Origin of the sequence: Mycetocola lacteus (assembly GCF_003667575.1) — a bacterium.
GTDB lineage: Bacteria > Actinomycetota > Actinomycetes > Actinomycetales > Microbacteriaceae > Mycetocola > Mycetocola lacteus.
Genome location: NZ_RCUY01000001.1, coordinates 56,777 through 114,447 on the forward strand (window position 1 = coordinate 56,777; position 57,671 = coordinate 114,447).

Sequence of the window (57,671 nt, forward strand, 5' to 3'; positions counted from 1 at the left end):
GCGCCCTCCCCGGCCGGCCGAAGCCGGCCCCTGGGGAGAGCGCGGAGAAGGCGCTAGGCGCGGCGCATGTAGGCGCGCACCGTGAGCGGCGCGAAGATTGCCACGATCACGGCCGAACCCAGCAGCGGCCAGACGGCCTCGGTCGTGAAGGCACCGGTGTTGAGCACATCGCGTACGGCGGTGACCAGGTGGGACACCGGGTTAATGTTCACAAACGCCTGCAGCCAGGTGGGCATGGTGTCCACCGGGACGAACGCGTTGGAGAGGAAGGTCAGCGGGAACAGGATGATCATCGAGATGCCCTGCACACTCGAGGCCGACCGGGCAATGACGCCAAAGAAGGCGAAGATCCAACTGATCGCCCAGGCACAGACGATCACCAGCAGCGCGGCACCGATGACCGACCAGATTCCTCCGTGCGGACGGTACCCCATGATGAAGCCCATCACAAAGGTCAGGGTGGTGGCGATCGCATAGCGCACGGTGTCGGCCAGTAGCGCCCCGGAAAGCGGCGCGATGCGGGCGATGGGGAGTGAGCGGAAGCGGTCAAATACCCCCTTGTCCATGTCCTCGCGGAGCTGGGTTCCGGTGACCACCGAGGTGGTGATCACCGTCTGAACCAGGATGCCCGGGATAATCACCGGCAGATAGTTCGAGACGTCCCCGGAGATCGCACCACCAAAAATATACGTGAACATCACGGTGAAGATGATCGGCTGCAGGGTCACGTCGAAGAGCTGCTCCGGGGTGCGCCGGATCTTGAGGAGGCCGCGGTAGGCCATCGTCAGCGAGTGCCGGATGCTCTCGCTCAGACTCACCCGATTTCTCAGGGTGCGTTCGTGGGCGGGGACGATTGTGCTGCCCGCAAGACCGTGGGTGCGGGATGTGGGTGCGGTGGTGGTACTCATGCGTGGGCTCCCTCGGGGATCGCGGCGTTCTCGGTGTCGTCGGTGTCGTCGGTGGGTTTACCGGTGATGCTCAGGAAGACATCATCCAGGCTCGGCTTGTGCACGCTGAACTCCTCCAGCCGGATGCCCTCCCCGCGCAGTTCGATCAGCAGGTCGGTCACCCGCTCGGGATCGCTCAGCGGCACGGTAATCCGCGCGGCCTCGGCCGAGGTGGTGCCCGATACCCCGAGCACACGCTCGGCAATGCCCAGCGCGCGCTGGGCCAGCAGCGGCTCGCCCAGCCGCAGTTCCAGGGAGGAGGTTCCCACCTGGGCCTTGAGTTCGTCCCCGGTACCCTCGGCCACCACGCGGCCCCGGTCGATGACGGCGATCCGGTCGGCCAGCTGGTCGGCCTCATCCAGATACTGGGTGGTCAGCAGCACGGTGGATCCCCCGGCGACCAGGCGCCGGATGGTCTCCCACATCTGCGCACGGGTGCGCGGGTCCAGGCCGGTGGTGGGCTCGTCCAGGAAGATCAGCGGCGGCTGGGAGATCAGGCTTGCCGCCAGATCCAGCCGACGGCGCATTCCTCCGGAGAACTTCTTCAGCGGGCGCGAGGCGGCCTCGGTGAGTCCAAACTCCTCCAGCAGATCGTTGGCCTTGATCTTGGCCTCTCGGCGCCCGAGTCCCAGCAGGCGGGAGAAGAGCACGAGGTTCTCGGTGGCCGAGAGCCCCTCATCCACCGATGCATACTGTCCGGTCACGCCGATCAGCTGGCGCACGATCTGCGATTCGCGCTGCACGTCGTGACCAAAGATGCGGGCCTGCCCGGCGTCTGGACGCAGCAGCGTGGCCAGCATCGAAATGGTGGTGGTTTTGCCCGCCCCGTTGGGGCCGAGCACACCGTACACGGTGCCGGTGGCAACCCGAAGGTCTACCCCGTCCACCGCACGGTTGGTTCCAAAAGTCTTCACGAGTCCGTCGGCCTCGACGGCCCATTCGGTGTGTGTGTTCACAGGTGTCCTTTCAACGTCTCGAGGTACACACTGCCGGGTCACACTGACGCGGCACCGACGCGGCCACCTCCGCGCGTCAGTGCCCGCAACAAGGCTCACCCGGTTCCCCCTCACAAAATGGCGCAGCGATGATGCGACATTGAATCACCCCACAGGTGAAACCGGTGTTTTGCTTCCTTCGCGCGCGTCATAGCGTGGCAGTATGTCCAGAATTCAAGCTCGCACCAAGTCTCGCGGCGCCCTGGCAGCTCTCAGCGCCGGCGTCCTGCTCTCGGTGGTCCTGATCCCGGGAACCCCGGCGATTGCCGCCACCCCCTCGACCGAATTCCCCGGCCGCACCATGGGTAGCGGTGCCTACGGCTACGTGGGCCAATTCGGCATTAGCCAGACTCAGACCACCCCCAAACCCCTCGACTTCGCCTTCCCCTATGGGGTTTCGGTCCGCGATGGCGTCATCGCCGTGGGTGACTCGGGGCTGGCCACCTGGGAGGCCCCCAACCAGCAGGCCGCCGGGCACAACCTGCAGACCTTCACCCTGCAGCCGGGGCTGGGCACCAACGGTGCCTATCAGGGCGATGGTAAGTGGGCCGTGGAAACCCACGAAGCCGATGCAAACCCGCAGGGAATCGTCCAGCCCAAGTGGCAGACCCCGGACGATCCCAAGGGCCCCCGTGGCCAGCGCGGCACCGCGATCGACTCGAAGGGTAACGTGTATGTGCTGAGTTCGGATGCGATTCCCAACGTCCGCAAATACTCGCCGACCGGTGAGCTGCTGCTCTCCTTCGGCGACGGTCACACGCCCGGCCCAATCAACTGGCCCGTGGGCATCGACGTGGACGAACAGGACAACGTGTATGTCACCAGCCAGGGCACCAGCGCGGTGACCGTCTGGGACACCAACGGGAAGTTCCTCAGCTGGTGGAGCGTCTATTGGGCCGATGGGGAGAAGCTACCCTTCGTCGACCTGACCGGTGTGCAGGCCGTGGCCGTCGATGCCAAACGCGGTGCCGTCTACATCGGTGATATTCAGGATGAGGGTCGCCCCGGCCGCATCCACAAGCTGTTGCTCACCAAGACCACCGACCACAATGTGGATCCGGGCAATAACCCGGCAGGCTGGACCTGGAAGATTGATCCCACCTTCGGCACCGGTGGCTATGTGGAGCTTCCCAAGCTGTTCCTGGGCAAGAACCACGTATTCGGGCTGGCCGTGGACGAGAACAACGGGAACGTCTACTACTCCGCGAGCACCGGCAATGTGAGCTGGCTCTCCCCGAACGGTGCACGCCTGGGCACCATCGGCACCTCGACCGGTGCCGCCCAGTCCGAGGGTCGAACCTCCGTGGTTCGAGGCATCGACGTGGACAGCTCAGGCATCGTGTATGCGAGTACCCAGCAGACCACCGCGACCAGCAATAAGCGTTCGATTGTGCAGGCCTTCGCACTAACCCCGGATCCGGTAACCGGAGCCACCGCCACCGCGGGTGACGCCCAGGTGGAGCTCTCCTGGACCGCCGTGACTCAGGGATATGGTCAGGTTCCGGTGCTCGACTACTTCATCGAAACCTCGGTTGATGGTGGCACCACCTGGACCGCGGCTCCCGCGGGCACCACAACTCGCGCAGCCAGCACCGCCACCACCCGCACCATCGCGGGCCTGACCAACGGAACCGAGACCTCGTTCCGGATTCGCGCGGTCAGCGAGGCGGGAATGGGCGACCCGATGATCGTCACCGCCACTCCGGTAGCTACGGTCACACCGACTCCCACCCCGACCGTGGACCCGACCCCGACCGTCGACCCCACGCCCACCGTGGACCCCACGCCGACCGTCGACCCGACACCCACCGTGGACCCGACCCCGACCGTGGACCCCACGGTGACTCCGACCGCCGGACCCACCGCGACCGCGGACCCGAGCGACCCGCCGGTGGTTACCCCGAAGCCGACCGATCCCGGTCAGCTCTCCAAGACCGGTTCCGATAACCTGCTGCCCCTGGCGGGTATCGCGGTTCTCATCCTGATGGCCGGTATTGCGATGCGTGCACGTGCACGTCGCGCCGGACACGAGGGCTAGCCCTCCTCATCCCGAGTGCCCTCGGCCACGGTATATTCCGTGGCCGAGGGCACTCGGGTTTCCGGGCCACACAGGCAACACAAAGCCCCGACCGGAAACCGGTCGGGGCTGATGGTGCACCCCCTCGGACTTGAACCGAGAACCCACTGATTAAGAGTCAGTTGCTCTGCCGATTGAGCTAGAGGTGCGTTGTCCGGATAACCGGACAAGAGAAGACTTTACCAGTGCCGCACGCTCTTTTCCAATCGGGGCGCGTGTCGCCGTGTCGCCCGGCATGGCGCGGATGTCCAGGGGAAAACGCTAGGCTATTGCGCATGACTCTCGATGCTTCCTGGACCCCCGAAGAAGACCTCGCGCTGGCCTTGCGTTTGGCCGATGTCGCGGATGAGATCTCACTCGAGCGTTTCCGCGCCGGAGACCTCCGGGTGGACACCAAACCCGACCGCACCCACGTGACCGACGCCGATCTGGCCGTGGAGCGGGCACTGCGAGCGATCATCGAGGCCGAGCGCCCGGGCGACGGGATCCTGGGCGAGGAGTACGGCACCGAGGGCAGCACCGAGCGACAGTGGATCCTCGACCCGATCGATGGAACCGCCAACTTCCTGCGCGGCGTCCCCAACTGGGCCACCCTCATCTCGCTGGCCGAGAACGGCGTTCCGCGGGTGGGCGTGGCCAGCGCCCCGGCGTTCCAGAAGCGCTGGTATGCGGCTCCGGGTGCCGGCGCCTGGCTGGTTGAGGGATCCGCCGAGCCACGCCGCCTGCGGGTGTCCGGTGTACGCAGCATCGAGGATGCCTCGCTGAGCTTCCAGTCCATCGGCCAGTGGCGCGACGCCGGCTATCTCCCCCAGCTGCTAACCCTCGCCGAGACCGTCTGGCGTGACCGCGCCTACGGCGACATGTGGTCCTATGGCCTGCTGGCCGAGGGACTGGTGGATATCGTCGCCGAGTTCGACGTCAAGGAGTACGACATCGCCCCGTTTGTGGCGATCATCACCGAGGCTGGCGGCCGCTTTACCGCGATCGACGGCACCGACACCATTGCCGGGCGCAGCGCACTGGCCACCAACGGCCTGCTGCACAACCAGGTGCTGGACATCGTCACCAAATAGCTGCACCCGGCCAGAGCCACGGCAAGCGCAAAGCAAAAGCCCGGTTCCTTGCAAGGAACCGGGCTTTACTCTTCGCCAGCGTGTGACATGACCGATGGTGGAGATGCGGGGAATTGAACCCCGGTCCACTGCTGCAATTCTGCGTCTTCTACGGGTGTATCCTTCGAAAACGTTTTCTCGGCCCCAACCTTTACCGAAGGCGGTTAGGTTGACAGGCCCAGCCAGAGTATTAGTCCCGCGTACCGCTCAGGCGTCGGCACACAGCAAGTTTCCTAAATGACGCCAGGAACCGGGGCGGAAACAAACCCGGTCTGACGGACTATTCGGGCTCGCTTAGGCAGCGAGGGCGAAGTCAGTGCGCTTAGAGTTGGCACTTATTGGTTTTTCAGAGATCGTTAACGAGATAACCCTGAATCCTCGACCCGCTTCTCGCAGTTTCACAGGCAATGTCGAAACCGATCATCCCCATGCACATTCACGAAGAATGGGTCATGTCACACGCTATTGAATTATCAGGAGCCGAAGCCCACAAACCCCCGAAGGGATGTCCCCAGTATATCCGGGATTGCCCGGGTGGGGAACCACGTTCGCGCGCGGCGATCAGTTTCGCACGCAAACATGCGGGAAACACGTGGTGGTCCAGGCGACGGGCCCGAAGTCAGGCTAGTCCTGCTCGACCAGCAGCGCGCGCAGGCGGTCGCGAATCTCCGGGCCCACGCCGGCCGAGTCGAGGTATCCCTCGAGTCCACCGGGGAGCGCATAGAGGTCTACCAGAACCGACGCGAGGACATCTCGCGGGCTCTCGGTCATGATCCCCAGCAGCTGCGGTGTCACCTCGATGCCCTGGCTCCGCGCCATCTCGGTCATGTGCTCGGCCCAGGCCCCGGCCAGGTTCGCCTGAGTGGCCGCATAGTCGTCCAGGACGTCCTCGCGGTCAACCCCCACGGTCAGCAGAACCAGTGCACTGAGCACACCGGTGCGGTCCTTACCCGCGGTGCAGTGGATGATCGCCGGGGTGGTTGCCGGCTCGGCGAGTTCGGTCAGCACCGCGCGCACGACGTCGGTGTGGCGGAACAGGATCGCCCGATAGAGGTCTCCGAGCCCGAGTCCGGGGGTCGCGGCGGCATCCACCGATCCCTCAAACACCGCGTGGTGCAGGTCGCGGAGGCCCAGACCCTCCACATCGTCGGGCATCGCCGCACGCTCGGGCTCATCGCGCAGGTCGATGATCGAGTGGATCCCGCGTTCGGTCAGCGCCGCGCGTCCGGCCTCCCCCAGATTGTGCAGGGCATCGGAGCGATAGATGACGCCGGTGCGGGTGTGACCGCCGGGGACCGGGTAGCCCCCGAGATCACGAAAGTTGACGGTACCGGGCACGGGCAATGCTGAGGATGCGGTCATACCAATATCCTGGCGTGTGCCCCGGGCCGGTGCAAGGATTTTGCGCACAATGCACGCCCCAAAATAACGCACGCGGCGATCCTCGTTCCCGAGGATCGCCGCGTGAATGATGGGGCTACTCGCCCAGGCAGGCGGGTGGAAGGACTACTCCCCCAGGCGGTTTCGCGTCGCCATCGCGCGGGCAGCCTCACGGGTGTCCTGACGCTCACGCAGTGCGTGACGCTTGTCGTATTCCTTCTTACCCTTGGCAATGGCGATCTCCACCTTGGCGTTGCCGTTATTGAAGTAGATCTTCAACGGGATGATCGTGTAACCGCCCGGGGCAACCTTATGCGCAATCTTGTTGATCTCCTGACGGTGAAGAAGCAGCTTGCGCTTCCGCCGGGCGCTGTGGTTGTTCCAGCTGCCCTGGAAGTACTCGGGAATGTGCACGGCATCCAGCCAGATCTCGTTCCCCTCCACGAAGGCGTAGCCGTCCACCAGGGACGCGCGGCCCATCCGCAGCGACTTCACCTCGGTGCCGCTGAGGACCATTCCCGCCTCGAAGGTGTCCTCGATCAGGTAATCGTGGCGCGCCTTGCGGTTGGTCGCGACAACTTTTTCACCACGTTCCTTGGGCACGGTGTTCTCCTTCTTTGGGCACAGCTGGGCCCGGTAAATGACTCGGGCTGCCCGGGAAACCCGGGCAGCCCATCAGTATATCCGGTTGAGGCCGGAAATTACGCCTTCAGGTATCGCTTGATCGCGAAGTTCGCCGAGAGCGCGGCCAGGATCATGCCCACCAGGATCAGCGCGGGAACCACGATAAACGCGTCTCCCAGCCCGACCAGGTTGGACATCGAGGACGGCACATTGTCCTTGAGGTAGCCCTGCACAAAGAAGTGCACGATCGCGACGATCGCTCCGCCCGCGAGCAGGGACCCAATGAAGGCGGAGATCACCCCCTCAAGGATGAACGGTGTTTGAATGAACCTGTTCGACGCACCCACCAGACGCATGATCGTGATCTCACGGCGACGCGAGTAGGCCGACAGGCGGATGGTGGTGGCGATCAGCAGTACGGCGGCCATCAGCATCAGCGCGGCGATGCCGATCGCGGTGTAGGAGGCCACGTTCAGGACCGAGAAGATGGTGTCCAGGTACTTGCGCTGGTCGGTGACCTCTTCCACGCCGGGGACGCTCGAGAAGGCCTCGGAGATCACGTTGGACTGAGCCGGGTTCTTCAGGTTGACCCAGTAGGTCTCCTGCAGCTGGTCCGGGGTCACGTACTTGGTGATCTCGTTACCGGCGAACTTCTCCTGGAAGCGCTTATACGCCTCATCCTTGGACTCGAAGTAGAACTTCTCGATCACCGGAGCCAGGGCCGCGGACTTCAGTGCGTCCTCGACACCCTTACGCTGGTCGTCGGTCACCGCACCGCCGGCACAGGATTCGCTCAGCGAGTCCTGCGGGCACAGGTAGATGGCCACCTGGGCACGGTCATACCAGTAGCCCTTCATCTGACCGATCTGCATCTGCATGAGGGCGGCGGCCCCCACGAAGGTCAGCGAGATGAAGGTCACCAGGATGATGGAGACAACCATGGACAGGTTGCGGCGCAGGCCGGTGAAAACCTCGCCCCAAATCAGCGACATTCTCATTTGACCGGTCCCACGTTCTGCTCGTCTTCTCCCGTTTGGTCACCATCGCGGCGCAGGCCGAGGCTCTCGGCAATGCCGAGGTGGTCGGCCGCATCTTCGGTTTCCACCTGCGGCAGGTTGATCGCCGAGGTGTGAGTCGGGGCTGCGGGCGTGACCGGAACGGCCGGAATGATCGGCTGCGCGCGGGTCTCTAGCTCGGCGGCGGCGGCCTCGGAGGCCACGGCTGCCTGGGCGGCCAGGGCGGATTCACCCTTGACCTCCTGCGGACGCAGCTCGGGCACGATACCGGTGTTGCCGTATCCGCCGGAACGCTCGTCTCGGACAACCTTGCCCTCGTGCAGCTGGATCACGCGACGGCGCATCTTGTCCACGATGCCCGCCTCGTGGGTGGCCATCACCACGGTGGTACCACCGGCGTTGATGCGCTCCAGGAGCTGCATGATGCCGGCGCTGGTGGCGGGGTCAAGGTTACCGGTGGGCTCATCGGCCAGGAGTACCGGGGGCTTGTTGACCACGGCGCGGGCGATGGCCACACGCTGCTGCTCACCACCGGAGAGTTCGTGGGGGTAACGCTCGCCCTTGCCATCCAGGCCCACCATCTTGAGGACGTCGGGGACGGCCTCCTGGATGAACCCGCGGGACTTACCGATGACCTGCAGCGTGAAGGCCACATTCTGGTACACGGTCTTGTTGGGGAGCAGGCGGAAGTCTTGGAACACCACGCCCAGCTGCCGACGGAAGTAGGGAACCTTCCGGTTCGAGATCGAACCCAGGTCGTTTCCAAGCACGTGAATGGTGCCGGACGAGGGCCGCTCCTCCTTGAGGATCAGCTGCAGACAGGTGGACTTTCCCGACCCGGAGGCGCCCACGAGGAACACAAACTCCCCGCGCTCGACCTCGAAGTCGATTCCGTCGACCGCGGGTCGCTTGGACCCGGGATACATTTTGGTGACGTTCTCATAGCGAATCATGACGTTTCGAGCCTAAGCATGCCGCTGGGCTTTTGCGCGCTGACACGCCAAGAGGGGTCACACTCTCGGGTTTCGAGCCCTGTTTTCTGCGGCGAAGCCTAGTCGCGGTCGGCGCTCTTGCGCCAGCGGATGCCCGCGGTGATGAAGCCATCGAGGTCGCCGTCAAACACGTTGCTCGGGTTGTTCACCTCGTAGTCGGTGCGCAGGTCCTTGACCATCTGGTACGGCGCCAGGACGTAGGAGCGCATCTGGTCTCCCCAGCTCGCGGTGATGTTGCCGGCGAGCTCCTTCTTCTTGGCGTTCTCCTGCTCGCGCTGCACTAGCAGCAGGCGGGACTGGAGCACCCGCATGGCCGCCGCACGGTTCTGAATCTGCGACTTCTCGTTCTGGCAGCTCACCACGATGCCCGTGGGCAGGTGGGTGATCCGCACGGCGGAGTCGGTGGTGTTCACCGACTGGCCGCCGGGGCCCGAGGAGCGGAAGACGTCGACACGGATGTCGTTGTCGGGGATGTCGATGGACTCGGTAACCTCCATCAGCGGCACGACCTCGACCGCGGCGAAGCTGGTCTGACGCTTACCGGCGGAGTTAAAGGGGCTCATCCGCACCAGGCGGTGGGTTCCGGCCTCGACGCTCAGCGTGCCAAACGCGTAGGGGGCGTCGATCTCGATGGTGGCGGACTTGATGCCCGCCTCCTCGGCATAGCTGGTGTCGAGCACGGTGGCCGAATACTTGTGCTGTTCGGCCCAGCGCAGATACATCCGCAGCAGCATCTCGGCGAAGTCGGCGGCGTCCACTCCCCCGGCACCGGCCCGAATGGTGATGACCGCGGGACGCGGATCAAACTCACCGTTCAGCAGGGTCTGCACCTCGAGGTCACCGATCGCGGTGCGCAGCTTTTCCAGCTCGGCACGCGCCTCGGCGGCGGAGGCCTCGTCGCCCTCCTCGTTGGCCAGTTCGATCAGAACCTCAAGGTCATCGAGCCCGTTGGCCACCCGGGTGACACGCCCGAGCGAGGCCTGCTTGTGACTCAGCGCACTGGTCACCTTCTGTGCCTCATCGGGGTTGTCCCAGAGGTCGGGCGCACCGGCCTGCTCGCTGAGCTCGGCAATTTCCGCGCGCAGACGGTCAAGGTCCAGCACGTCACTGATGGTCGCAAAGGTGCTGCGCAGCGCGGCGATTTCGGCACTCAGGTCAAGATCTAACATATGGACCCATCCTAGCCGGGCCTGCACCGCGCGTGCATGCTCGCACGCTACACTGGAGAAACAAGCGCGAGTGGTGAAATTGGCAGACACGCAGGATTTAGGTTCCTGTGCCTTCGGGCGTGCGGGTTCAAGTCCCGCCTTGCGCACCAGTTTTTGATGGTCCCGGTGGGGACTTCCTCTTGACCCGATGCATGACCCGATGGGTAGCATGGGTGAATGACAGCGTCCTTGAGTTTCTCAGAGCTTTCTCTTCCCCCGATTGGATTCGGTACCGGGCGTGCACACGGCCTCGCCGGCATCGAGTCCCTGCACTCGGCCTTTGATGCCGGCTACCGCCTGCTGGATTCGGCCTTCAACTATGAAAACGAGGGCACCGTGGGGCGCGCGGTGCGTACCGCGGGAATCCCCCGCGACGAGTTCATCGTCACCAGCAAGCTGCCCGGCCGCCGCCATGCCCGCGCCGAGGCCACGTTCACGATCGAGGAGAGCCTGTTCCGCACCGGCCTCGATCACATCGACCTGTATCTGATCCACTGGCCGAACCCCCGCGTGGATCAGTATGTCGAGGCGTGGGAGGCCCTGATTGATGCCCGCGAGCGCGGGCTGATCCGACACATCGGGGTGTCCAATTTCCTGCCCGAGCACCTCGAGCGGCTGGAGACCGAGACCGGGGTGCGTCCGGTGGTCAACCAGATCGAGCTGCACCCGTGGTTCCCGCAGGAGGCGGCCGTGATCTACCACCGCGAGCGCGGCATCATCACCGAGGCGTGGAGCCCGCTGGGCCGCGGCAACGGGGTGACCGCCGATCCGGTGATCGAGCGCATCGCCGCCGGACACGATGTGTCCCCGGCCGAGATTGTGCTGGCCTGGCACGTGGCCCGCGGGGTGGTCCCGATCCCCCGGTCGGCGAGCCCCGAGCGTCAGCGACTCAACATCGCCGCCGCCCACATCGAACTCTCCGCCGAGGAGATCGCCCTGATCACCGCCCTCGGCCGCCCCGACGGCCGCCTGGCCGACCAGGACCCGGCGGTCTACGAGGAGTTCTAGCCCCACACCAAAAACGGCGGGCGGTGGAGATCATCTCATCTCCACCGCCCGCCGTTTGTGTATTACCTAGGCGAGGTCACCGGTTCCGCGACGACGGATCTGCCGGATGCCCAGCAGGGTGCCGCCGAGCAGCAGACCCAGCGCGGCCATCAGCCAGCCCCACGGCGGGTTGGCGCCGGTGCCGCTCAGCTCGCCGCCCGGGGTGCCGGGGCCCGGCGGGGTAATGCCGGGATCCTTGGTGAACGTATTGACCACGCTCAGGGCCACGCTGGTGCCCGAGCCGATGATCGCCACACCCACGGCCGGATCGCCGGCGTTCGGAGTGATCGCGCTCGCATTGGCGCCGCCGGCCACGGTCTCGCGCAGCTCACACACGGCACCCGTGGGCAGCTGCGTGTAGGCGGCAGTGAGCCCGGTCGCAGCGGACAGCGTGCGAGTCGCGCCCTCGGGGATGGTCAGCGCGGTGCTGACGCCGTCCCGGTCGAGGGTGCAGGCCAGCGCCACCTGGAACTGGGCGTTCGCAGCGGCCGCGGCGTTGTCACCCTCAATCGTCTTGGTCACGGTGATCCCGCCCACTTCGAAGGTGTTGATCACGCGCAGCGCCACGGTGGTGCCCGATCCGATGATCACCGGCTCGGTCACCGCGGCACCGTCGGCATCCACGATCTCACTCGTGGTGGCACCGCCGGTCGCGGACTCGGTGAGCTCACACGCGGCGCCGCTGGGCAGACCGGCAAAGTCGGTCTCGAAGCCGTTCTCGGCGCTCAGCTCGCGGGTGGCCCCGTCGGGAATCGCGATCGCCGCCCCGTCCAGGGTGCAGGCCAGCGCGACCTCGAACGGTCCGGTGCCCCACAGCTCGGCACCCGGTCCGGTGATCTCCTTGGTCACCAGCAGGTCCCCGGCGGCAAACGTGTTGACCGCGGTGAACTGCAGCGGCTCACGCAGGGTGCCCACGGCTGCCGGAACAGCCTTGGTGTCCGGGGTGATCACGGTGGTGCTGGCCCCACCGCTGTCGGTTTCATCCAGCTCACAGCGGGCACCGGCGGGCAGGGTGTCCACGATGATGTGACGTCCGGCGATCGCCTCGGCCTTGGTCAGGTGCAGCGCGCCGTCGTAGACCACGTCCGAGCCCACTCGACAGGTGAGCTCAAACACGAAGTCGGTGCCGTCATCCACGGCGCCTGCACCGTCGCCCTCGACCCGCTTGAACAGGTCGATGGCACCCAGCGGGAAGCCGTTGACAAAGCGGACGATCGCGGCGCTGGCCGGTGCCTCATCCGAGGTCAGCGTGACCGTGACCGAGGGCCCCTCACCGGTGACCGGGCCATCCACGCCCGGGCTGGTGTGAGTTACCTCGGCGCCGTGAGGATCGGTCTCGGTAATCACGCATTCGCTGCCCACGGGCAGTCCGGCAAGGATTCGACGCTGGTCGTGTTCCAGGCTGAAAGCCATCGGAGAGAACTCGAATCCGGTGGCCACCACGGGCTTGCCGAGGAAGGTGCAGGACACCTCAAACGGGAAGGATCCGTAGTCCAGCGGCTGACCATCCTGATCCAGCGCACCGGTCACCGTCTTAGTTACCTCAAGCGAGGTCAGGCTGTAGATGTTGGTCAGCGTGGCCAGCGGCAGCAGACTCGCGGTGCGTCCAATCGTGACCGCCGGTCCCGAGGTCGAGGAGGATTCCCCGTTGACTCCCGGAGCATCCACCAGCACACACTCGGCGCCGTAGGGGAACTGCTCCTCCAGGGTCACCGGTTTGCCACCCTCGACGGTCACCGTGACCGGGGGCAGCACCGTCTCCAGCGCGGTCCCCTTGCCCACGGTGCAGACCACCTGGAGCTCGAAGGTCGCCGGGGCATGGGCCGCGGCATCCCCGGTTACGGTTTTCTGCACCGCGAGCGGACCCGTGGCGAGCGCGACACCCACCCGGCGTCCCTCGGTCGGCAGCACCGAACCGATCCGAGTCCCCGAGGCGGTAACGGTCTCGGCACCGATCGCGATGGTGTTCCAGGCCACGGTGTCCGAGGTCGCCACCGGCGAGACCGCCGGTGTGCGAGTCTGGAAGGTGTAGCCCAGGATATCGCCGGGACGGAAGTGGTTCTCCCCAAAGAGGAACACGGTCTTGATGTGCTTCACATCGGCCGCGGCCACATCCGGAGTCAGCGGCAGCCAGGCACCATCCGGACACGCGGTCTGGGACGGCGAGAGGTCCGCCACGCAGGGATCCTGAGCCGAGGAATAGTAGTACTCCACGCCCTCGGGGGTGCGGTAACCATCTGCGGTCACCGGAGTGATCGGTCCCGTCCAGGTCGGCTCCCACTGGCTACCGCGCGGCAGCAGCACAAGCGCACCCTGATCGCCCGGGGTGGGCAGACGGTCGATCGTGACCACCTTATCCATCTCCAGGGTGCCCGAGTTCTGCACGCGCTCGCGCCAGGTCTCGATGCCCAGCGGCTTGGTGATCGGGACGCAGTTGCCCGAGTAGAAGTCGTCCACGGTCGGCGTGCACTCGGCGGCCGGGTTGGTCACATCGGTGACCCCCAGCTCGGTGTCGTTAGACTTCACAAACTTCTGTCCACGCAGTGCGCCGACCTCGGTCGGGTAGACGTCGGTGTCGGCGGCACATCCGAGGACCTCATGCGCCTCACCGTTACAGAACTGGAAGGGCTGGGCGGCCTCGGCCAGGACCGTGTTGGTCACGTGCTGACCCGCGGCGATACCCGGGCGGAACATCATGTTGAGTGTGATCGTATAGGTGTCCCCGGGCATCAGCACCGTCCCCTTGGGGAACTCGAATGCGATGTTGGTGGGTTCACCGTCGGCGTTTTTGCCCTCGGTGATCGTGATCTGTGCGGGATCGGTGGGCATCGGCAGATGCGGTGCCGGGGTTGTGCCCGACGGCTGATACCCGAACTCATAGCGCGGATCATCGCTCTGATCATCGAAGATGAGCCAGGGCTTCCCGGTGGGGTCGTTGGTGTTGAAATCGGTGGGCAGGATGTCGGTGATCTTGGGATCCCGAATGGCCCGCTCGACCCCGCTGCCCGCGGGGGCGGGGTTGGACACCGTCAGCGTGAACGGGATCGTCTGCCCGGCAAGCTGCGCCCCCACCGGGGTCTTTTTGATACTGATCTCGGTGGCACCGGCCTGGTAGAAGGCCTGCGCTGTGGTCTCGTGGGTCGCGGTCAGCGGAAGCGAACCGGGGCCGTTGACCGAACTGGTCACCTCACCCTGCACGGTGTTGGTGAACACACCTCCACCGCCGCGAGGCTTGAACTTCTCCCCGGGAGCCGAGGGGTCCGCATCGGTGGGCACCGGCATATCCGGGGTGGAGGCCAGGTAGGCGCGGCGGTGTACGGTCAGCGGGATCTCCTGACGCGGATTTGCCGGGTTCTCCCACTGCGAGCCGTCGGTGCGGGTGAAGGTGAAGCGCAGACCGCGCACCTGATCGGCGGTGACGCCCGCGGGCAGGGCCGGAGTGGCCGCCGGGGTGCCGAGCGTCCAGGTCGCGCCGTTCAGGCTCAGCGGGTTGCCACCGCCGGAGGTGTCGTAGGTGCCACCGACCAGCGCATCCACCTGCACCCGCAGGATCGGCGCGGTGAGCTTGAAGCCCGGCGCGAAGTCCACAAATCGGTAGGCGTTCCAGAAGGTGGTGGTGTCATCGGTCACCACCATCTTGGCCGGCCGCGCCGAACCGGTCGGGCGGGCAGAGAGGGTCATCGTGATCGAATCCCACGGCTCATCGGCATAGTTGGGTGCGCTGGGTGGAATCTGCGCGTACTGCACCTGCGGCGAGAACGACTTGGTCGTGGTGATACCGATGTTGAGGTTGGCCAGCGCCATCTGGGCGCCGTCCGTGGCGGTGACCTCGTGCACGCCGTTCACTCCGCCCGGATCCAGCACACTCGCACTGGCATCGTTGCGCACGGGGGAATCAACCACGGTGACCGGCGCTCCGCCCTCGCGGTGGGTCGCGCGTAGACGCAGATCCATGGTCAGGGTGGACTTGCCGGCCGAGACGATCCGGCCATGGTGGGTCACCTCGATGCCCACCACATCGGCCAGGTTCGCGGCGCTCAGCGCCTTGGCCTGATCGATCGAGTAGGCGCTAATGCCGCCCCCGGCGCGGGTCAGCTGCACCAGCGAGTTGGTGGCGCCCGCGGGCACCGTGATGCCCACGATCTTGGCCAGGTTGAAGGTGTCAAATGGCTTGGTGGCGCTGCCGGGTGCCGGATCGACAATCTTCAGCGTGTCCACCTTGGCCACGGTTGCGTTGGTCGCGGTGATGGTCACTCGACCACTGGGATACGCGTTTGCCGGGGTACCGGCCGGCGGGATGCCGATCGGTCCGCCGCTCCAGCCCTTGCTCACGGAGACGTTGAGCGGGCGGTCGAGGATCGAGATCAGGTCCGAATCCTCATCGTGCGCGGCCACGGAACCGCCGATGATGCCGCTGGCACTGGCGATATTGTTCACGTCGCCGGTGTCGGCGGTGTTGTACAGCTCGCTGCCCAGCACGGGCACGGCCGGAGTGGCCGGAACCCGCTTGGTATCGCGCAGCTCCCACTCCAGGTCGATCTGGCGGGTGTTCCCGTTCGAACGGGCAACCCCCGAGCCGACGGCCGGCGCATCCACGGCGGTCGCGGCCTCACGGGCGGCGGTGTTCTCGGCGAAGATCAGGCGCACACCCTGGGTCGAGGCCTGCTCGGTGGCATTCAGCGCGATCTCCGGCAGCGACCCGGTGTAGGGCAGTTCGTCCGCGCCGGAGGCGGATGCCCAGGCGGTCCCGTTCCACAGCTCCACCGCGGTGATCTGGTCATAGGCCAGCAGCGGATCCATGGCCGGGGTGATCGCCTTGATCTTCACCAGGTTGAAGGCCTGATAGGTGGTCTTCTCCACCGGGTCGGCCGGGCCGGCGTTCGGGGTCTTCCCCACGCGGGTATCGGCGATGACCATCTGCTCATAGCCGCCGTGTCCACCGGTGGACCAGCTCAGGCGCGAGGTTGCGTGATCCCCGGAACGGGCAACCACGATCTGGTCCGCCGGGGCGATCCAGCGCTTGGTCAGGAAGTCATACTCCCCCGGGGTCGGTGCGAGAATCTCGATCGAGGGGCAGGGGTTTACCGTCGCGGCCCCCGCGGTGGCACCCGGCGCGGTGGCCGAGGCACTCGAACAGTTTTCGACGGTGATGTCGCTACCGGCGGGCTTGGGGGCCAGGCTTTCCTTGAGCTCGGTGGTGATGTTGGGCTGCACCGTGGCACCGGGCGCAAAGCCTGGCTCATCGCTGGTGAACTCGAACTGCAGTCCGCCGATCTGGTCGCGAACCGCCTCGGGAATCGCCATCGAGAACGAGGTGGCACCCTTGACGTTCTCGGCCAGAACCACCCAGGTGTTGCTGACGGTGTCGAAGTAGCGCACGGTCAAAATGACACCCGGGGGCACATCGGTCTTGGTGATCGCGGTCGGGCGGAAGTGATCCCACCAGTCCGAGTCCTTGGGGGTTCCGTCGGCCTTCAGCTCGGGATCATTCACCAGGATCTGGGTTGCGTTGGCGGTAGACCCCTTACCCACGGTGGTCGGGAGCTGGATCGTGGCCGTCTCCCCCTCGGTGCCCCAGATCTGTCCGGGGCTAATCTTCTTCTGGGTTTCTAGCTCGATCCGGTGCTCATCCAGGGTGAGGGTATCGGTCGCGGTGGCATCGGCCTTCTGGTCGCCGGCGGTACCGGTCACGCCCACCACGTTATCGATGGTGGTGTCCTTGGCCAGGCCCTCGGCTGCGGTGACCCCGAAGGTCAGGTTCGATTCGGCACCGGCAATGATCGGCTCGCCAGTGGTATCGGTAAAGGTGATCTCGAAGTGCTTCAGCGATCCGAAGTCCACCGGCAGGGCCGGATAGGCACCGCCGTTTGTCAGCGGAACCGTGATGCTCTGCTCGTCGCCATTTCGGTCGAGATACACCAGGGTGATGTCGCCGGTGTCTGCGCCCTGGGGGAACTCGACCGACGAGGTGAATCCGGTGAAATCCAGGCGGGAATCGAAGTCGCCGCTAGCCGGTTCGCGAATGGTCAGCGTGGACAGCGGGGTGTCTCCGGCATTCGAGCCGGAGAGGGACACGGTCGAGGCACCGCCGGGCAGCACCACATCCGGGTCAAAGGACTTCTTGGCCGCCACACTCAGCGGCTCGGTGACAACCTTATAGGTGGCGTCATCGGTGTCGGTCGCGCGGTCGCCTCCGTTGGTGACGGCGGACTCGACGGTGTTCTTCAGGGTGATGCTCTCCTCGAGGTCGGCGACGTTCTCCCGCTGTTCGAGCTTCAGGGTCAGTCCACCGGTGGCCCCCGCGGGGATCGTGGTTCCGTTCGGTCCGGTGAAGGTCACCCGAATTCCGGTGGCCGAGGCCGGCGGCGCATTCGGGGCACCGGGCTTGGTGGCTACCGAGCCCTGCACCCAGGCGGTTCCGTTCCAGTACTCCACCGTGGCGGTGGTGGCACCCTCGGGCCACTGCACCGAGTCGATGCCGGTGATGGCCAGGTAGTCAAACGGGTTGCCGGTGGCATTCGGATCGACCGGGTCGGTCAGGGTCAGGGTGTCCGCGCCGGCGTTGGACTTGTTGGCCCCCGAGAGCGTCAGCGTGGTTTCGGTGCCGGGCTTTGCCTGACCCGCGGTCGGGTTGAAGGACTTGGTGGCCTCGGTGGCCAGGTGCTTTTCCAGCACGGGCTTGACGTTCGCGGTCGAGGTCACCTTGGTTGCGTTATCCGCGGTGACCTGGGCGGTGTTGGGGATGTTCACGCCGTTCTTCTCATACGGCACATCCTCGCGCAGCTTCACGGTGATCGTGATCGTGGCGTTGGCGTTGTCGATCAGACCGATCACGCCCTCGCTCAGCTGCTCATTGAAGACCACGCTGACGTTCTGCCCGTCGATGATCGGAGTCTGGAAGGGCGCGTTGGCCACCACCACGTTTTGGATCTCAAACTCGGGCGGGATCGCGTCGGCAAAGACGGCGTTATTGCAGCCCACATCGGTCAGGGTCGAACAGGCAACCTCGATCGTATAGGTCAGCGTCTCGCCGGGCTTCACCTGCTCTGCGGAGGCGGTCTTTTTCACATCGAGGACCGCGGTGGGCGCCTCAGCCGCGAAGGTGGAACTGGGTGTCCACACAAATCCCAGTGCAAGCAGCGCACCTAGTCCCATTGCCACGCCCCGCATACGCGAGCGTTTTTGTCCCCTGATCGGTGCCACCGAAATCCCCTGTCCTATTGGTAAGACGCACAGTCTGGTCTCAGCATAGGAGTCGTGATTCGGGATAAACAACCGAAATTCACGCGTGGGGAGAGAATTACCCCCAGATGAGGGGCGCTTTTCTCGGCGGAGGGCCCGGCGGAGTGCGGGGGCCGCCGGGCCTCACACGACCTAGTCGAACTTCGGGGTGGTTGCCTCGCAGGTCACCGGCTTGCCCGGCTCCCCGGCCACCGCCGCAATCTGCCGCTTCCCATCCAGCAGAATCTGGCAGGTTGCCCGCTGGCCCTCACCCGGGGTTGCGACGATCGAGGCGGGCTGGGTGGCGGTCACCATGACCGTCTTTTCCCAGCGCGAGCTTTCGGGGGCGGTCGCATCCACCTCCAGTGGAAGGTTCGGGAGGTTCTTGGTGACCGTGTCTTCTCCGCGAGATTTGGCCTCGCCAAAGGTCACCGTGGGGAGGGTCGGGGTGCCCTCACCGGACACCGTCACCGCGTAGGTCACCGACCAGGCATCGGCGGTGGAGTTCTTGATCGAATCAACCAGGCCACATCCGCTCAGGCCCACACCCACGAGGGTCGCGGCCCCCAGGGCGATGCCGGTTTTTGCCCAAATTCCTGCGGTCTTCATCATGTTTCCTCCGTGTGTTCAACGTCTGAACATCACGCTATCGAGGCACATGCACACGGCGCTTCGCTCGCCGCGCTGATGTTGACGGCGGCAATATCGCTCGCTCGGAGGAGGGCTCTCAGCCCAGCGGACCTACTTGGTCAGCGCCTCACCCAGGTCGGGGCAGTACCGGGCGGTCGCGGTATCCATGAAGGAATCGACGTCCTCGGCGGTGCGCCCGTCGCTGAGGGAGCTCTGCTTATAGTCTTCGGCAACCTTGCGCAGGCCCGACGCGTTATCGCGCTCCTTGTCCAGGCGCGAGCAGTAGTCCTGGGCGAACTCGATCAGGCGTCCGGTTGAGAGGGTGGAGTAGCTCTTGAGCGACTGTGCTCGTGCCGAAAACTCCCCGTTGTTGATCGGGGCCGGGCCCTGGGCGCACCCACTGAGCAGCGCCACCGCCAGAATGGTTGCCGCGACTGCGAACCTGTGCTTCATGATCGGGAACTCCCTTCCGAATCAGTATTCTAATCCCCCGGGCGACGACTCACCGTCACGGCGCGTGCGCCGGACGGGGTGGAAATCGTTACGGCATTCCCAGGCTCGTCGCGTCTGGGCCGCCCTTCCGTCATCCGCTGGAATGATCTTGTACGTCACGCCCGTCCTGCCTGTCCGCGGGCAGTAGACTCGTGGTGTCCCTTCACGGTACGTCTGCGGGTGTGCCACCAACAATTCGGAGCCTTTCATCGATGCATACCGCTCTCATTCCCTGGCTTGACTCCAACGAAATCCTGCAGGCGGCCGGCCCCTGGGCCGTTCTGGTCGTGTGCCTCATCGTGTTTGCCGAAACCGGCCTGCTGGTGGGCTTCATGCTCCCCGGAGACACCCTCCTGGTCATCACCGGCCTCACCAGCAACAACGGCACGAGCGATGGTCTCGGCATGCCGATCTGGTGGGTCGCGATCCTGATTGGAATCGCCGCGTTTATCGGCGGTGAGGTGGGATATCTGATTGGGCATCGCGCCGGGCCCAAGATCTTTGAGCGTAAAGAGACCGGTCTGTTCAGCATCGAGAACGTCAACCGGACCAATAAGTTCTTCGAAAAGTGGGGCGCGCTGGCGATCATCATCGCCCGCTTCGTGCCCGTGGTGCGTACCTTCGCCCCGGTTGCGGCCGGTGCCTCGCACATGAACTACCGCAAGTACAGCCTGTATAACCTGATCGGTGCGCTGATCTGGGGCACCGGCCTCACCTACTTCGGCTACCTGATCGGCTACATCCCGCCGGTTGCTCACTTCGTGAGCTCCTACATCGACGTGATCCTGCTGGCCGCCGTGGCCCTCTCGGTCGGCCCTGCGGCCGTGCACTACTTCATGGCCTTCCGCAAGAGCAAGCGTCTGGCCGCCGAGGAGGCCGCCCGGGCCGCTCAGGCACCCGAGGACGAGGCTCCCGCAGCCTAGTTCCTCCCCCATACACACGGCGGCCGCCGGATCCTCAGGGATCTGGCGGCCGCCGTTTTTGGCCGTGTCTGAGCGCACCACCGAGCCGCGCCCGAAGGCACCTCCAGACTAGGCCCGCCGGCCGCGCCGCATGAGCACCAGGCCGGCCGCGAGCAGCGCCCCCGCCAGCAGTGTGAGGGTACTCGAGGCGTCTCCGCCACCGGTGCTGCTCAGCCGAGTCTCGGCGATTATCGGCTTCGGCGTGGCCGGGTCACCGGGACCGTGGGGCACACTCGGCAGGCCCGGGTGAGCGGGCAGCGTCGGGACCGTGGGTGCCGTCGGGGTACCGGGGATGGTGGGTTCTCGCGGATCCTCGGGGATGATCGGGCAGTCGGTCTCGGGGAACGACACCGTTTTGGTTGCCGTGAGCCGGTCGGTCGCGGTGACCCATCCCGCGCGCGGCACCACGTGGAACCCGGCCTCGGCATGGGCGGTGATCACCACGGACTTCCCCGGGGCAAACTCCCCGGTGACCTCATACCAGACGCCCGGGGTAAGCAGTACGCTCAGGGTTGGCCGCACGTATACACCGGCCACACAGCCGGGCTCGGTGACCACCGGATCGCGCGGGGTCACCGGCACCGTGTCCTCGCCCGTTCCAGGTTCTCCGGTGCCCGGGCCGGTCCCGGTCCCGGGGTGTTCGGGATCCACGCCGCCGTCACCGCCGCCGCCGGGGTTCCCCTCACCGCCGCCGGTGTGAGGCGGATCGATCGGGGTGGTGGTCGCGCAGCCCTCGGATTCGTCGGTGGGCGAGGTGCAGGACGTGGGTGCCGACGATCCGGTCCCCCACACTCGGTTGACCAGGCCGACGTCATGAATCTGGGCACTGGTGGTGGTGATCACCACGCGATAGCGCAGCACGGCACTCTCCCCCGGTGCCAGGTCGAAGGCCGGGGTGCGAAGCCAGGAGGTGCCGGGCTTGGGTGGTTCCACCCGAATCGGCTCGCGATCACCGATTTTCAGGGTAATGTCGCCGTCGAGACGTGCGGCACCGAGCACCTGGCTCAGGTCATCGGTGAGCACGATCCCGGTCACCGGACCCTGGTTCTCGGCTCGCGCGGAGGCGCGCACCTCATAGGTGATGCTGTCGCCCACGGCGAGGCTGGTGCCCGCGCCGATCGGAGCACCGGAAGTGTTTTCAGCGTGCTTGCCGATCGACCACTGCGCGGGCGTGGTTCCGCCGCCGGGACCGGTACCGCCGTCGTTTCCGCCGCCGGTACCGGGGGTTTCGGGCCCGCCGGATCCGCAGTCGGGGGCCTCGGGGAAGCTCACCGAGAAGTGTGCGGTTTTCCCGTCCTCGGCGAGCTCCCATCCGGGCGGCACCACCAGGGCGAATCCCTCACGCGCGTGCGCGGTGATCGTCACCGTGTGCCCGAAGGCCACCTCGCCGGCGATCGTATAGAAGATTCCGGGTGTCACCGGCACGTTGATCCACGGGGCCTCGGGTTCCCCGTCGGTGCACACCGGTGCGGTGGGCCAGGAGGGGTCCTCGGGCGTGGCCGGGGTGTCCGTTCCGGGCCCCGGGTCCGGGGTGGTCGGAGTACAGTCAGGCAGGCTCAGAGTGATGACCCTGGTTGCCGAGGTCTTCTCGGCTGAGAGCGTCCAGCCGGCCGCGGGGCGAAGCGTCCGTCCATCCAGCGAGGTTGCGGTGATCGTGACCGTGCCGCCGGCCACCAGCTCGCCGCTCATCTCATAGCGCACCCCGTCGGATACCGGCAGCCGTACGTCGGGCACCGAGATGCCGCCCTCGGGCAGGCAGATCGCCTGGGTGATGCTCGGGTCAGCGAGCGACACCCGGTCATCCACGATGACCAGTTCGGTGCGGCACGCGGCATTCAGTCCGGCATCGGTGTCGCCCACCGCGCAGCGAGCGGGTGTGTTGACGCCGCTGCCGCGCACGTCGTTGCGCAGGGTGCCGCCGTGCTGTCCCTCGGCGACGCGGACCGCATAGCTGAGCACCGCGGTCTGATCGCGGGCCAGATCGAATGCGGGCGTGATAAGTTGCCGCGTGGCCGACGGGGTCACCGTGATCGGTGCAGCCTCCCCCACGCGCAGGCTCGGGGGCGCAACCAGCTCGGCCGAGGCGAGCACGCCGGCCAGGCTGTCATGCAGCACCACGTCCTCGGCGGTGTTGCCCGAGAGCCAGCGTGCGGTGATCTCGTACCGGACAATGTCGCCCCCGGTCACCACGGCACCGGCTGCCAGCGGGTGACCGTCGGCATCCAGGGCCACCTTAGAGAGTGTCCAGGCGCTCAGGATCGGTGTGGTCACCTCGGCGCACACCCGGGCGGCATTCTCGCCGGGCTCCCCGGCACAGATTCGGTTGAGCAGCGAGCGGTCGCCGCTGCCGGTACGAGCATTGACGGTCACCGGGTAGGTCAGGGTCAGTTTCTCCCCGGCGGCCAGGGCCCCGCTCCAGCGCACGTGGCCGTCCACCATCGGGACCTCAAACTCGGGGCCGTCGCCGATGCGAGCGATCGCCACCTCGCCCACCGGGGTCGCATCGTCCAGGACACCGGCCAGGGTATTATCCACCGCGAGCGGGGCGCGCTCGGACCAGGCACCGGGCCCGGGGTTCTCGACGGTCAGCCGGTAGTCCAGGCGTTCCCCGCGCAGCGCGGTACCGGTAAAGGTCTCGCCGTCGCGCAGCAGTTCACCACCCACCCGCGGGGCCGCCGGGGCGAGCTGCAGCTGCACGGCGCAGGGCTGGGTGGCCGGGCCGCAAGTGGCCGGGGCGATGGTGCCGATTCCGGGGATCTCGGCGGTACCGATCGCCTCGTCTCGCAGGGTACCTCGGCGCAGATCCTCGGGCACGGTCACCGTGTAGGCGAGAACCGCGGGCTGATCCCCGGGCAGTTCAAAGCGCGGGGTGGTCACCCGACCAGAGGCCAGCTTCAGGGTGGTGGGGGCGGCGGATCCCACGGTCAGGGTGGGATCGCCCGTAAGCTCGGCCACGCCGAGGGTCTGAGATGGATTCGCCTGAATCTGCACACCCTCCACGGGCCATCCGCCGATAGCCTCGGCACGGACCCGATAGGTCAGCCGATCCCCCGGGCGCACCGGGGAGCCGCTGGTGAGCTCGGCACCGTGCTGATCGGTCACGCTCAGGTTCATCCGCCAGTTTTCACCCACGCCAATCTTCAGCCGATCACAGGCGCTGAGGATCGGGTCGGTCACGCCGGGGTTGCGGCTATCGCCGCTCACACAGGCCTCACCATCCAGCATCTTGGGTGTGGTACCGCCGGCGGCGGGCTGCTGCATAATCTGCACCCTGAACGTGATGACCTTGGTTCCGCCGGCCGCGAGCGGGCCGCTCCAGCTCAGGCGGTTATCCACCACCGTGGCCCCGCCGGTCGGGGCACCCACCAGGGCGCCGTCGTCGAGGATGTCGCCGAGGTCCTCGCTCAGGGTCAGCGGGTTACCGGCGGCCCAGCCGGAGGCGGCGTTCCAGCCGCCCTGGCCGGGGTTCTTGATCGTGATCGTGTACTCACCCACGTCGCCCGCGCGCAGCGGACGGGTCGGGTTCGGCACCTTGGTGAAGCCCTGTTTGATACTCAGCTCGGGATACACCCGGCTGATGGTGTGATCCCAGTCGGCGCACTGCGTGATCCGCGGACCGTCGGGCAGCGCCTTATTGCCCGAGTCACCGCTCGCGCAGGAGTGCGCGGTGAGGTGCAGGTCGCCGGTGTAACTGTCGCTCACCTGCACCCGGTAGGCCACATACATCGTGGCCCCGGCCGGCAGCGGGAACGTGTGGGCCAGCGTGGTTCCCTCGATCTTGGGATCCACGACGGCGCAGTCCGAGCTCCAGGAGGTGGGGCTCGCACACGCGGCCGAAGCACCCACCCGGGAGCCGAGGAACACCGCATCGTCCAGGACCCCGGAGAGATCCTGGCTTACCGTGATCCGGCGATCCGCCGCCCAGCTGCTCGGGGCCGTCCACGCCGAAATGGACGGGTTGGTGATGGCCACGCCGTACTGCAGCACGTCGCCCGGACGGATCTCGGTTCCCGGACTGCCCGAGACCTTGGCCCACTGCTTGCCCAGCTTCATCTCGGGGAACACCGCGGTGAACGGGGTCTCGCTGCGCAGCTCGCGCACCAGACGGCCCTCGTCGGGCAGGTCACGGTTACCGGTTTCCCCGGTGATAACACTCAGGGCCGTGAGGATCTGATCACCCGGCACATCGTTCCTGATGGTTCCGCGGATGGTGAACGCCTGGGTGGTGCCCGCCCCCAAGGGGAAGGTCACGTCGATCTTGCCGGCGTCGGTGGGGTCGCCGTAGGAGGTGCAGTAGACGGGCTGCCAGGCGTTGTCCGGCTGACAGGGGCCGGCGACCCCCGACTGCGAGCCATACCAGCTCACATCATCGAGGAACCCGGAGAGATCCTGGCTCAGCCGAAGTCGCTTATCCACCGACCAAGACGATGCCCCCGTCCACCCGGTTTTGCCCGGGTTGCTGATGCGCAGCGCGATCTGCACGCTGTCGCCGGTGCGCAGTTCGGTGCCCGGGGAACCGGAAACCTTCACAATCTTCTGGGTCGCCGTAAGCTCGGGATAGGTGCGCTGGAAGGCCAGCTGGCTCTGCGCGGTGCGGGTAATGACCCCGGCATCGGCCCGGGTGGTGTCGCCGGTGTTCCCCGTGACCACCGAGGCCGTGCGGATCAGCTGGTCCCCGGTGAAGCCGTTGTGCACCACACCGCGGATGTTGAAGGCCTGGGTGCCGCCCGCGGCCAGGGAGAACGTCTGGGTCACCTTGCCACTGCTGGTATCGCTGCCAAAACCGGGGCAGTAGTTCGGGTCCCAGGCGTTGGGGGCCATGCAGTTCCCCGAGACGCCCTGCTGGGCGCCACCGTAGGTCACATCGTCGAGGAAGCCGGTGAGGTCCTGCGTATAGGTGAGTCGCTTATCCGCCGACCAGCTCGAGGGTCCGGTCCAGCCGGTCTTGCCGGGGTTTTTTACCCGGACGGCGACCTGCACCACGTCTCCCGGCAGCAGGTCGGTTCCGCTGGAGCCGCTCACCTTGGTCAGCGTCTGGGTCAGCTCGGCCTCGGGATAGGTCCGGTCGAAGCCCAGCGTGGCCTGCGCGCTGCGCGTGAGCACGCCGCCGTCGGCCTGGGCCGCGTCCCCGGGATTCCCGGTGACGCTCGCGGTGGTGCGCAGGATCTGATCGCCGGGGAAATCGTTGCGGATCACGCCCCGAATATTGAACGCCTGGGTGGTTCCGGCCGCCAGGGAAAAGGTCGAGGTGAGTTTTCCGTCAGCCCCTACGGCCCCCATCACCGGGCAGTAGTTGGGGTCCCAGCTGGCCGGCGGTTGGCAGTTACCCGAGACGCCCTGGAGGGCGCCCACGAGGGACACATCATCGAGGAACCCGCCGAGGTCCTGGGTATAGGTGAGGCGCTTATCCGAGGACCAGCTGGAGGGTCCGGTCCACGCGGTCTTCGAGGGGTTCTTGACCCGCACCGCGATCTGCACGGTGTCCCCGGGCAGGATCTCGGATCCCGCGGACCCGGTCACCTTGGCCATGGTCTGGGTCATTTCCAGCTCGGGGAAGGTGCGGGCGAAGCTCAGCTCGCTCTGCGCGGTTCGGGTGATCCGGCCGTCGTTCTCGCTGCTTGTGTCCCGCGGGTTTCCGGTAAGCAGGGCCGAGGTCGAGATCTTCTGGTCTCCCGGATAGTCGTTGCGCACCACCCCGCGAATGTTGAACGCCTGGGTAGTCCCCGCGGGCAGCGCAAAGGTCATGCTCAGCTTGCCGTCGGGGCCAGGGAGGCCCGCGTTGGCACAGTAGTTGCCGTCCCAGGCATTGATCGGTTGACAGTTCCCCGAGGTGCCCTGGATCGCCCCGCCGTAGGTGACATCGTCGAGGAATCCGGTGAGGTCCTGCACATAGGTCAGGCGCTTATCCACCGACCAGGAGGACGCATCGGTCCAGCCGGTTTTGGCGGGGTTTTTCACGCGGACCGCAATCTGGACCACGTCACCGGGCAGCAGGTCGGTGCCGGTGGATCCGGCAACCTTGGTCATCGTCTGGGTCATCTCGGCTTCGGGGTACACCCGATCAAACCCGAGCGTGTCCTCCTTGGTGAGCACAATCCGTCCGCCGTTTTCCAGCTTCGGATTTCCCGACTCCCCAGAGATCTGCACGGCCGTGCGCATCCGCTGATCGCCGGCGAAATCGTTGCGCACCACGCCACGAATGTTGAACGCCTGGGTCGCGCCCGCGGGCAGCGAGAACTTCAAACTCAGCTTGCCGTCGGCACTCGGCAGACCGGCATTGGCGCAGTAGTTGCCGTCCCAGGCATTGATCGGCTGACAGTTCCCCGAGGTGCCCTGGATCGCCCCGCCGTAGGTGACGTCGTCGAGGAACCCGGAGAGGTCCTGACCGTAGCTCAGCAGTTTGTCGGTGGTGGTGGATGAGGGCGCCGTCCATCCGGTCTTGCCGGTGTTGGTGGCACGCACGGCGATCTGAATGGTGTCGCCGGGGAGGATCCCCGATCCGCTCGACCCGGCGACCTTGGTGATGACCTGGGTCATGGTCAGTTCGGGATACAGCGGGGTCACGTCGGCCGAGGCCGTGGCGGAACGGGTCAGCACCGGACCGTCGGGACGGGTGGTATCGCCGGTATCCACGCTCACGCCCACCCGGGAGTTCAGCTTGAGGTCGCCGGTGAAATCGTTGCGCACAACCGCGCGGGCACTGAGGTACTGGATTCCGCCGGGAGCAAGGGTCATCGGGACGTTGATGATCCCGCCGGCGCTCGGGTTCCCCACCGAGGGGCAGTAGGCCGGGTTCCAGGAGGTGTTGGTGCTACAGAGGATGGAAACCCCCGAGAGGGCTCCACCGAAGGCGGCATCATCGAGCACGCCGGAGAGATCCAGGGCCACGTTGGCTCGGCGATCCGGGGACCAGGGATTCGGGCCGATCAGGTTGAGGTCGCCGGTGTTTTTCACCGCCACGAAGAACTGAATCACGTCTCCGGGCACCAGGTCGCCGCCGGCGCTGCCGCTCACCTTGGCCCAGTTCTGGGTCACCTCGATGTCGGCCTTGGAGTGGATCAGGGTCGCGGTGTTGTCGGCGCAGCGCTCGATCGGATCGATTCCCGCGCCCGTCGGGGCACCGCTCACGCAGGTGGCTACCCGCACCAGGTCGTCCCCGCGGCGGAAGTCATCAACCTGGGCGGTGAACGTGAGTACCTGGGATTTTCCCGCGGCCAGCTCTCCCGACCAGGTCAGGGTCGGCGCGGTTCCCGCGCGGCCAAAGAGCCCAGAGGAGTTGATGCGCGCATCATCCAGCAGGTCGGTAATGTCGACACTCACCCGGGCCGGGGTGGCACGAGTCCACGCATTGGTGCCGGGATTGGTCACGGTCACCGTGTAGGTGACCAGGTCCCCCGGGCGCAGGGCCGCGGTGGGGTTGGGTGCCTTGGCGGCGCTGAGGGTGACCCCCAGATCCCAGTCGGCCGGGGCCAGCGCGGCGGCGGGCGTGGCTGCGGACGTGGCGGCGGCTGATTCGGTGAACACGGTTGAATCCCGAGCCGCGACGTTCATCGCGGGGAGCCTCAGGGTGGCCAGCCCGGTGTGTGTCCCGTCTGCGGCACGGCCCTGCTCCGCGGAGGACGTGCTCGCAGGTGCCTGCCCCGCTGAGGAAGACTGTGCCGGTGCCGTGCCCTCCTGTGCGGATGCCTGGACCCCGATCATCAGCCCCGCCAGGGTCGCGAACCCCAGAATCCCCAGGGTGCGAAACAGGACTCGTCGCCGCGGATAACGGGGCGCGGATGTGCGGGCGTGCTTGGGCATTTCGGGGTGCTTTCGGGTCCGACCGGGATACCCATCGTGCGCGGCGAGGCAGGGGGTACTCGCCGAAAAAGATACGGGGCAATCGTGAGGGTAGGTGAACATCGAGAAAACTCACTGCTCACTGCCAGTGTATCGGGTGTGGCACCTCGTCCCGTCCCCGCCCACACGAAAATTCATACCCAGTTCGGTGGCCGGTTACGCAGACAAAAGCCCGGCCTCACACACCGAATGGGGTGTCTGAGACCGGGCTATCGGGTGCGTCCTAGACGTGCACCTCACGCTCATGCTCGGCGTGCTTGGGTGGTTCGATCTGGAAGGTCGAGTGCTCCACGTCGAAGTGGTCGTGCAGGCAGTCGGAGAGCCGGTCCAGCAGCGCCCCCACCTCCCCACGTTCGAAGACCTCGTCCTCGGCCACCACGTGGGCGGTGAAGACGTGCTCCCCCGAGGTGATCGACCACAGGTGTACATCGTGGACCTCGCGCACCCCCTCGGCCCGGGCGATGTGGGCACGCACGTCCTCAACCGAGGTATCCACGGGGGTGGACTCGTTGAGCACACGCCACACATCGCGCAGCAGCAGGTAGGCGCGCGGCAGGATGAACGCGGCAATCGCCAGCGACACGATCGCATCGGCGGGGGCCCAGCCGGTGAGCATGATGATGATCGCGGCCACGATCACCGCCACCGATCCCAGCATGTCACCAAAGACCTCAAGGTAGGCACCACGCAGGTTGATCGAGGACTTCGCCCCGGCCCGCAGGATCAGCATCGACACGATATTGGCGGCGAGACCCACGATGGCCACCAGGAGCATCGGTACCGGCAGAATCTCCGCCTCGGTGGGGTTGGTCAGCCGCTGAATCGCCTCGAGGGCGATGCTGATCGAGACACCGCAGAGAATCAGACCGTTGATCAGCGCGCCAAACACCTCCGTCCGGCGATATCCGTAGGTCGCACGGGCGGAGGCGGGGCGGGCCGCGAGGGTCATCGCGGTGAGGGCCACGATCAGGCCGATCAGGTCGCTGAGCATGTGCCCGGCGTCGGCCAGCAGAGCCAGCGAGCCGGTGAGCAGGCCACCGATGACCTCGGCCACAAACACCGTCGAAACGATGCCGATGACAATCAGGAGTCGTTTTTTGGACGTGGTTGCGGGTGCGTGATCGTGTGCCATGCTTCCACGCTACAAAGGCCGTCCCGAAAGGGCTAGGCCGACACCGTAGATAGGAATGATAGCAGTTATCAATATCCGGCTGACCGGGGGTTTCTAGGCTCCGATCAGGCCGTTCAGCACCGGAATTGCGCGCTCAAACGCGCGGGCCCGGTGGCTCGCCTGGTTCTTCTGCTCGGGGGTCAGCTCGGCGGCTGAAACCTCGAACTCGGCGGGCAGGAACACCGGGTCATAGCCGAAGCCGTTTTCGCCCTGGGGCTCGCGGGCGAGGGCACCGGTCCAGATGCCCACCACCACATCCTCGCTGGGCTCCGAGCCATCCACGCCCGGGTTTACGATCGCGATGTTGCAGACAAACTGTGCGCCGCGGTGCTCGGGGGCGATGTCCGAGAGCTGTGCGAGCAGCAGTTCGAGGTTCGCCCGGTCGTTTTTGCCCGGGCCGGCCCAGCGTGCCGAGAAGATGCCGGGGGCACCACCCAGCAGGTCCACCGCGATGCCGCTGTCATCAGCGAGCGCGATCTTGCCGGTGTGCGCGGCGGCCACGCGGGCCTTAATAAGCGCGTTCTCGGCAAAGCTGGTCCCGTCCTCCACCGGATCGGGCCCGTCATAGGCGACGATGTTCAGTCCCGGCAGCGCGCCGCCGAGGATCTTCTGGAACTCCTCCACCTTGTGCTGGTTGTGGGTCGCCAGGACAACCTCGATGCTCATCGCGCACCACCCTCGAGGGCGGCGAACTGCAGCTCCTTGAGCTCGGCGGAGGAGGCCACGGCCAGATCCAGCAGCTTATTCAGCTCGTCGCGGTCAAACGGCGCACCCTCGGCGGTGCCCTGCACCTCGACGAAGCGGCCGTCGCCGGTCAGTACCACGTTCATGTCGGTCTCGGCACGGACGTCCTCGACGTAGGCCAGATCGAGCATCGGCACGCCATCGATGATGCCCACCGAGACCGCGGCCACCGAGTCGGTGAGCGGCTGAGCCTTGGGACCGATGTGCTTACGCTCGCGCGCCCACTCGATCGCCTGGGCCAGTGCCACATAGGCGCCGGTGATCGCGGCGGTGCGGGTTCCGCCGTCGGCCTGGAGTACGTCACAGTCGATCACGATGGTGTTCTCGCCCAGTGCCTTGGTGTTGATCACCGCGCGCAGGCTGCGACCGATCAGACGGGAAATCTCGTGGGTGCGTCCACCAATCTTGCCCTTGACGGCCTCGCGGTCGTTGCGGGAGTTGGTGGCCCGGGGCAGCATCGCGTACTCGGCGGTGACCCAGCCCTTGCCCTTCCCGGTGAGCCAGCGCGGCACACCCGGGGTGAAGGAGGCGGTGCACAGCACCTTGGTGTTGCCGTAGCTGATCAGCGCCGATCCCTCGGCCTGGGCGCTCCAGCCGGGCTCGATGGTGATGGTACGCAGCTGATCGGGGGTCCGGCCATCGGCACGGGTCGTGTTGCTCACGCGGAGCTCCTTCGGGTTGGGGCGAGCCTAGCTCGCGGCGGGGTTCTGGGTGGTGGTTTCGCGCTGCAGGGTGCGCAGATCGCCGAGGTCGATGACGCCGGTCTGTACGAGGTCCACATGCGAGATTTCGCGACCCACCAGGCGGGTGGCGAGCTCCAGGAACTCACTCTCGCTCTGGCCGGTGGCCTCGTAGTGGTGCTGGGGCGGGGTGATCGCGGTGCGCTCCTGCCCCATCGATACCAGCTGGCGGTAGACGTCGTTGGCGGTTTCCGAGTCGCTGGAGACCAGGGTCACATCCGGACCCATCACATAGCTAATCGCACCCTTGAGGAAGGGATAGTGGGTACAGCCGAGCACCAGGGTGTCCACGCCCGCCTCACGCAGCGGTCCCAGATACTCCTCGGCGACGGCCAGCACCTCGGGGCCGGTGGTGATGCCGTTTTCGACAAACTCCACAAACTTCGGGCACGCCTGGGTGAACAGCTCCAGCTCGGGGGCCGCGGCAAACGCATCCTGGTAGGCGCGGGAGCGGATGGTGCCGGCGGTGCCGATCACGCCCACGCGGTTGGTGCGGGTGACCCGCACGGCGCTGCGCACGGCGGGCTGGATGACCTCGATGACCGGGACCGAGTAGCGCTCGCGCGCATCCCGGAGGACCGCCGAGGAGGCGGTGTTGCAGGCAATCACCAGCATCTTGACACCCTTGGCCACCAGGTCGTCCATCACCTCAAGTGAGTAGCGACGCACATCCGCGATGGACTTGGGGCCGTACGGAGAGTGGGCGGTATCCCCCACGTAGAGGATCTGTTCTCGCGGCAGCTGATCCTGAATAGCGCGGGCGACGGTGAGTCCCCCAACGCCGGAGTCAAAGATCCCAATTGGTGCATCATTCACACCCTCAACCCTACTACCGGAGGCCCTTCCGGGCGGTACACGGACACGCGAACGCCCCCATCCCCGCGCCGATGAGACGGGAAATGAGGGCGTTATCGGGGCACCCCGAGTCGGCACCCGGTAGCCTTGTGGGCCTGGGTGCCGCAGACCGCGAGGAAACTACTCCGCGGGGGTGACCGGGACGGTGGCTACGGCTGCGCGGCGACGCGGCGCGATGGTCAGGATGACCCAGCCGATGATGCCAAAGAGGATCCCGACACCGATCACAAACGCCGAGACACCGTAGGAGACCACCGAGGTGAACAGCGAGGTACGCAGGAACGAGGCGTTCATCACGGTGGCGCGCTTCGGGTCATCCTTGTCCAGCTCGGCATAGGTCTTGCCGTCGGTCATGTTCTTGGCGTGGGTGCTGATGATGTCGGCCTGTGCAAACGCGGAGAACGGGCCGGCTACGTCGGCACCGCCGAGGAAGGCGGCATCCTCGCTCACGGTGATCTTCTCGGCGCGCAGCTGGCTGGTCACCACGCCCCAGACGGTTCCGCCGGCGATAATCATCACGGCTGCGGCGAGCAGCGCGATGAATCCGGCCCAGCGCAGCGCGAGGGCCTTACCGGGGGTGATGCTCAGGGTGACGGGTGCTGTGGTTTCGGACATAACTGCTCCTTGTAGTTGGGTGATCGCGTTTGTGACGCAATCCCGACGTGGTCTAACGACCCACAATCGCCCCGGAACCTGCCCGGGAACTGCGATGCTCACGGTGCGAGTAATTGCATGCTAATCGTGTGTTAGCCATTCCGTTTCGGTAATGACGCCCCCAGTATGGGGCTCCTGTCGTATCGTGCAGATATGCAACTTCTGTCGTAAAACTGCGCGAGTTTCCGCGGATCCCATGCGGATATTTGTGCACCCCGGATGCGGAGACGTTCACGAAGTGGCTAGGCTGGCGACGTGAACACTTCAACCGCACTTCACACCGACCGCTACGAGCTCACCATGATCGATGCCGCGTTCGCGCGCGGCACCGCCACCGAGCACTGTCTCTTCGAGGTCTTCGCCCGCCGCCTTCCCGGCGCACGTCGCTACGGCGTCGTGGCCGGCACCGGCCGCCTGCTCGAACTGATCCGCGACTTCCGCTTTGGCGAGTCCGAGTTGCAGTGGCTCCGTGACAATAATGTGGTGGGCACCGAGACCCTGGACTGGCTCGCCGACTACCGTTTCCGCGGCAACATCTGGGGCTACCAGGAGGGCGAGGTCTACTTCCCCAACTCCCCCATCCTGACCGTCGAGGCGAGCTTCGCCGAGGGTGTCATCCTGGAGACCCTGGCGCTCAGCGTCCTGAACTATGACAGCGCGGTGGCCAATGCCGCGACCCGCATGGTCACCGCGGCCATCGGCCGCCCGCTCTCGGAGATGGGCTCACGCCGGGCCAATGAGGAGGCCGCCGTGGCCGCCGCCCGCGCCGCCTATATCGCCGGCTTCGGCGCGACCAGTAATCTCGAGGCCGGACGCCGCTGGGGCATTCCCACGATGGGCACCGCTGCCCACGCCTTCACCCTGCTGCACGCGAGCGAGGAGGAGGCCTTCCAGGCGCAGATCGACAAACTCGGCACCAAAACCACCCTGCTGGTGGATACCTACGATGTGCACCAGGGTGTGGAAACGGCGATCCGGGTGGCCGGGCCCGAACTCGGCGCGATCCGTCTGGACTCGGGTGACCTGCCCACCCTGGTCACCGAGGTACGGGCACAGCTCGACTCGCTGGGGGCCACCGGCACCAAGATCACCGTGACCAACGACCTGGATGAGCACGCGATCGCGACCCTCGCTGCCTCCCCGGTGGACTCCTACGGCGTGGGCACCTCGGTGGTCACCGGTTCCGGCTCCCCTGCCGCGAGTATGGTCTACAAGCTGGTGGCCCGCCGCGGTGAGGATGGGTCCTGGATTCCGCTGGCCAAGAACTCCGAGGGCAAGGCGTCGATCGGCGGCAAGAAGACCCCGATGCGCCGCCTCTCGGCCTCGGGCCGTGCCAACCAGGAGCGCATCTACATCGGTGACACCGCCCCCGAGGCCGAGGCTTCGGAGCGTGCGCTGAACGTGCCGCTGATCGTGGACGGCGTGATCGAGGAGCGCTACCTGGGTGCCGCCGGCACCGCGCTGGCCCGTGAGCACCGTGCCACCGCGGTGAGCGAGCTGCCGGCCGGGGCCTTCCGTTTGGGACGCGGCGACGCGGCGATCCCCACGGTCTTTATCGGCAACTAGTTTCGCACCGAGCGGGGCTCACCATGGGTGGGCCCCGCTCGGCGTTTAATCCTCGGAGCACCCCCGCTGCTCGGCATCCCGGGACTCTGGCCCGGGGAGAAGCCAGGCGGGGCGGTTAGCCGTGGGCGGCGAACCACCCGGTGAGGAGCGTGAGCAGGCGCGCATTATCGATGCGTGTCACCACCTCGATCGGCGCGGGCGCGGCACCCGGCGCAGGCAGCGCATCCGGGGCCCAGCGCACCGTGCGACCACGGGTCGGCCCCGGCAGCAGGTCCACGCTGATGTCCAGATCGCGGGTGTCCACGGTGCCCGGATCCAGTAGCAATGCCACGGTGACCACATCGTGAATCCACATCCCGCCGATGCCCCGGGTCCTGGCCGAATAGGTGATCCAGGGACGCAGGGTGGGGACCAGCGCACGGGTCAGCCGGGTGTCCAGACGTTCGATCCGGTCGAGGTCCGCGTGGGTCATCAGCGTCGTGGTGGTGGCATCCATCGGGACCAGGGTGATGCGGGCACCGCTGGAGAGCACAATCGCCGCCGCATCCGGATCCACCCCGAAATTGGTATCCACCGGATAGCCCTCCACCTCGAAGACGCCGCCCATGATGACGATGCGCGCCACGTTCCGGGCGAAGTCCGGGAAGAGTCGGGTGGCAAGCGCCAGGTTGGTGAGCGGACCGATCGCCACAATCGTGACCTCGCCGGGATAGGCCCGAACCAGCTCGCCGAGCGCCTGGGCCGCGGGAATCCCCGGCACGTCGTGGGCGGCACGCGGCCGCGGGGTCGATCCCCAGGTTTCGGTCACCGTGGCATCGGCATCCTCCCGGTCCAGGTGTGTGCGCCAGCGTTCGGGCGGCTCCACCAGCGCACGCTCGGCCCCCAGATAGATCGGCACCTCGGTCCCGAAATTCTCGATCAGGGTTTGCGCCGCGGCAAAGCCGAGCGCGCTCGGGGTGTTACCAGAAACCGTGGTGATCGCCTCGAGGGTCAGCTCGGGATGGGCAGCCACGGCGAGCGCCAGGGCCAGTCCGTCATCCACGTTGGCCCCGGGTACCCCGTTGCCGGGATCGCAGTCGATCACGATCCTCACGCGGAAGCCCCCGTTCGCGACCCGGGCCGTTCGGCCGCGGTTCTTCCCACCGTCGCTTGCTCCGTTGTCGGCCGTTTCGCCGCCGGTTGTGCCACCGCGGGTTGTGCCACCGCCGGGTGCTCCACCTCCGATTGCTCCGACGCTTGCCGTTCCGCCGCCGATTGCTCCGCTGCCCGCTGCTCCCCCGCCGAGCCCGTCGCCGCGCGCAGCGCCCGCTCCGACGGGGTGCGTCGATACTCGCACCCGCAGGAGCGTCGGCGGACCAGCTCAACATCGCAGACGGTCACCGGATACTCGGCTCGATCACTCCGGATCAACAGGTCGATTGCACGATCCGAGATCGCCTCGATCGGCTGCTCGATGGTGGACAGGGCGGGAATCGAATACTCGGCGTTGGTCGTGCCGTTGAAGCAGATCACCGCGAGGTCCTCGGGCACCCGCACCCCGAGCTCGGCCGCCGCCGCCAGCAGCCCCAAGGCCTGCTGCTCATTGGAGGCGAACACCGCATCGGGACGGGTCTCGCGCTCCAGGAGTGCCCGCCCGGCGAGGTATCCGCCGCCCCGGGTGTAGGTCCCCTCGATCTGAAGATCGGCGCGGGCGGCGTCACCGAGCGCGTCCCGCCAGCCGTCGCGTCGGTCGCGGGCGTTTTGCTGCTCCAGCGGCCCGGTGATGATCGCAACCGCGTCTCGACCGTGCTCGATCAGATGCCGGGTCGCTGCGGCCGAGGCCGCCCGCTCATCCACTCGCACGCCGATGATCCCGGGGCCCGCGGGGGGCTCGTCCAGGACCACCACCGGGACCTTACCCACGGCCTGATCCAGCCACGGATGGTCCCGGTCCACCCCGTAAAACAGCAGTCCGTCGATGCGGTGCTGGAGGAAGGTGCCCACCAGATCCGCCTCGCGGGCCGGATCATCCGCGGAGTCGCCAAGCAGCAGGGTAAACCCGCGCCGGTAGGCGGCCCCCTCGATCGCATGCGCGAGGGCGGCCACAAACGGGTTGGCAATATTGGGTACGATCAGCCCGAAGGTGCGGGTGGATCCCGAGGCCAGGGCCCGGGCGATCCCGTCGGGACGATATCCGGTGGACTCGATCGCCGCCAGGACCCGCGCCCGGGTCGCCTCGGCGACCGGGCGCGGACCATTATTGACCACGTAGCTGACCACGGCGACCGAGGTTCCGGCCACCCGGGCCACGTCGGTGCGGGTTACTTTTTCCCTACTCACACGGTTCCCATCCGAGCCTCGGCATCATCGGTGGCATCGTGAATCAGGTTGAGGTCGCGGCCGCGGGTTTCCGGGGCCGTGAAGGTGGTGAACAGCCCGATCGCCGCCATGACCACCCAGTACAATGCTAGCGGCCACCAGGCACCAAACGCGGCCAGCAACCCGGCCGCCACGGCGGGTGCGGTGCCGCCGGAGAGGATCGATCCGATCTCCTTGGCCAGCGCCATCTTGGTGAAGCGGTTGCGGGCACCAAACAGCTCGACGCCGTAGGCCGCCTGCACACCAAAGATCCCCAGTGAGGCGATGCTCATCCCGACGATAATGATCGCCATCACCACGGCGGTGTTGCGGGACTGGATCAGCGCAAACGCGGGGAACGCGTAGGCCACCAGCAGGATACAGAACCAGCGATAGGTGATCCGACGTCCGAAGCGGTCCGAGAGCCAGCCCGCAAACGGGATCACCGCAAAGCCGATCAGCGAGGCAATCAGCACTGCGGCGGTGGGCACCGACTTATCCACCATCAGCACGGTGGCCACATAGCCGATCAGGAACCCCTGGGCCATATAGGAGGGACCGTTCTCACCGATGCGCAGTCCCAGCATCACAAAGAACGCGCGGTTGCGACGCCAGAACGAGCGGGTGTCCACCGCGCGAATGGCCTCGGTGCGGGCGGCGATCTGTTCGCGCTGCTTGGCGAAGACCGGGGTTTCCTTCATGGTGCGACGCAGGACCAGGGCGAAGCCGGCGATCAGGATGCTGGCCAGGAACGGAATCCGCCACCCCCAGCTGGTCAGATCCTCCTTGGGTAACTGGACCACCAGGAGCCAGGCGGTCGAGGCCAGCAGGGTCCCGCTGTTGGACCCGAGGGCGACGATCGAGGCCACCAGTCCGCGGCGCTTGACCGGGGCAAACTCGGTCAGCACGATCGCGGCGCCGGAGAGCTCGGCACCGGCCCCGAAGCCCTGCAACACCCGCAGGATGAGCAGCAGGATCGGGGCGAGCGCGCCGACCTGGTCATAGGTCGGCAGCAGTCCGATCAGGGTGGTGGCCCCTCCCATCAGCGCGATGGTGATGACCATGACTGCCTTGCGGCCGTGCCGGTCGCCGATCCGGCCGAAGAACCAGGCACCCACCGGACGGGCAAAGAAGCCGACCGCGTAGGTCGAGAAGCTTGCCAGCAGCGCGATGGTGGGCGAGGACTCGGGGAAAAACAGGGTGTTGAACACGAGTGCGGTGGCCAGGCCGTACAGCGCGAAGTCGACGTACTCCATCGTGGTGCCAAGCCAGGAGGAGAGTGTTGCGGTCCGAAAGCTCTTTTTTCCCTCGGGGGTGGAAAGCGCATCATCCGTGACGAGCACGGGGGCGGACGGGGTGGGTTCCACGGGGGTTTCCTTTCACGCGGTCTGATGCCGCGGTGTCGAGTGGGGAGAAGGATCTACCCGCGTAGAGTCTGCGCAAAATCTACGCGGGTAGAACACCTGCTTACGGTAAGCAGCACCCGCGATAGTTGACAAGCCCCGTGGCCGCAAAACACCCACTGTTCACCCACTTGTCGCCCGGGCTTACCCCCTCGGGGCACACACAAAACGCCCCGCCTGCGAGGTCCGGTCCTCGCGGCCGTGGCGACCGCCACCATGTGGGGTGGGGTCAACAACCGCGAGAACCCGCCGGGCAGCGGGGCGTTGATTGGTGGGTTTAGCTATCGCGCAGTCGCGCGTACACTTCCTTGCAGGCCGGGCAGACCGGGAACTTTTCCGGATCGCGACCGGGGGTCCACTTCTTGCCGCAGAGCGCGCGCACCGGCTTACCGGTCATCGCGGACTCCAGGATCTTTTCCTTCTTCACGTAGTGCGAGAAGCGTTCGTGATCGCCGGGCTCGATGGCCTCCTCATTGAGGAGCTTTTCCAGCTCGCGGTCAAGCAGGGCGGTGCCGCCGCCGTCCGGCGTACCGTTCGGGTCGGAGATACTCAGGTTCACGTCGCTCATGCCTTCAGTTTAGGACGTTTACCCGGATAATGCGCGTCCCTAGTGGGAGGTCGCAAACTCCATCAGCTCCGCGGTGTGACGCGTGTAATAGCGTGCCCCGGCAATCACTCCCAGCACCAGCACCAGCACCCCGACCGCGAGGCCCACCGCAAGGGTCGGCCAGATCATCGAGGTGGCACCCCCGAAGGCCTGGACCGCGAGAAAGACCACCGGGACGCTCAGCACCACGGTCCCGATCAGGCTCAGCGCCTGCACCCGAGCCGAGTATCCGCCACCCGCCTGTGGCTGCTGGAACGGGCTATCTCCGGGCTGAACCGCCGGGTACGGGGTGCGCGCCGAGAAGTAGGAGGCCAGCCCGAGACCGGTGAGCAGGATTCCCCCACACACGCCGATCAGGACCGGCAGCATCTCGGGAACCCCGCCCAGGCCCACCGAAATCGGCGCTCCCATCGCGATCACCAGGACACCCAGCACGAAGACGGGCAGGATCCGACCGATCCGATCCGCGCGGCCCGAAACCCCGGAGGTCACGTGCAGCCAGAGGGCCGAGGAATCCAGGGCCAGATCATTATGCGGTGCCCAGGCGATAAAGACGACGATGATCGGCAGCGGCAGCAGGCTGAGCGCCGACCAGGATACCCCGGCAATGTTCAGCGCAAATACCGCCACGATCGGGACCAGGGGCACGATCAACAGCGAGGTGATGTAGCGCGGATCACGCAGCCAGTAGGTCAGCGAGCGCGCAGCCACGGCCGCGGTCGGTCCGGCGGGAACCCGGGCAAACCAGCCCAGGTGGATGCCGGCCGGCACCTCGGGCCTACTCACCGAACGCACCAGGTAGGTGCAGAGGACACCCCAGGCCGCAAACAGCACAATCACCGTGAGCACGGCGATCGCCAGCCGTCCGGCCAGTGCCCCGCCGCTGCCTGGTTCGGCCAGCAGCCAGGCGGCACCCAGCGGGGTCCACCCCGCAACCTCGGACACCGAGCTCAGGCGTTCCGGATTCCCCAGCGCGAGTGCCACGGTCCCAAGAGCCAGCACCGCCAGGATCACCGTAACGAGACCGCGTAGCCCACGACGGGCCGGCTCACGCAGCTGCCCACCGAGCGCCGATCCCACCCGGATGAGGAGCGACCCGGTCAGCGGAACCAGAACGGTGGTCGCCAGTGCCGGACCGACCGCGTCGCTCTGAGCCGACGCCAACCCGAATCCCGCGATGCCGCCCAGCAGCAGGAGCACCAGGGTCGGCAGGCTCAGCAGTCCCGAAAGAATGAGCCCGCCGGCGAGGGTGCGCGGGGCAAGACCGAAGCCCGCGTATCCCCGGGGATCCAGCGTGCTGGACACTCGAGACACCAGGGGCACCAGGAAGCAGCCCAGCAGGGCCACGCTGCCGCCCACGCCGATCAGAGCGCGCAGCAGTGCCGGATCCACCTCGGTGGGTTCCTGGAACAGCGTCGCAAACAGGTAGCAGGCGGCCGCGGAAATGATCAGGAGGAGGACCCGCCCGGCCACGGCCCGCGGTTCCCCCCGAAAGGCGTTGAGGAGGGTCTGAAGCCTTAGTCGGAGAAGCTGTGCAACCATTCCAGGCCCTCCGCGGGATCGGTGGGCGAGGACAGCTCGGCAAACCTCTCGGCCAGGGTGCCGTTTCCACGCACCTCGGCCACGGTGCCCTGAGCCAGCACGGTGCCGCTGACAATAATCGAGACGTGGTCACACACCCGCTCGATCAGTTCCATACCGTGACTCGAGAGCACTACCGTACCCCCGTGATCCACGTAGTTACGCAGGAGCGTCAGGAGTCGATCCACCGACACCGGGTCCACGGATTCAAAGGGCTCATCCAGCACCAGCAGGCGCGGGGAGTGGATCAGCGCCGCGGCCAGGGCAACCTTCTTGCGCATGCCCACCGAATAGTCAGACACCAGGCGGCCCAGCGCCTCGGTGAGGCCGATCGCGGCGGCCAGATCGCCGATCCGCGCGCGCACGGTGGCGGCGCTCAGGCCACGCAGGGTGCCCGAGTAGTGCAGGAACTGTGCACCGGTAAGACGCTCAAATAGCCGCATCCGGTCGGGAAGGGCTCCGATGGTGCGCTTGGCCCGGTCCGGATCCTCCCAGACATTGACGCCATTCACCAGAATCTCGCCGGCGTCGGGACGCAGCAGCCCGGTGATCATCGAGAGTGCGGTGGTCTTGCCCGCGCCGTTAGGCCCAACGATGGCAGAGAACGTGCCGGTGGGCACACGCAGATCCAGGTTGTCCACCGCGTGGGTACCCCCGTAATGACGGGTCAGCCCGCGCACCACCAGGACGTCCTCGGTGGTCTCGGCACCGGTCGTGGTGGGCGATGCGGAGGGTGCCGTCGCCGGAGATTTCGTCGCCGGAGATTTGGCCGCCGGAGACTCCGTCGCAGAAGTTTTCGTCGCCGAAGATTTCGTCGCCGCGGTCTTCGTCGCCGCGGTCTTCGTCGCCGCGGTCTTCGTCGCGGGTGACTCCGTCGCCGGGGCCGTCTTCTCGGGAGCTTTTTCGGCCGCGGCCGGTACAGCCGGAGCCGTCTGAGTGGGGTCTTGCGCGGCCGCAGCGCCCGTGGAGGACGTTGCCCCCGCAGCCGCCGTGGCCTTCTTCACGGGAGACTTCCGGACCGGAGCCTTCTTGGCCGGAGCCTTCGAAGCCGAAGCGTTTGAAGCCGGAACCTTCGAAGCCGAAGTCTGTGAAGCCGGAGCCTTCGCAGCCGAAGTCTGTGGAGCCGGTGCCTTCGCAGCGGGAGCCTTCTTCGCGGGGGCCTTGGCTGCGGGAGCCTTCTTCGCCGGAGCTTTTCTCGCCGGAGCCTTTTTCGCGGGCGCCGTCGCGGGGGCACTCTCCCCCGAGTCCCGGGCCAACGCACCGGAATCGGAGGGATCCTTGACGGGTTGTGGACGCGCGGGGGCAGCCTGTGCCGCGGCGGTCTTGGCCGTGGTCGCGCGCGGAGTGCGGGGCTTCGCCGGGGCCTTTTTCACTGCCGGTGCCTTCTGAGCAGCGGAGGACGTGCGGGTCCCCGACGACCCGGTGTTGGTTTTCCGCGCGCCCGCGGGTGTCACCGGTGTCGACGTGTCCGTCGTCGCCGGCGCGGATCCTTCCGCGTCCCGCTTGGCATTCGCCTCCGGCTGCGGCCCTGATTCTGTGGTTCCCACAGGTGATGCCCCCATCATTTTCACGTCTTCGTTACCGGATTTCTGGCCGTGCCCGGCGCACCGACGCGGCTCGGATTTCCGCGGTTTTTCTCTGCTTTAACAAACTACCAACCGATATATAAGATCCCGGTTAGCACCGACCGCGTGGCAGAACTCAAACCTGAGAAATATCCGAGCGTCGTGTTACGAAACGACAACGACCCTCCGCCCTGTGCCCCGAACTGGGCGTTTGCCAGCTAACGTAGATCAGGTGCATGACGGAGTGCGCTTACAACATCTGTCCGGTGAACAACTGGCAAACCCGCCCACTCCGGATGCAACACCGCTCTGATAGGGAGTTACATTGACGACACAGGTAGTAATCCTCGCCGCGGGCATGGGCACGCGTCTGGGGCGCTCGCTCCCCAAATCGCTGACCGAACTGAACGATGGCCGCACCATCATGCAGCAGCAGTTCGACAACATCCACCACGCCTTCGGCAAGAAGGTCAAGATCACCGTGGTGGTGGGCTACAAGCTTGAGCACATCATCGAGGCGTTCCCGGACGCCGACTTCGTTTTCAACGAGCAGTACGACCAGACCAACACCTCTAAGTCGCTCATGCGCGCCCTGGCGGCCTCCTCCAACGGCGGCGTGCTGTGGATGAACGGCGACGTGGTCTTCGACCCCGAGGTTCTGGTTCGCGCGGCCAAGGTTGTCGCCACCGACTCCTCGTTTGTCACCGTCAACACCGACAAGGTCTCCGATGAGGAGGTCAAGTACACGGTGGGCGCCGAGGGATACATCAAGGAACTCTCCAAGACCGTCACAGGCGGTCTCGGCGAGGCCGTGGGCATCAACTACGTCTCCTCGAGCGATAAGGCGGCGCTGCTGCGTCAGCTCGGTCGCGTGGACGACCAGGACTACTTCGAGCGCGGCATCGAGCTCGCGATCGAGCAGGACGGCATGCTCGTTGAGCCGATGAACATCTCCGACTTCTACGCGGTCGAGGTCGACTTCGCCGAGGATCTCGAGCGCGCAAACCTCTTCGTCTAGATCGTTTTTAGGCCGTCGCACCCAGGCGACCCATGCTTTGAACACCCCGCGTCTTCGGCCCGCCTGCGGGTCGGCGTCACGGGGTGTTGTGTTTTTGCCGGTAGATTGAGGCTGTGATGAGTACGACCACCCTACCCCGGCCGCGCCGTTCCCGCGCCGAGCGCTATCGCAGCGCGCTCTGGCTGCTCACCAAACGGGACCTGCGTGTGCGCTATTCCACGAGTGCTCTGGGGTATTTCTGGTCCATCCTGGACCCGCTGGTCATGGCCGGAATCTACTGGTTTGTGTTTGTTGTGGTCTTCAAGCGGGATGGGACGATCGGCGAGGACCCGTATATCGTCTTCCTGATCGCCGGACTGCTCCCCTGGATGTGGTTCACCGGAACCATCTCCGACAGCACCCGCGCGTTCCTGCGCGAGGCCAAGCTGGTACGCTCCACCTCCATTCCGCGCACCATCTGGGTCGCCCGGCTTGTGCTTTCCAAGGGCCTGGAGTTCTTGGCCTCGATCCCCGTGCTCATCATCTTTGCGGTGATCTTTGGGGCGCACGCCAACTGGTCGCTGGTGTGGACGTATCCGCTGGCGATCATCCTGCAGGCAATCCTGGTGCTGGGCATCGGTCTGATCGTGGCGCCGCTGGTGGTGTTCTTCCGTGATCTGGAGCGCGCCGTGAAACTCATCCTGCGCTTCATGTTCTACGCCTCCCCAATCGTCTACTCGACCCTGGACATGCCCAAGGAGATTCAGTCCTGGGCCGCGCTGAACCCACTCAGCGGCATCTTTGCGCTGTATCGTTCGGGGCTCTATCCCGAACAGCTGGTGGCCTTCCCGGTGATCATGTCCGTCATCATCTCGGTGGTAGTTTTGGGCATCGGCCTGCTCGTCTTCCGGCGCTGTGAGCGCGCGGTTCTCAAGGAGATCTAATGACCGAACCGATCATCTCGGTGACCGACCTGGGCATCCAGTTCCGCCGCAATAAGGCCCGTCGCCGCAGCTTCAAGGACCTGTTCGCCGGACGTAAGCGCCGGGCGCGCCCGAACCAGTTCTGGGCGTTCCGCAACCTCACCTTTGACGTGGCACCCGGCGAGGCCATCGGCGTGGTCGGTCGAAACGGCCAGGGGAAGTCCACGCTGCTCAAGCTGGTGGCCGGCGTCATCCTGCCCGATGAGGGTCGCGTTCGGGTCGGGGCCGGAGTTGCACCGCTGATCGAGATCACCGGCGGCTTTGTCAGCGACCTGTCGGTGCGCGATAACGTGTATCTGACCGCCGGGCTGCACGGCATGTCCAAGGCCGAGGTCGCCGCAAGATTTGATGAGATCATCGACTTTGCCGAGATCCAGGATTTTGTTGACACCCCGTATAAGCACCTCTCCAGCGGGATGAAGGTGCGGATCGCGTTCTCGGTAATCGCGCAGCTGGATGAGCCGGTGATCCTGGTGGACGAGGTCCTGGCAGTGGGCGATAAGTCGTTCCGCGAGAAGTGCTATCGCCGGATCGACGAGCTTCTTTCGGCCGGGAGAACCCTGTTCTTCGTCTCGCATAACGAGCGTGACCTTCGGCGTTTTTGCAGCCGGGGCCTGTACCTTGACAAGGGAAAGCTGGTCCTGGATGGGCCTATCGGCGAGGTTCTCGATCGCTATAACGAGGATTATAATAATCCCACGTCCTAATCCGGGCGGCCCCGTCCGGACAGGGGGAAGGGGCACGCATGGCGAAGAAACCACCGGTGTACGTGGTAACGGGGGTTCCCGAGCCCGAACGCTCCCCCGCTGATCCCGCCAGCATCGACGCGGTCCTGCTCCCCGGCACCACCTCGTCGGCGGCCCAGGACACTTCACGTCGCCCCGGTAAGCCGGGCACGGTCGGCTCGGCGAGCGATCCGGCCTGGGTCCGCGGAATCGACCGCCTGCTCTCGGTTCAGCGCCCCCTGGTACTCGCGCATATTCGCTCGATTCGCCGCCGTCACCCGCATGCCACCGGTGATCAGATGGTGCGTATCCTGGAGCGCCGCTATCTGACAGCCGTCACCTCCGGCGGTGCCGCGGTCGGAGCCACCGCGATGGTGCCGGCGATCGGCACCGGCATCACCATCGCCCTCTCCGGCGTGGAGACCGCCGGTTTCCTGGAGGCTACCGCCCTATTTGCGCAGTCGGTGGCCGAGGTTCACGGGATCGCCGTGAACGATCCGCTGCGCGCCCGAGCCCTGGTGATGACCCTGATGCTGGGTAATGCCGGCAGCGACCTGGTTAAAAACTTCACCGGCGATGTGCTCGGGCAGGGCAACAGCCGCCGGGCGCACTGGGGACGCACGATTGCCTCCTCGATGCCGCAGATGGTCATGGGTCCCTTCGCCGATCAGGTGAAGTCTCGCTTCATGAAGCACTTTGTTGCGACCCAGGGAACCACCCTGGTGGGCAAGGCCGTGCCCTTTGGCATCGGTGCGGCCATCGGCGGGGTGGGCAACCACGTGGCCGGGCGCGGGGTAGTCACCAGCGCGCGCACGGCCTTTGGCCCGGCACCCGTGCGTCTTCCCCAGGAACTCGAGCCGCTGGAACGCGCCGAGCCCCTGGTGGGACGGGTCCGCTCGGGCATCCGCGACCTGGGTGAGAAGATCCCACGGGCCCTCCCGGGACGTCGACGCCCCGGCAAGCCCGAGGCCCCCGGGAAGAACCGCGCACCGCGGCCCGAGGATCCCCAGAATCTCGCCTAGGCGCTCTCCTGGGTGTTGTGCCCCTGCGCGCTTGCCTCGTGCGCGCTGTTCTCCTCCTGCGCTGCGTATTCGTCCCAGCGCTCCATCAGGGTGTCCACGGCCGCGTGGAAGCGTGCGGTGGCCTCCCCCGGGCTGGTGTCCCCAAAGTAGTGGCGGGACCAGCGTCGTAGGCGCGCGGTGGCCTCGGCATCATCACGTACGCGCTCAACTTCAGCAACAATCCGTGCCGCCCCCTCGGCGGTGAGCCACTCACACTCCTGCAGGTAGCCGCCCGCATCGATCTCCGCTGCGGGGTTCACCGGTCGGGTGACCAGCACGGGCTTACCCACGGCGAGGCGATCGTAGATCATGGCCGAGATGTCCACGATGGCCACATCCGAGGCGGCGAGTTGCCACCCGAGCTCGATGCCCTGGTCGTAGACGTGCTTGGCCTGGGGATCGGCATGATTGGCGTGCTGGATCATCGAGATGATCTCGCGATTGGCCTGCGCATACGCGTGGTCCATGACGCCCGACCGCGGATGCGGGCGATAGATCACCCGATGCTGTCCGGTGCCCAGCAGGTTTTTGACCAGGGTGACACCATGCGTCGCGATGGATCCATAGGCCGCCGAGGCCCGGTCCCCCTCCCAGGTGGGGGCGTAGAGCACCACGGTGCGCTCATCCGGCACAAACGGCAGTCGACCGGCGAAGTGGTCGGCCTGCGGGCGTCCGATCGCGAAGGTGCGTCGGTCCAGATCGTAGTCCCACAGCGCCTGGGTGAGTCGTTCTCGGGCGGCGTCTCCGGCGATGAAGGCGTAGTCATATGACTTGAACTGGTTCGTGGTCATATACATCTTGTCGCTCTCACCGTGATTGATAAACACGTGCCAGCGACGCCCGTAACGGAACATCTGGAAGTTTTTGGCGTTCTGATTGACGTAGAACACGATACGAATGTCCTGCTCCTCGAGGGTGTCCTCCAGCTCGCGGACCGTGCGCACATAGGCCACATCCAGCGGGGATTCCTCCAGGAGCTGCGCGGCCGCGGTCGCGGTGCGGGTGAGCACAACCACCGGCCACTTTTTGGCCAGGCCCGCGAGCGGCTGATACCACTGGCGCATCTGGTACATGTTGACCTTGCCATCGGCAAAATAGACGGCGATCTTAAAGTGACCGGGGGTCAGCGGGGTCAGTGCGGCCAGCCGATGGGCAAGATCGGCCCGCGCACGGCGATTCGCGATCGCCTCGCCGAGGAGGTTCAGAGCCTTGCGGCCGTCGGAGATGACACCCATGTACGTTTCGTATCCAGTCGTTGACGTTGTGTTCGTTGCAGATTAGTAGATCGGTGGACGCCCGGCCCGGGTCATCCGCCAAATTGTGCGCCAGCGCAGGCGTTTGCGTCCACCCGGGGGTGTGCGAATGCCCTCGCGCCAGCCACCAAACCAGGGCTTAAGCGCCTCGGGTTTGCGCCACCAGCGGGCGATTGTGGCGAGGGTCCAGATTCCCACGTAGGCGATCCCCAGCGGCAGCGGGAGATTACGCCGGGCAATCCAGACGCGGTTACGCGCCGTTAACCGATAATACTGGCTGTGCCGGGTCTGCTGCACGACGGGGTGGAACGCCCGCAGGTCTCCCGCATACCAGGCGCGCAGGTCCTGATCCCACACCCGCCAGGCCAGTTCGATCCCCTCGTGGGCATAGAAGAACGGCTCCGCCCAGCCACCGGTGCGGTCAAAGACCGTGCGCGGCAGCAAGATCGAGGCCTCCATGCAGGAAAAAGCCGGACCGGATTCGCTCGGGTCGGGGCTGCCCGCGCGCGGGATCCAGTGTCGCAGGGTCTCCCCCGATTCGGGATCCATCATCCGAGGCTGCACCAGACCAATGCTGGGATCCGCGCGGATCAGGCCGATTGCCCGAGACAGGTAGTCGGTGTCGGGGAGCCAGGCATCGTCATCAAGGAAGTAGATGTACTCTCCGGAGACCTGCGCCGCACCGCGGTTGCGCCCGGCCGGGATGCCCTCATTGGTGGCCAGTGCATGGGCGCGCACACCCGCAGGCAGATCCACCGGCTGGTAGCCGTTGCCCACCACCACGATGTCGAGGTGAACGCCGGTCTGGGCGAGCACACTGTCGATCGCGCGGCGCAGCTCCTCGGGGCGACGGCCCTGGGTGAGGATCGCGACGCCCACGCTCGGCTGGCCAGCGCCGGCCCGGTCCGTGCCAGACCCTCCGCCGCTAGGCACGCAGCCGCTTCGAGGTCATGATGGCCACAAAGTGCCCAAACAGGGTGATGATGCCAAAGACCAGCAGGAACACCAGGGTCCCGCGCATCGCCAGCTCGCCGCCGATGAACAGCCCCACCACGGCCCCCACGAAGATCACCATGGTGAGCTCCACCGAGTGGAACAGGCGGTGGAAGGGCAGGAAGCGGGCGATCCGGCGGGCCGCCTGCAACAGTCCCGGCTGCGGAGCCGACTCGCTCACGCTGTAGGTGAGTTTGGGGGCACCGTAGGCGGCACGGGCGTTGCGGACCATGTCGTTGAGCGCCTTGTTCAAGATGATCACGATCGCCAGCCCCATGCCCAGGGTGGTCCAGAGGTAGTCCTCGGGGGCCTCGAACGGATAGCCGGCGGCACGGATGGCCAGCGCGATGGGGATCAGGGTCTCGGTTGAGTAGTGTCCCACCGAGTCCAGGAACGTGCCCGCCGGGGACGAGGTCTTACGCCAGCGCGCCACCTCGCCATCCGAGCAGTCCACAAGCATCTGCAGCTGGCCGAAGATGAGGCCGAGCACCGCGCCCCAGATGCCGGGGATCAGCAGGACTCCGGCCACACACCATCCGGTGAGGATCATGATGCCGGTCACGCCGTTGGCGCTGATCCGGGTGCGCAGCAGCGCCATGGTCAGATACGGAGAGAGGTCACGCAGATACAGCGAAGCAACCCAGTGCTCGGCGTTGCGTCGGGATCGAACCTCCGGCGGCTGAGCCACGGCGCGCAGCTCGGCCAGCGAGCCGGGTCGGGTGTAGCGAGGCTGAGAGTCGGTCATCGGCGGTTCTTACCTTCGTTTTTCAGCGCCGAGGTGGACCCGGCAAGGGAGAGATATCCCAGGATAAACCCGATGCCCCAACAGAAGTGAATACACGGGATGACGATCAGGAACCAGGCCATCGCCCGCGGGGAATCCTTCGACCCGACGGTGAGGGTGGCCAGCAACACCAGCAGCACGTAGCCGGCCGGGGCGATCCATCCCCACACCAGCGGGTTCGGGGTGCCCAGGGCCGCCTCGATGGTCCCGATGATGCCCAGAATGATGCCCACGGTGACCACGAGAACCATCAGCGGCGGCGCAAAATAGCGGATGATTCCGCGGCTCGGGAAGGTTCGGCTGAGTTCTCCGCGCCAGAGGCCGGTGGAGAAGAACTGGCGAATCAGGCGGTTCAGGCTCGGCCGGGGCCGGTACACCACGCGCATTTCGGGGGTGAACCACACGGTTTCCCCGCCCTTGGCCAGGCGGTGGTTGAGCTCCCAGTCCTGACCGCGCTTGATCCGTTCGTCAAAGAGCCCCGCGGCCTCCAGCGCATCCCGACGGAACACGCCGAGGTAGACGGTTTCGGCTGGCCCCTGGGTGCCTCCCACATGGTGCGGGCTGCCGCCGAGGCCCACCCGGCTGCCATAGGCGCGGGCCACGGCCTGCTCAAACGGGGTGGTGCCCCGGGCATCCATGATGCCGCCCACGTTGGCGGCACCCGTGCGCAGGATTGTCTCTACCGCCACCGAGGTGTAGTTGGGCGGCAGCACCGAGTGGGCATCCACCCGCACCACGATGGGCAGGGTGGTGGCACGAATGGCAATGTTCAGCCCGGCCGGGGTGGAGCCCACCGGGTTATCGATCACCCGAATCCGGGGGTCTTCGGCCGAAAGCTCGGCCACCAGCTCGTTGGTGCCGTCGATACTGGGCCCCACGGCGATCGCCACTTCAAAGGGGCCGGTGTAGTCCTGAGCCAGCAGTGAATCAACGGCCGCACGTACGTGGGTGACGTCGTTGAGCACCGGCATAACGTATGAGACGCCGGGTAACGTGGTCTCGGAAGGGGCAGAAAAATGCTCCGACATGGTCTCCGCTCGCGGTATTGTCCGAACTAGAGCGTATCAGTCTCATCCGGGATCATGCTGCGGGAACGCCGCAGCCGGGTGTTCACGGCCCCGGATATACGGCGGCGCCCGCCGTGTTGGGAAACACGACGGGCGCGCGATGGCCGTGGAAGGAGGCCGGTGGATCGGGCCTACTTCACCGAGAGGGTGGCCAGGGTCACGTTGGCGGTGCCCTGGTTGGTGCCACGCACGTAGGTGATCTCCACCTTGGTGTCCGGCGCGTAGGAGCGAACCTGAGCGGTCAGATCGTTGGCGCTGGCGACGGGCTTGCCGTTCACAGCGGTCACGATGTCCCCCGCACGCAGTCCGCCGGCCTCGGCGGGTCCACCCGCGGTGACGTCCTTGATCAGGGCGCCGGCGGTGGTCGCGTCGGCGACGGTCGAGGCATCCTGAACGGAGGCACCCAGCAGGCCGTGGGTTGCGGTTCCGGTCTTGATGATCTCGTCGGTGATCCGCTTGACGGTGTTCGACGGGATCGCGAAGCCGAGCCCGGCGCTGGCACCCTGGGTGCTGTTGTCGCTCTTACCCGGGTCGACGATGGCCACGTTGATACCGATCAGTGAGCCGTCGGAGTTCACCAGCGGGCCGCCCGAGTTACCCGGGTTGATCGGAGCATCGGTCTGCAGCACACCGATCGGCACCTGAGCCTTCTGCTGGCTCTGCGGGTTCTGCTGCGGGTTCTGGCCGCGCAGGTCAAAGCCCCAGTTGTGACCGTCGGAGTCACCCGAATCGCCGTTCTGGTCGTTTCCACCGGCGCTGGAATCATTCTTCGGCACCGCGGTGGAGGGCAGGCTCAGCGAGCGGTTCAGCGCGCTGACGATACCGTTGGTCACCGAGTTGGGCAGATCCAGCGGGGCACCCACGGCGATGGCCGCCTGGCCGACATTGAGCTTGTCGGAGTCGGCGAAGTTGATCGGGGTGAAGTCGCTCACACCGTCCACCTTGATCACGGCGAGGTCGTTCAGCGGGTCGCTACCAACGACCTTGGCGTCGTAGCGACGACCGTTGCTGTCCTGCACCTTGATGGCCACATCCGTGGTGGCACCATCCAGGGTGACCACGTGGTTGTTGGTGACGATGTAACCGTCCTTGGTGAGCGCGGCACCGGAACCGGTCGCGCTGCCGCCGGAGGACTGCACCGAGATGGTGAAGGTGCTGGCCAGCGCACGGTGGGCGGCGGCGGCAATCTGATCGACCTTGGTCTCATCGTTGACCGAGACGGTACCGGCACCCACGTTTCCGGTGGAGGAGATGTGGGACTGGTTCGGGGCGATCAGGGCATAGGTGGCCGCACCGATTCCACCACCGAGCAGGGCACCAACCGCGAAGCCTGCGACCACCAAAACGGGGGCGCGACGCTTCTTAGGCCCGGGGGCCGCAAACGCGTTCCCCGAGTTCGGGGGTGTGCCACCGAAGCCGGATCCGCCGGCGGCGTGGGCACCGGGGTGCTGGGCGCTCGAGCCGGGGTAGGCCGGAGCGGCACCCGGGTAGGCGGGAGCCGCGGCCCCGTAGGCCCCCGGAGTCGAGGCGTGGGCACCCGGCGCCAGCGGAGTAGTGGCCGCGGTGGGCGCGGAACCGTGAGCAGCCGGGGCAATCGGGGTGGTGGCCGCGGTGGGCGCGGAACCGTGAGCGGTCGGGGCAATCGGGGTGGTGGCCGCGGTGGGCTGAGCCGAGTGTCCGGGCTGAATCGGGGTAGTCGCAGCGGTCGGCACCGAGGATGCGGGCGGCACGGGCTGGGTCGGCGCGGTGTGCTGGGCCGGGCTCGCGGGCTGAGCGGCGTGGGTCGATGCCGTGGGCTGCTGTGCCGTCGGCTGGTGATTCGTGTGCTGCTGTGCGGCGCTGTACGCGTTGGTCGGCTGCTGTGCCGACGGGTAGGCGGGGGTCGCCGGCTGCTGCGACTGGGCGGGTCCCGCGGCGGTGTATCCGTCGTGGGTGGGCAGCGGCGGAGCCGGACGCGGCTCGGTGGCCTGGTGCGCGGCGGGGGTGACCGGGACGGCCGGGCTCACCGGCGCTGCCGATCCGGCCGGGCTGGCCGGTACGGCTTCCGTGGCCCGGTGTGCGGCGGAGGCATCAGTGGCCGGCACCTCGGGCTGAACCGCGGTCTCGGTCTGGTCGGCCGATACTTCGGGGAGGACCCGCGTCTCGGCCTGGGTGTCTGTGGTGTTGGGGGTAACGGCGGACGTTTCGCCGGTGCCGTCGGCCCCGGTAGTCGGATCGACCTCGTGAGGGTTGTGAGTCATGATTGCTCCTTCCAAGCACAGCCAGCTTGTCGTGCGAACCTGAACGTTTCTTAAGCGCCAGCTGTGGAGTATCCAGCGCCCTGTTTTGCCCCGGATTTCCGGGGTTCCGTAACGATACGACTTCTTCATCGTAGCCGCCGCTAGGCTGGAGCGGGCCGGAAATGACGCCGACCCTTACACATTCTTTAGCAAAAGGACTGGGCATGAACGCTCTCGCTGGTTGGTCTCGAGCCGCAAGAGGTGCGGGGCTCCTCTCCCCCACGGGCGCCCCGGCCGCCTCAATCTTTTCCGAGATGAGCGCCCTGGCGAGTGCAACCGGGGCGATCAACCTGGGGCAGGGTTTCCCCGATGAGGACGGCCCAATCGAGGTTCTGGATGCCGCGCGGGAGGCGATTGCGGCCGGCGTCAACCAGTACCCGCCCGGACGCGGTACCGCGGATCTGCGCCTGGCGATCGCCGAGCACCGTTCTCGCTTCTGGGGCGACACCCCCGATCCCGAAACGGAGATCCTGGTCACCGCGGGCGCCACCGAGGCCCTCGCGGCCACCATCCTGGGTCTCACCCAGCCCGGGGACGAGGTGGTGACCTTCGAGCCCTTCTATGACGCCTACGGCGGCCTGATCGCGCTGGCCGGTGCCACCCACGTGACCGCGACGCTGCACGCCCCGACGTTTACTCCCGATCCCGATGAGCTGCGGCGAGTCATTACCGACCGCACTCGGCTGATCATCGTGAACACCCCGCATAACCCGACCGGCGTCATGCTCTCAACAGAGATCCTGGACCTACTGGTGGAGCTCGCCCACCGTCACGACGCGATTATCGTGACCGATGAGGTGTACGAACACCTAACCTTCGAGCGCACCCACGTCCCCGTGGTGACGCGCCCCGGTGCCGCAGAGCGCACCCTGACGATCTCCTCGGGTGGCAAGACGTTCGCCACCACCGGATGGAAAATCGGCTGGATCAGCGGCCCGGCGGAGCTGATCACGCGGGTGACCACCGTCAAGCAGTTCCTGTCCTACGTCAACGGTGCCCCATTCCAGCCGGCGATAGCGGTGGGACTGCGACTGCCCGACACCTACTTCACCGGGATCGCAGCAACGCTGCGAGGACGCCGCGATCGCCTGGCAGCGGGACTCTCAGCGGCCGGATTCGGAGTATCGCTACCCGACGCCGGGTATTTCATCGTCGCCGATACCGCGCCGCTGGGCTTTGCCGATGCGACCGAGCTGGCGCGCGAGCTCCCCGGAAAAATCGGAATCGCGGCGATTCCGGTGTCGGCCTTTGTCCTGCCCGAACATCGCGATCACACCCGCAGTCTGCTGCGCTTCGCGTTCTGTAAGCGGGACGAGGTTCTCAGCGAGGCACTTACCCGTCTGGAGACCCTCACGGTCTAGGCTGCCGCGCGCTCGATTTCACGCTCGGTGGCGAACATTGCCGGACGCTCAGTGGCCAACACGGCCGTCCGTTCGGCATCGAAGTAGTGTGGGGCGTGCATCGCGAGGTCCGGGCTAAACCCTGCCGCACAGTCGGGGCAGCGGTTCACCTCAAGATACGTCGCGATTGTCAGCGTGGCTGAGCACGCCCCACACAGAATCGCCGGTTCACCCCAGGTTGAGCGCGGCCAACGCTCAAGCCGGTGATCGGCGTCTTCATCATGGCAGCGGAAGCACGGGTAATAGCGAGAGCAGCACGGAACGAGGATGGCGACAATGTCGTGGTCACCGGAAAAGTGAACACAACGAGTCTCCTCGTCCAGCGTTGCTCCATATACTCGCACGTTGCCCTCCCCAAGGCATTTTTCGTTTGCTCATGTGCCACCGAGATTACCGCAAATCACCGGCATTTCCGAGGTTTTTCCCCAGATTAGGGCCGGTAATGCGGCCCCAGTTGGGGGGCAAAAATGAAGCGGGGAGTGACGATCAATAGCGAAATTTCGCGTAATTCCGCGGATCTAGTCGGTTTTTGTGGGGAGTGGTGATCCCGCCCGAGGCAGGACGCGATAGCGGCGCAGAGAGAGCGCGGGATTGGTTTCACGCACCGCCTCGATGTGGGCCGGATCGAGGTCTCCGAGGGCCAACCCCGTTTCGGCACCGAGCGTGGCCAGAGCGATACCGGCCGGGTCAACAATGACACTGGCACCAATTCCGCCGGGTGCACTCTGATCGGCGGCCACCACATAGGCAGTGTTCTCGATCGCGCGGGCAGTGGTCAGGGTGGACCAGTGATGCTCCTTATGCCGCCCGGGAACCCATTCCGAGGGCACCAGGATGACATCGGCACCGGCATCCACCAGAACGCGGGAAGACTCGGGGAAGCGCAGGTCGTAGCAGGTCTGCAGTCCGAAGGTGAGTCCGCCGATCCGGAAGAGCTCGTCGGGGCCCGAGGTGTCTCCGGGGGCGATCCAGTCGCTTTCTCGGGTACCAAACGCATCGTAGAGGTGACGCTTACGGTAGCGGGCCTGAATGCGCCCACTCGGGTCGATGGCCACCACAGTGTTGGAGACGTGGTCGGTGCCCAGGGATTCGAACATCCCAAAGACGATCCAGAGGCCCAGTTCACGGGCCGTCGCCGACACACGCTGAACGAAGGGGCCCTCCAGGGTCTCCGCGTACTCGCGGACCTCCGGGCCAAATGGCGGCCGGAACCAGGCCGAGTACTCGGGGAACACGATCAGTTCGGCTCCGCGATCGCGCGCGGCGCGAGCGAGCCGAAGCATCTCGGTGTGATTATGGTCGGGCTGGTCATCGGGGGCGAACTGTCCGACGGCCACTCGTACGATGGCTGAGTCCTGGGTCTCGACGGTCATAAATTCCACCCTAGCCGCGGCAGCGCGCCGGTGGTGGTCCACGCGGCGTGGTGCACGGACGTGCAGTTGGCGCGCACGGACGGGGCGATAGAGCGACCCGAGCGTGCATCCAGATCTTCGTATGCGTGTCGCATCACGCACCCACCAATTCGATCCACCCCGGAACCGGAGCGTGCGGTCGGTCCCAGGGTGGATCGTTTCAGGCTAATGGTCGACCGTGTTCCCCCCAAGGTAACGGTCGACCCGAATGATCCACGTGATATATGGTCCCCCGACCACATATCCCACACCGTATTGCTACGGTGCCGACTCTTAGAACCCGAATCTCCGAGCCGGGTGAATCACTATGTAAAGACTAAGGCGGGCACTTCCAGCCACCGAGAGTGCTGTCGCAATCTGTGTGCCACATTGTCGCTGCTAGGCGTACCCCATCCCGAGCAGTGCCATGGGTGTATGCAACTCTCCTGAAATCTCATCAAACATGCGGGTGCCGCTGTTAGCGTCTGCCTATCTCCGCGATCGCGGAGATCACACCTACTCCTCGGGGGATGTATGACCACTACCGGCTCACCGTTCCGTTTTCGAACCGTCATGGTTGCCCTGACGGCTCCCACGCTTCTCCTCTCGGGATGCTCGGCACTGCCGGGATTCCTCGAGGGTGAGGGCTCGCTCCCGGCCCCAGGGTCCTCTGGCGCAAGCTCCCCTGGCGCAAACTCCCCTGGTGCAAACTCCTCTGGTGCAGGCTCCACGACGCCCGCAACCCCGGGTAAAGCGGCACCGGCTCAGGACTGCGCGGCCATCCTCCCCATTCTGGGCACACTACCGCCCCTCACCTTGGATGCCAACGCCACCGACTACTTCACCGAGTATGCGGATTCGGTTTCGCGAGCACTTGATGCCAGCACCAACGGCGAGATTACGGCCGCACTCACCGGGATCAGCGCACAGCTCACCCGAGCTTCGGACCTCAGCAACAAGCTGGCCGCGCTGAGCGACACTTCGGGACTGAACCCGGCACAGCTCCTCGAACGGACCCAGCAGGCCGCCGCGCTCACCGCAGAAGCCCCAGCAATTTTCGCCGATCTGTCCACGCAGGTTGGTACGCTCACGAATCTGTGTCCCCAGGTGAAATAAGCCCACCGGCGATTCCGACACACAAATCAGGCAAAGCAAAAAGCCCCCGGAAACCGGGGGCCTTTTCTTGCGATCTTGTCGCGATGGTTGCGGGGGCAGGATTTGAACCTACGACCTCTGGGTTATGAGCCCAGCGAGCTACCGAGCTGCTCCACCCCGCGTTACGTTTGTTAGCTTATCACGCCCCCGCAGGCGAACCAATTCGAGCCGTAGGGTCGGCGCGTCCCCCGCATGACCAGGCAACAAAAAATCCCCGGATCTTCCGATCCGGGGATTTTGGTGTTACCACATGGTTGCGGGAGCAGGATTTGAACCTACGACCTCTGGGTTATGAGCCCAGCGAGCTACCGAGCTGCTCCATCCCGCGTTACGTTTATTACTCTACCGAGTAGATCCTCGAAGCGCCAATCGAGCGATTCCCTCGGCGTGGCGCGAGCCCTCCCCCGCTCCAAAAAACGAACGGCGCCATCCCGAGGGATGACGCCATTCGTGTTGGTGCCGGTTACTTCAGCGCGGCGTTGGCGCGGTCAACCGCGTCACTCAGCGCCTTGTCGGCGGTGCCATAGGCGGCCCAGTCTCCCGACTCGAGCGCCTTCTGCTTGTCCTTCATGGCCTGGGCGGCATCATTCAGGGCGGTGCGCAGGTCCTCGGCCTTAGCCGGGTCCACCGGCGCATCGGTGCTCGGGGTCTCGGTTCCGGGGTCCGGTTCACCGGTTCCCGGGTTTTCCGTCCCACCCGGCTCGGTCGGCACGATGCCTCCGTCGCCGGCGCTCGCACCCGAGTCTCCACCGAAGAGCTCATCCAGAGCCTCATCCAGCGTCGACTTGAACGCGATCTTGTCACCGAAGGCCACCAGCACACGCTGCAGCAGCGGGAACTTGGTGGTACCGCTGGACTGCACATACACGGGCTGGACGTAGAGCAGACCGCCACCCACGGGAACCGTCAGCAGGTTACCGTTGATCACCTCGGTCTGACCCTGCTTCAGCAGGTTGATCTCCTTCGAGACCTCCTGGTTTGCGTTGAACGTGTTCTGCACCTGACCCGGACCGGGGATCGCATCCCCCGAAGTCAACGTGAGCAATCGGAGCTTGCCGTAGTCGGCGCTCTTTTTACCCTTCTCGTTTCCGGCGTTTGCATCGGCGGCCAGGTAACCGGTCAGCACGTTACGGCTGTCTTCACCCTTGCCCGGCGGGATGAAGGACGAGTAGAGCGAGAAGCTCGGCTTGTCCTGACCCGGCATCTGCATCGTCAGGTAGTACGGCGGCTGCAGGCGCGGGTCGTCCTTCTTGGACTGCGGGTCGGACGGGGTGATCCACTTGTCGGTCTCCGAGAAGAACTGGCCGGCGTTGGTGACGTGGTAGTCACCGAGGATCTTGCGCTGCACCTTGAACATGTCGCTCGGGTAGCGCACGTGGCTCAGCAGGTCACCGCTCATCTCGGAGATCGGGCGGATCGTGTTGGGGTAGATCTTCTGCCAGGTCTTCAGAATCGCGTCATCGGTGTCCCACGCGTAGAGCTTCACCGAACCGTCATACGCGTCCACGGTCGCCTTGACCGAGTTGCGCATGTAGTTGATGTCATCCAGCGCGAAGGACTGTCCACCCTCGGCGTCCTGAATCGAGTTCGAGAGGCTCACGGTCTTCGAGTAGGGGAAGTCGGCCGAGGTGGTGTATCCATCCACGATCCAGACGATCCGGCCGTCTACCACCGAGGGGTACGGGTCCGAGTCCAGGTCGAGGTACGGGGCCGCCTTCTTCACTCGGGCCGCCGGGTCGCGGTCATAGAGGATCTGCGAGTCGTTGGTCACATCCGAGGACAGGAAGATCTGCTCGGACTGGAACTTCAGCGCGTACA

At 66.0% G+C, this 57,671-nt stretch carries 42 protein-coding genes, 4 tRNA genes, 1 other RNA gene and 1 pseudogene (1 of these 48 cut by a window edge); 14 read left to right on the plus strand and 34 right to left on the minus strand.

The window, feature by feature from the left end:
- Positions 1-53: 53 nt before the first annotated feature.
- Both D9V34_RS00295 and D9V34_RS00300 read right to left on the minus strand, forming a co-directional pair.
- Complete coding sequence (locus tag D9V34_RS00295; protein WP_121686976.1) at positions 54-908, minus strand: ABC transporter permease; 855 nt, start codon at positions 906-908, stop codon at positions 54-56.
- Positions 905-1,903, minus strand: a complete 999-nt coding sequence (locus D9V34_RS00300; protein WP_121686977.1) for an ATP-binding cassette domain-containing protein — start codon at positions 1,901-1,903, stop codon at positions 905-907. Before D9V34_RS00300 ends, D9V34_RS00295 begins: the two co-directional genes overlap by 4 nt.
- Positions 1,904-2,105: 202 nt before the next feature.
- Here D9V34_RS00300 and D9V34_RS00305 point away from each other — a divergent pair, with 202 nt between their 5' ends.
- Positions 2,106-3,980: a fibronectin type III domain-containing protein gene (locus tag D9V34_RS00305; protein ID WP_121686978.1), complete on the plus strand. Its 1,875-nt coding sequence runs from the start codon at positions 2,106-2,108 to the stop codon at positions 3,978-3,980.
- Between the two features lie 112 nt (positions 3,981-4,092).
- Here the strand turns inward: D9V34_RS00305 and D9V34_RS00310 are convergent.
- A tRNA-Lys gene (locus D9V34_RS00310) sits at positions 4,093-4,168 on the minus strand.
- Positions 4,169-4,294: 126 nt separating this feature from the next.
- Between D9V34_RS00310 and D9V34_RS00315 the strand changes: the two genes are divergently transcribed.
- The gene (locus tag D9V34_RS00315) at positions 4,295-5,092 is read left to right on the plus strand and encodes an inositol monophosphatase family protein (RefSeq protein WP_121686979.1); all 798 of its coding nucleotides are present in this window, start codon (positions 4,295-4,297) and stop codon (positions 5,090-5,092) included.
- Between the two features lie 95 nt (positions 5,093-5,187).
- Here the strand turns inward: D9V34_RS00315 and ssrA are convergent.
- The 6 genes from ssrA to prfB form a co-directional block, all read right to left on the minus strand.
- Positions 5,188-5,559: a transfer-messenger RNA gene (ssrA, locus tag D9V34_RS00320) on the minus strand.
- 196 nt (positions 5,560-5,755) lie between these two features.
- Positions 5,756-6,493, minus strand: coding sequence for a tyrosine-protein phosphatase (locus D9V34_RS00325; RefSeq protein WP_121686980.1), 738 nt, complete (start codon positions 6,491-6,493; stop codon positions 5,756-5,758).
- A 144-nt stretch (positions 6,494-6,637) separates the two neighbouring features.
- Positions 6,638-7,114, minus strand: coding sequence for an SsrA-binding protein SmpB (gene smpB, locus D9V34_RS00330; RefSeq protein WP_121686981.1), 477 nt, complete (start codon positions 7,112-7,114; stop codon positions 6,638-6,640).
- A 98-nt stretch (positions 7,115-7,212) separates the two neighbouring features.
- Entirely contained in the window at positions 7,213-8,133 is a 921-nt protein-coding gene (gene ftsX, locus D9V34_RS00335) for a permease-like cell division protein FtsX (protein WP_121686982.1), read from the minus strand.
- Positions 8,130-9,104, minus strand: coding sequence for a cell division ATP-binding protein FtsE (ftsE, locus tag D9V34_RS00340; RefSeq protein WP_121686983.1), 975 nt, complete (start codon positions 9,102-9,104; stop codon positions 8,130-8,132). The genes ftsX and ftsE overlap by 4 nt, the downstream gene beginning before the upstream one ends.
- A gap of 98 nt (positions 9,105-9,202) precedes the next feature.
- Positions 9,203-10,312 carry a peptide chain release factor 2 gene (gene prfB, locus D9V34_RS00345; RefSeq protein WP_030148581.1) on the minus strand — a complete coding sequence of 370 codons (1,110 nt, stop codon included), beginning with the start codon at positions 10,310-10,312 and terminating at the stop codon, positions 9,203-9,205.
- 64 nt (positions 10,313-10,376) lie between these two features.
- Here prfB and D9V34_RS00350 point away from each other — a divergent pair.
- A tRNA-Leu gene (locus tag D9V34_RS00350) sits at positions 10,377-10,461 on the plus strand.
- A 67-nt stretch (positions 10,462-10,528) separates the two neighbouring features.
- Positions 10,529-11,359, plus strand: a complete 831-nt coding sequence (locus tag D9V34_RS00355; protein WP_121686984.1) for an aldo/keto reductase — start codon at positions 10,529-10,531, stop codon at positions 11,357-11,359.
- A gap of 66 nt (positions 11,360-11,425) precedes the next feature.
- On the opposite strand, the gene D9V34_RS00360 is transcribed toward D9V34_RS00355, so the two are convergent.
- The 3 genes from D9V34_RS00360 to D9V34_RS00370 all read right to left on the minus strand — a co-directional run bounded on the left by D9V34_RS00360 (position 11,426) and on the right by D9V34_RS00370 (position 19,702).
- Positions 11,426-18,553: a DUF5979 domain-containing protein gene (locus D9V34_RS00360; RefSeq protein ID WP_245991820.1), complete on the minus strand. Its 7,128-nt coding sequence runs from the start codon at positions 18,551-18,553 to the stop codon at positions 11,426-11,428.
- A 219-nt stretch (positions 18,554-18,772) separates the two neighbouring features.
- Positions 18,773-19,231 carry a hypothetical protein gene (locus tag D9V34_RS00365; RefSeq protein WP_147441565.1) on the minus strand — a complete coding sequence of 153 codons (459 nt, stop codon included), beginning with the start codon at positions 19,229-19,231 and terminating at the stop codon, positions 18,773-18,775.
- Between the two features lie 129 nt (positions 19,232-19,360).
- Positions 19,361-19,702 carry a DUF732 domain-containing protein gene (locus D9V34_RS00370; protein WP_121686987.1) on the minus strand — a complete coding sequence of 114 codons (342 nt, stop codon included), beginning with the start codon at positions 19,700-19,702 and terminating at the stop codon, positions 19,361-19,363.
- Between the two features lie 251 nt (positions 19,703-19,953).
- Between D9V34_RS00370 and D9V34_RS00375 the strand changes: the two genes are divergently transcribed.
- The gene (locus tag D9V34_RS00375) at positions 19,954-20,664 is read left to right on the plus strand and encodes a DedA family protein (protein ID WP_121686988.1); all 711 of its coding nucleotides are present in this window, start codon (positions 19,954-19,956) and stop codon (positions 20,662-20,664) included.
- A gap of 108 nt (positions 20,665-20,772) precedes the next feature.
- On the opposite strand, the gene D9V34_RS00380 is transcribed toward D9V34_RS00375, so the two are convergent.
- The 6 genes from D9V34_RS00380 to D9V34_RS00405 all read right to left on the minus strand — a co-directional run bounded on the left by D9V34_RS00380 (position 20,773) and on the right by D9V34_RS00405 (position 32,667).
- The gene (locus D9V34_RS00380) at positions 20,773-28,503 is read right to left on the minus strand and encodes a DUF7927 domain-containing protein (RefSeq protein WP_183091782.1); all 7,731 of its coding nucleotides are present in this window, start codon (positions 28,501-28,503) and stop codon (positions 20,773-20,775) included.
- A 262-nt stretch (positions 28,504-28,765) separates the two neighbouring features.
- Positions 28,766-29,674 (minus strand): cation diffusion facilitator family transporter, encoded by a 909-nt coding sequence (locus D9V34_RS00385; protein WP_121686990.1) that lies wholly within the window; start codon positions 29,672-29,674, stop codon positions 28,766-28,768.
- Between the two features lie 93 nt (positions 29,675-29,767).
- Positions 29,768-30,379 carry an RdgB/HAM1 family non-canonical purine NTP pyrophosphatase gene (gene rdgB, locus D9V34_RS00390; RefSeq protein ID WP_030148574.1) on the minus strand — a complete coding sequence of 204 codons (612 nt, stop codon included), beginning with the start codon at positions 30,377-30,379 and terminating at the stop codon, positions 29,768-29,770.
- A complete protein-coding gene (gene rph, locus D9V34_RS00395; protein ID WP_030148573.1) occupies positions 30,376-31,119 on the minus strand; it encodes a ribonuclease PH in 744 nt (247 codons plus the stop codon). The genes rdgB and rph overlap by 4 nt, the downstream gene beginning before the upstream one ends.
- Positions 31,120-31,146: 27 nt before the next feature.
- Positions 31,147-32,013, minus strand: a complete 867-nt coding sequence (gene murI, locus D9V34_RS00400; protein ID WP_121686991.1) for a glutamate racemase — start codon at positions 32,011-32,013, stop codon at positions 31,147-31,149.
- Positions 32,014-32,172: 159 nt separating this feature from the next.
- Entirely contained in the window at positions 32,173-32,667 is a 495-nt protein-coding gene (locus D9V34_RS00405) for an aromatic ring-opening dioxygenase LigA (protein WP_121686992.1), read from the minus strand.
- A 294-nt stretch (positions 32,668-32,961) separates the two neighbouring features.
- Here D9V34_RS00405 and D9V34_RS00410 point away from each other — a divergent pair, with 294 nt between their 5' ends.
- Positions 32,962-34,272 (plus strand): nicotinate phosphoribosyltransferase, encoded by a 1,311-nt coding sequence (locus tag D9V34_RS00410; protein WP_121686993.1) that lies wholly within the window; start codon positions 32,962-32,964, stop codon positions 34,270-34,272.
- A 115-nt stretch (positions 34,273-34,387) separates the two neighbouring features.
- Here the strand turns inward: D9V34_RS00410 and D9V34_RS00415 are convergent, their stop codons facing one another.
- The 6 genes from D9V34_RS00415 to D9V34_RS17985 form a co-directional block, all read right to left on the minus strand.
- Complete coding sequence (locus tag D9V34_RS00415) at positions 34,388-35,365, minus strand: nucleoside hydrolase (protein ID WP_121686994.1); 978 nt, start codon at positions 35,363-35,365, stop codon at positions 34,388-34,390.
- Positions 35,362-36,591 (minus strand): LacI family DNA-binding transcriptional regulator, encoded by a 1,230-nt coding sequence (locus tag D9V34_RS00420; protein ID WP_121686995.1) that lies wholly within the window; start codon positions 36,589-36,591, stop codon positions 35,362-35,364. Before D9V34_RS00420 ends, D9V34_RS00415 begins: the two co-directional genes overlap by 4 nt.
- On the minus strand, positions 36,588-37,976 hold the full coding sequence (locus D9V34_RS00425) for an MFS transporter (protein ID WP_245991777.1): 1,389 nt from the start codon (positions 37,974-37,976) through the stop codon (positions 36,588-36,590). Before D9V34_RS00425 ends, D9V34_RS00420 begins: the two co-directional genes overlap by 4 nt.
- Positions 37,977-38,289: 313 nt before the next feature.
- Complete coding sequence (locus D9V34_RS00430) at positions 38,290-38,580, minus strand: DUF3039 domain-containing protein (RefSeq protein ID WP_043321534.1); 291 nt, start codon at positions 38,578-38,580, stop codon at positions 38,290-38,292.
- A 39-nt stretch (positions 38,581-38,619) separates the two neighbouring features.
- A complete protein-coding gene (locus tag D9V34_RS00435) occupies positions 38,620-40,161 on the minus strand; it encodes a hypothetical protein (protein WP_147441566.1) in 1,542 nt (513 codons plus the stop codon).
- Positions 40,137-40,883, minus strand: a complete 747-nt coding sequence (locus tag D9V34_RS17985; RefSeq protein ID WP_245991779.1) for an ABC transporter ATP-binding protein — start codon at positions 40,881-40,883, stop codon at positions 40,137-40,139. Before D9V34_RS17985 ends, D9V34_RS00435 begins: the two co-directional genes overlap by 25 nt.
- A gap of 13 nt (positions 40,884-40,896) precedes the next feature.
- Here D9V34_RS17985 and D9V34_RS17990 point away from each other — a divergent pair, with 13 nt between their 5' ends.
- From D9V34_RS17990 to D9V34_RS00465, 6 genes are all read left to right on the plus strand, one after another.
- Entirely contained in the window at positions 40,897-41,136 is a 240-nt protein-coding gene (locus D9V34_RS17990) for a hypothetical protein (RefSeq protein ID WP_245991781.1), read from the plus strand.
- Between the two features lie 27 nt (positions 41,137-41,163).
- Positions 41,164-41,589 (plus strand): hypothetical protein, encoded by a 426-nt coding sequence (locus D9V34_RS17995; RefSeq protein WP_245991783.1) that lies wholly within the window; start codon positions 41,164-41,166, stop codon positions 41,587-41,589.
- A gap of 501 nt (positions 41,590-42,090) precedes the next feature.
- Positions 42,091-42,783, plus strand: a complete 693-nt coding sequence (locus D9V34_RS00450) for a phosphocholine cytidylyltransferase family protein (RefSeq protein WP_121686999.1) — start codon at positions 42,091-42,093, stop codon at positions 42,781-42,783.
- A gap of 116 nt (positions 42,784-42,899) precedes the next feature.
- Positions 42,900-43,706, plus strand: a complete 807-nt coding sequence (locus D9V34_RS00455; RefSeq protein WP_121687000.1) for an ABC transporter permease — start codon at positions 42,900-42,902, stop codon at positions 43,704-43,706.
- Positions 43,706-44,452, plus strand: a complete 747-nt coding sequence (locus D9V34_RS00460) for an ABC transporter ATP-binding protein (protein ID WP_030148560.1) — start codon at positions 43,706-43,708, stop codon at positions 44,450-44,452. The genes D9V34_RS00455 and D9V34_RS00460 overlap by 1 nt, the downstream gene beginning before the upstream one ends.
- A 38-nt stretch (positions 44,453-44,490) precedes the next feature.
- Positions 44,491-45,492: a hypothetical protein gene (locus D9V34_RS00465; RefSeq protein WP_183091783.1), complete on the plus strand. Its 1,002-nt coding sequence runs from the start codon at positions 44,491-44,493 to the stop codon at positions 45,490-45,492.
- Here the strand turns inward: D9V34_RS00465 and D9V34_RS00470 are convergent.
- From D9V34_RS00470 to D9V34_RS00490, 5 genes are all read right to left on the minus strand, one after another.
- A complete protein-coding gene (locus D9V34_RS00470) occupies positions 45,489-46,766 on the minus strand; it encodes a CDP-glycerol glycerophosphotransferase family protein (RefSeq protein WP_121687001.1) in 1,278 nt (425 codons plus the stop codon). The two genes, D9V34_RS00465 and D9V34_RS00470, sit on opposite strands and share 4 nt — an antisense overlap.
- Positions 46,767-46,808: 42 nt before the next feature.
- Positions 46,809-47,717 (minus strand): glycosyltransferase family 2 protein, encoded by a 909-nt coding sequence (locus D9V34_RS00475; RefSeq protein ID WP_121687002.1) that lies wholly within the window; start codon positions 47,715-47,717, stop codon positions 46,809-46,811.
- Positions 47,710-48,522 (minus strand): CDP-alcohol phosphatidyltransferase family protein, encoded by an 813-nt coding sequence (locus D9V34_RS00480; RefSeq protein ID WP_030148556.1) that lies wholly within the window; start codon positions 48,520-48,522, stop codon positions 47,710-47,712. The genes D9V34_RS00475 and D9V34_RS00480 overlap by 8 nt, the downstream gene beginning before the upstream one ends.
- Complete coding sequence (locus D9V34_RS00485; protein ID WP_121687003.1) at positions 48,519-49,589, minus strand: glycosyltransferase family 2 protein; 1,071 nt, start codon at positions 49,587-49,589, stop codon at positions 48,519-48,521. The genes D9V34_RS00480 and D9V34_RS00485 overlap by 4 nt, the downstream gene beginning before the upstream one ends.
- A 170-nt stretch (positions 49,590-49,759) precedes the next feature.
- A complete protein-coding gene (locus D9V34_RS00490) occupies positions 49,760-51,868 on the minus strand; it encodes a S1C family serine protease (protein ID WP_121687004.1) in 2,109 nt (702 codons plus the stop codon).
- A 203-nt stretch (positions 51,869-52,071) separates the two neighbouring features.
- On the opposite strand from D9V34_RS00490, the gene D9V34_RS00495 reads away from it, so the two are divergent.
- A complete protein-coding gene (locus D9V34_RS00495; protein WP_121687005.1) occupies positions 52,072-53,268 on the plus strand; it encodes an aminotransferase class I/II-fold pyridoxal phosphate-dependent enzyme in 1,197 nt (398 codons plus the stop codon).
- Between the two features lie 176 nt (positions 53,269-53,444).
- Here D9V34_RS00495 and D9V34_RS18000 read toward each other — a convergent pair.
- Positions 53,445-53,651 (minus strand): annotated as a pseudogene (locus tag D9V34_RS18000) (CHY zinc finger protein); the annotation flags it as partial.
- A 174-nt stretch (positions 53,652-53,825) separates the two neighbouring features.
- A complete protein-coding gene (locus tag D9V34_RS00505) occupies positions 53,826-54,680 on the minus strand; it encodes a carbon-nitrogen hydrolase family protein (RefSeq protein ID WP_121687007.1) in 855 nt (284 codons plus the stop codon).
- A 552-nt stretch (positions 54,681-55,232) separates the two neighbouring features.
- Between D9V34_RS00505 and D9V34_RS17390 the strand changes: the two genes are divergently transcribed.
- The gene (locus D9V34_RS17390; protein ID WP_147441567.1) at positions 55,233-55,814 is read left to right on the plus strand and encodes a hypothetical protein; all 582 of its coding nucleotides are present in this window, start codon (positions 55,233-55,235) and stop codon (positions 55,812-55,814) included.
- Positions 55,815-55,898: 84 nt separating this feature from the next.
- Here the strand turns inward: D9V34_RS17390 and D9V34_RS00515 are convergent.
- From D9V34_RS00515 to D9V34_RS00525, 3 genes are all read right to left on the minus strand, one after another.
- Positions 55,899-55,975 (minus strand) — tRNA-Met (locus tag D9V34_RS00515).
- Between the two features lie 129 nt (positions 55,976-56,104).
- Positions 56,105-56,181, minus strand: a tRNA-Met gene (locus D9V34_RS00520).
- A gap of 135 nt (positions 56,182-56,316) precedes the next feature.
- Positions 56,317-57,671: the 3' end of a UPF0182 family membrane protein gene (locus tag D9V34_RS00525; RefSeq protein WP_281272265.1), read on the minus strand. The gene runs 1,567 nt beyond the window's last position; only the last 1,355 of its 2,922 coding nucleotides appear in the window; the start codon falls outside the window, past its right edge; it ends in the stop codon at positions 56,317-56,319.

What these genes read in the sequence shown, in the direction of transcription:
- D9V34_RS00295 (WP_121686976.1), bottom strand. Translation starts at nt 908, where the DNA reads ATGAGTACCACCACCGCACCCACATCCCGCACCCACGGTCTTGCGGGC.
- D9V34_RS00305 (WP_121686978.1), top strand. Translation starts at nt 2,106, where the DNA reads ATGTCCAGAATTCAAGCTCGCACCAAGTCTCGCGGCGCCCTGGCAGCT.
- D9V34_RS00315 (WP_121686979.1), top strand. Translation starts at nt 4,295, where the DNA reads ATGACTCTCGATGCTTCCTGGACCCCCGAAGAAGACCTCGCGCTGGCC.
- D9V34_RS00325 (WP_121686980.1), bottom strand. Translation starts at nt 6,493, where the DNA reads ATGACCGCATCCTCAGCATTGCCCGTGCCCGGTACCGTCAACTTTCGT.
- ftsX (WP_121686982.1), bottom strand. Translation starts at nt 8,133, where the DNA reads ATGAGAATGTCGCTGATTTGGGGCGAGGTTTTCACCGGCCTGCGCCGC.
- ftsE (WP_121686983.1), bottom strand. Translation starts at nt 9,104, where the DNA reads ATGATTCGCTATGAGAACGTCACCAAAATGTATCCCGGGTCCAAGCGA.
- prfB (WP_030148581.1), bottom strand. Translation starts at nt 10,312, where the DNA reads ATGTTAGATCTTGACCTGAGTGCCGAAATCGCCGCGCTGCGCAGCACC.
- D9V34_RS00355 (WP_121686984.1), top strand. Translation starts at nt 10,529, where the DNA reads ATGACAGCGTCCTTGAGTTTCTCAGAGCTTTCTCTTCCCCCGATTGGA.
- D9V34_RS00360 (WP_245991820.1), bottom strand. Translation starts at nt 18,553, where the DNA reads ATGGGACTAGGTGCGCTGCTTGCACTGGGATTTGTGTGGACACCCAGT.
- D9V34_RS00365 (WP_147441565.1), bottom strand. Translation starts at nt 19,231, where the DNA reads ATGATGAAGACCGCAGGAATTTGGGCAAAAACCGGCATCGCCCTGGGG.
- D9V34_RS00370 (WP_121686987.1), bottom strand. Translation starts at nt 19,702, where the DNA reads ATGAAGCACAGGTTCGCAGTCGCGGCAACCATTCTGGCGGTGGCGCTG.
- D9V34_RS00375 (WP_121686988.1), top strand. Translation starts at nt 19,954, where the DNA reads ATGCATACCGCTCTCATTCCCTGGCTTGACTCCAACGAAATCCTGCAG.
- D9V34_RS00380 (WP_183091782.1), bottom strand. Translation starts at nt 28,503, where the DNA reads ATGCCCAAGCACGCCCGCACATCCGCGCCCCGTTATCCGCGGCGACGA.
- D9V34_RS00385 (WP_121686990.1), bottom strand. Translation starts at nt 29,674, where the DNA reads ATGGCACACGATCACGCACCCGCAACCACGTCCAAAAAACGACTCCTG.
- rdgB (WP_030148574.1), bottom strand. Translation starts at nt 30,379, where the DNA reads ATGAGCATCGAGGTTGTCCTGGCGACCCACAACCAGCACAAGGTGGAG.
- D9V34_RS00405 (WP_121686992.1), bottom strand. Translation starts at nt 32,667, where the DNA reads ATGTCCGAAACCACAGCACCCGTCACCCTGAGCATCACCCCCGGTAAG.
- D9V34_RS00430 (WP_043321534.1), bottom strand. Translation starts at nt 38,580, where the DNA reads ATGAGCGACGTGAACCTGAGTATCTCCGACCCGAACGGTACGCCGGAC.
- D9V34_RS00435 (WP_147441566.1), bottom strand. Translation starts at nt 40,161, where the DNA reads ATGGTTGCACAGCTTCTCCGACTAAGGCTTCAGACCCTCCTCAACGCC.
- D9V34_RS00455 (WP_121687000.1), top strand. Translation starts at nt 42,900, where the DNA reads ATGAGTACGACCACCCTACCCCGGCCGCGCCGTTCCCGCGCCGAGCGC.
- D9V34_RS00460 (WP_030148560.1), top strand. Translation starts at nt 43,706, where the DNA reads ATGACCGAACCGATCATCTCGGTGACCGACCTGGGCATCCAGTTCCGC.
- D9V34_RS00465 (WP_183091783.1), top strand. Translation starts at nt 44,491, where the DNA reads ATGGCGAAGAAACCACCGGTGTACGTGGTAACGGGGGTTCCCGAGCCC.
- D9V34_RS00470 (WP_121687001.1), bottom strand. Translation starts at nt 46,766, where the DNA reads ATGGGTGTCATCTCCGACGGCCGCAAGGCTCTGAACCTCCTCGGCGAG.
- D9V34_RS00480 (WP_030148556.1), bottom strand. Translation starts at nt 48,522, where the DNA reads ATGACCGACTCTCAGCCTCGCTACACCCGACCCGGCTCGCTGGCCGAG.
- D9V34_RS00485 (WP_121687003.1), bottom strand. Translation starts at nt 49,589, where the DNA reads ATGTCGGAGCATTTTTCTGCCCCTTCCGAGACCACGTTACCCGGCGTC.
- D9V34_RS00490 (WP_121687004.1), bottom strand. Translation starts at nt 51,868, where the DNA reads ATGACTCACAACCCTCACGAGGTCGATCCGACTACCGGGGCCGACGGC.
- D9V34_RS00495 (WP_121687005.1), top strand. Translation starts at nt 52,072, where the DNA reads ATGAACGCTCTCGCTGGTTGGTCTCGAGCCGCAAGAGGTGCGGGGCTC.
- D9V34_RS00505 (WP_121687007.1), bottom strand. Translation starts at nt 54,680, where the DNA reads ATGACCGTCGAGACCCAGGACTCAGCCATCGTACGAGTGGCCGTCGGA.
- D9V34_RS17390 (WP_147441567.1), top strand. Translation starts at nt 55,233, where the DNA reads ATGACCACTACCGGCTCACCGTTCCGTTTTCGAACCGTCATGGTTGCC.